This is a genomic window from Amorphus sp. 3PC139-8, from assembly GCF_040750475.1.
GTDB lineage: Bacteria > Pseudomonadota > Alphaproteobacteria > Rhizobiales > Amorphaceae > Amorphus.
In genome coordinates, this window is sequence record NZ_JABJVY010000023.1 from 1 (window position 1) to 57,671 (window position 57,671).

Below are 57,671 nucleotides of genomic sequence, written 5' to 3' on the forward strand. Positions count from 1 at the left end.
ACCCCACAGTGGGATCGATGACCAAACACCCATCAGTCGCCTCGCCCTATCCCGAGACAACCTGTTGAGACTCCACACGTAGGCAACGGAGGTTGCCGGCCGCGGCTGGGCGTGCCCTCAATGCCGCCGTCGCCATCATTCGCTGGTGATGGATCGATCCTGATCCCAGGGCACAGCGGTCTTCCAACCGGTCAACGGAAAACGCAGGCTCTATGGGGCTAGCGTCGGGCTACCGCTGTGCGCATTCGGAGCCACGAGCCGAGCCCCTTCGGCACGATGGTTGCGCTTTCGTGCTGGCACGACAGCAACACATCTTCCCAGCACGACAGCCAGAAAGCACGAAAGAACGCCTCAAGACGTCATCGTTTCACCATGCCGGTAGGGGGCTTTTTCGATGACAGTTTGGACTACCCGAGTTCAGCTTGCAGCTTTGCAGCTACCCACGGCCCCACCTTGTGGGTGAACGAGCTGGCATTTGCAGGCGGACGATGCTGGTCGATCCGACCAGTGCCTTCACCCGGACGACGAATCCCGCCTCAAGTTCCGCGGGGAAGGCCACGCAGAGTACGGTACGCTCGCTGTCAATCGTGGCCGCGGAATTCTGCGGCTCTCAGAGGAGGCTGCGCAGACATCCGTACGCTGTCACGCAGACCAGGGTACGCATTCCTGCCTGTCTACGCAGATCAAGGTACGGGGCCGCGCAGATGACGGTACGATCGTTACGCAGAGTCGGGTACGCCTACGGGACGGAACACGTTGCTGACCCTGGCCTCTCGCGGGCCGCAGATAGCTAGAACAGATATCACTTACCTATAAGAAACCAGATAGTTCTCACATATGTGCCAGATAGCGGGTCTGTTGTGTGAGACATGAAAAGGGCCCGCTTGTCAGCGGGCCCCGGTCTGTTGGCTCAGGCGGCGCAGGTGTTGTCTGCAAGCCAAGTCTGAAAGCCATCTATATGGATGTAGAGGCGTCCCCCAACACGAAGGACGGCGCCGGATTTGGCAAGCCCGTTGCTATCTCGGTGGAACAGCAGCCACCGCATCTTGCCTTCCATCAGCCAGGGTGCCTCGGTCACAATCTGTTTGACCGTGCGCAGCTTCGTGTGGTCGACGCGACCATCCCCTTTGTTCATCAGTCCCTCATCAGGATTGAGACAGAGAAGGCCGATCGGCCGGCGACGACAGAACGCGACGCCACCAGACTATATAGTCGAAAGCCTGCCAAAAGTAAAGGTTGTACCCTGGGCATGCCAAGGTGCTCGTCTTGCGACGGTCCTCCCGGGAAACAGCTTCAGCTGTCGATGCGCTTCCGCGGCTTGCTCTTAGCTTTGGTGGACCTGTCGTCTTCTGTCAGGCCGGCCAGCCCGGAAAGCACGACCGAAGGCCGATCCGGAAACCGGGCAACAAGGTCGAGGGTGCCACCCATGGCACTCACGTAGCTGCGCAGGGTGGACAGGAGAAGGTCGGAGCGCTTCTCCAATCGCGAGACACTGTCCTGGCCGATGTCCAAAAGCTCCGCCATCCCTTCCTGCGTGAGGTCGTGGGCTTTGCGCAGATCTCGAAGCGTCAGCTCTTTGGCAACGAGCTCCTCCGCCCGCACCTCCACCTTCTGCCGACGCTCGGCCGGAAGCCGCTCCATCATGTCGTTCAGCGTGGCCGCCATCACCGACCTCCCTTCTTAACTAGCCCCGAAAGATGGTCCGCGAACCGTTCGTCCGCCTTGGCGATAAGCTGACGATAGAAGCGCTTTTCCCTTCCCTTCCGCCTTTGGCAAGCGAGTCGTCCAATCGGCAACACTCAGAGAGCGCACTGGAAACCGTTGGGCGCAGTGGCCCTGCATTGTCCCTGAGTGTGCCAAAAGTGTGCCAAAAACGCCGAAAGCCCCGTTCGGGGAGAACGGGGCTTTCGGAAAATCCCTATCTTTTCAGATAGTTAGTTGGTTGCGGGGGCCCGCAGCCGCGTTTGTTAAAGCTTCAGGTCCAGAAGCGCTTTTCTCTTCGGCAACCAAGCCCAGAATCCCAAGCAACTCGCCGCGTAAGACGGCGGTAAACTCGCCTCTGCCGACGCCCGGCGTGATCACCACCTCGCCGATCAAAGAGCGAACATCGGCGGCCGCTTCGGCATGCGTTTCAGGACTCGCCAGAGCGTCCGTCAGACGGGCGACCTGCGCACGGTAAAGCTCGGCGATATTCGGATGCACGTCAGGCATGTCGGTCGGCGCCTCGGTGAGGCGCGTCATGATCTCTCCTTTCTCCCGTTCCAGCTCTTCCATCCGCGCTTTCATGGAGGGCTGGTACATGCCGTCTTCGATCGCCCGCATAATGCCCTGGATCGCACGGTCGATCTTCTCGAGGGCCTGACGGTCGACCTCCCCCTGGGCACGGCGCTCCTGGTTCTGCCGGTTGGTCTGCTCGACATAGGCGCGCACCGCGCGAGCCACGGCATCGGCCGAAACGAGCTCGTCCTGCAGGCCCGTGAGAGCACGGCGCTCGATTACCTGTCGGGCCACTGTCCGGTTGTTGTCGCACGTGCTGCGCCGGTAGTGGTTCAGACAGCCATAGCGGTCCCGCGCGATGATCCCGTACTTACCGCCGCAGCAGCCGCAGGTGAGCAGCCCGGACAACAGGAACGCAGGTCGGCGCAAGGCGTGGATGCGCTTCGCCCGAGCTTCCCGCACGCCGATGGTCGTTGGCTCGAACTGCTTCGCAAGCTCGGCCTGCCGTTCTTTCACCGCTCGCCAGAGCGCGTCATCGACGATGCGCAGCTCGGGGACGTCCGTCCTGATCCACTCGGACTCGGGGTTCGGCCGCGAGACGCGCCGGCCGGTGCTCGGATCCTTGACGTAGCGTTGCCGGTTCCACACGAGTACGCCGGCATAGAGCTCGTTGTTCAGAATGCCGGTGCCACGGGAGACGTGCCCGCGGATCGTCGTATCGCCCCAGGCGCGGCCAAGCGGACCGGGAACGCCTTCATGGTTCAGGTCGGCCGCGACCGCTCGCGGGCTCCGCCCGGCCGCGAATTCCCGGAAGATGCGCTGGACGATCCGAGCCTCGGCCTCGTTGATCGCGCGCTCGCCGCGAAGCGGCTCGCCGTCGCTGTTGGTGCGCTTGACGACGTCATAGCCGTAGCAGAGTCCCCCACCCGCCTTGCCCTTCTCGACGCGCCCCTGGAGACCGCGATGGGTCTTGGCCGCGAGGTCCTTCAGGAACAGCGCGTTCATCGTGCCTTTCAGGCCGACGTGCAGCTCGGAGATCTCCCCCTCGGCCAGTGTGACGATCTGCACGCCGGTGAAACGCAGATGCTTGAACAAGGTCGCGATATCGGCCTGATCTCGGGAGATGCGGTCGAGCGCTTCGGCCAGCACGATGTCGAACTTCCCCTGCCGGGCGTCCTGCAGGAGCGCCTGAATGCCTGGCCGCAAGATTACGCTGGCGCCCGAGATGGCCGGATCCTGATAGGTATCGACGACGCGCCACTTCTCGCGTGCGGCGTGGGCGCGGCAAACGCGGAGTTGGTCGTCAATCGAGGCGACACTCTGATTGTCGGAGGAGTAGCGGGCGTAGAGCGCAACCTTGATCATCATCAATCCCCCTTCATCGGCGGACGCCGCTGCTCCGGCGTTGCTCGCTCAATTCCAGGAACTTCTCCTTCACCTGCCCGAAGAGGCGTGGTGGGATGAAACCGTAACTGAACACGTCGGGGCGACCGGGTAGCGGAGCGAGGCCGCCGTTCGGCCATTCATCCACGTTGTACTCCGACACGATCACCCAACTCGGCGCATCGTCCATCCCGAGCGCCTGCTTCACCTTTGCCGGAATCTCGATGCCGACCGTGTCGTCATCCGGCGGCGAGTGCGTGATCGGCAGAATGACCACGAACCGCGGGCGCAGGCTGGAGTCGCTCGCTGCCACCAAGCAGGCCGGACGCTCCTTTCCCTGATCGCGGCCGGCGGCGGCCTCATGGGACCAGAGATAGTCGTAGCGGATCACCAGACCCGGTTTCGGCTCCGGGAGGGCCACCGGTCCCGCCTCACTTCATGAGATCGTCGAGCGGGGCGTGCTCCGGGTCCATCTCGGCCCGGCGCACGGCGTCCACGACAACCTCCGATGCCTCCGTCGTCCGGCCGGTCCGGCGCGCCGCCGCGACCAGCCAGTCATAGTGGTCAGCCGACATCAGGACCAACTCCCGCCGGCCATGGCGCGTGATCTCGACCGGCTCACGCTGGGCCTGATGCTGGTACTCGCCGAACTTGCGCTGAAACTCCATCGCGGTGGTTCGGGCCATGGCATCCTCAGCATGTAACATTCTGATCATCTGAATTCTCCGTACAATACAAGAAATGTCAAGCTCGATCGCTCAAACCCGGCCGTGTCACTCATCTCGCGGCTCGTTGTCATTGACCGGCAGGAGAAGCTTGGCATGCTCTCGTGCCAGATGCCGGCCGATGGCCTCGGCTATGCGGCAGATACGAGGATCGAGGGGTTTGTCACCCGCCCGGCCGAGGGATTTGTCACCCGCCCGGCCGTTGTCATTGGCAGGCGCCCTAGGCTCCGATTGGCGATCGCTCCTCTTCATGGCGCATCCCTTCCAAGGGAACCGATTGACCGGTTCACCCAAGTAGGGATTCACCAGAAAGGCAGAATCTAAAATCGCCTTTATGTGCGCCCTCTTGCGCGCTCTTCGGGCGATTACCAGAAGGGCGGGCTGCAGCGCGGGAGATCACACAGAAGCAGGATGTAGAATGGCTCTATGCCACTGGTTAGATCAGGGGCAGGAAGCCACCGAGGACCAAACTCGCTGGTAGTGGCCGTTTAGATCACGGGCCCGTAACCCACGATTCTTACGGCACTCGGAGAGCGAGATTCCGCATACATGACTATCAGCATGCAATCATGAAACCTCGAACACCGTACCATGCGTCACAAACACGAGCAGCCCCTTTGTCGATCCCGTCGTCCGCAAATAGCTTTGAATTTGGGCCCGATAATGTTCGACCGCCGCGGGCTGGCGATCGACATCGCTTTTCCAGTCGATGATCGTTTGAAGTGCGCCATCGTCGCCGAAACTGCTCGCATCGACGATGCCGGCTGTAAGCTGCTCTACTCCCTCCCCATCTTCAGACGAATAGACCGTAAATTCCGGCGCGAGCCTCGGTCGAAGTTCCGCGATCTCAGGCAACGCCAGAGTCCGCGTGATGCAATCAGCGATTTCGCCAGGCGACAATCCGTCTTTCGGATCCTCGACAACAGGCTGCCCGAGAGTCCGAATGAGCGTGGCGGCACGTTCGGTGATGGATTCGGCATCCTCATCCGTCTCGCCAGTCAATACCTCCTCGAACAGCTTGTGAATGATCAGCCCCCGCTCTCGGCCGCCCTGGATGGCTATCGGAAGGCCCCCCTCAAGCGGCTCTGTATCGTCAGCCGAGACAACAATATCGGGGTCCTCTGTCCGGACGACGGGCGAGGCCGCGTCCTCGTCCCGGCTGGGCGCCAGCCAGACGAGATGGCGCTGCCGCTCGGCGATCGCCACGGCCTCGTCCTGGAAGATCACTCGGGTCTGGGGATTGACCGGCGGTGCTTCGGCAGCGCCTGGTTCCGCCGGAAGATGGGCGAGATCAATCGGTGGCAGATCGGCCAATGACAGGTCGAGCAGCGCCAGCCATGCCGTTCCGACCGGGTCTACATCGAGACGGGGTATGACAAGCAGTTCCCGCGCGCGTGTTGCCGCGACATACCACAGCCGTATCCGTTCGCGATCGAGCTCTGCCTTCTCGGCGTCGCGCGCGTCGTCGTACCCGACGGGGCGGACGCCGAACACAGGACAATAGAAGCTGTCGTTCTCGCGGTCGATGACGGCGCTCTCCGGCGCCATGACGCGCGTCATGGTGTTGACGGGGATGACGATCGGCCATTCAAGCCCCTTGGCCGCATGCATGGTATAGAGCGCGACGGCCTCCTCCTGGGCGTCGGGCCGGCCCTCCACGGCTCGCGATTCATCGGTCCAGGCTGCAGTCATGGCCACGGCGAATGCGCGCAGGCCGCGCACCGGGTAAGCCCGTGCCAGGTTCAGATACAGGTCCACATTCGCCAAGGCCCGTTCGGCTTGGCCGCGATGGCGTTGCAGCAGGATCGGACGAACCCGCAGCACATCGACGGCTTGCGAGAGGAGGTCGTGCGGCGTCGTGGAATTCGCGCGGCGGCGCAGCCCTTGCAACTTCTCGAGAATGTCCCGTGCCAACGGATGCTGAACCGCTTCCGGATCGACGCCCAGATCGAACCTGGGCAAAGCGTCGGGGTCATCCTCGGTGCGGGGCAGCGCCCACACGATATCGAGCAGTTCCTCCTCGGTGAGCCCAATCAGCGGCCCACGGAGCAAGGCGCCGAGCGCGAGAGTGTCCCGCCGGTCGGCGAGCACGCGGGTCAGCGCGATCAGGTCCTGAATCTCCTGGCGGCGGAACAGTCCCTTCCCCGCCTGGGTGGCGACCGGAACACCGAAGCGCTCAAGCGCTTCTTCGTAGCGCCACAAGTCACTCCCGGTCGGTGCGAGCAAGGCAATGTCACCGGCCCGGCACCTGCGCCTCTCACCCGTTTTGCGGTCGAGGATGGTTTCGCTGCCGATCAGCCGCGCGCACAGTTCGGCTACGGCCTCGGCCTCACCGTCGCGCCGCTGCTCGGCCGTCGCTTTTCCGTTCTCGTCGGCGACGGCGACATCGAGCGCCGCGACGCACAGCGCGTCGCCCGGATCGGGATGGAAGGGATCGAGCGCCGTAAATCCCGGTTGGCCATCACTGGACAACGGCGCTTCGAAGCGCTCATTCACATACGTGAGGATCGACGCGCAGGAACGGAAGTTGGTGGAGATGGATAGGACACTGTCCGCATCCCGGGCCCTGTATGCGTCGCGGGCCCGAACATAGGTGCTTACGTCGGCGCCGCGGAAACGGTAGATGGCCTGTTTCGGGTCGCCCACCAGGAACAGTACCCCGGGGCGAATCCGGAACGCCGTCCAGTCTTCAGTCGGATCACCGTCGGGCGGTTCGCCGCAGAGGCGCCAGAATATCTCCACTTGGAGGGGATCGGTGTCCTGAAACTCGTCGACCAGGACATGGGTATAGCGGCCGGCGAGCGCGCCCCGGACGTCGTCATGGCCGCGGAGCAAATCGCGCGCCGCGAAGATCAGATCGTCAAAATCCAGCAACGCGGCGGAACGCTTGTAGTCGCGGTAGCGCTGCAAGATGGGCTGCGCCTCGGCGATGGCATCGGCTAGGACCCTGCTCGCAACGTTTTGCAGCATCGCGGTCCAAGACTCACAGCATGCCTTGTAGTGGCCCTCGGCCGCATCGTTGAGACGGTCGCCGTCAGCCTTTGCCAGTCCGGCGCGCTTGGCCACTGCGCCCCATTTCCCTTTCTTTCCTCGATACGAAGAGAAGGCGCCGGCCTTAGTGCAGAGATCGGGGTGCGGACGCGTGACGAGGAACTGCATGAGGCTGGCGGGATCGTCGGCGGTCAGCGCGAATGCCACCGCCTCAGCCATCTCCGCGAACCGGGCGGCGATCGCGACGGTCTCCTCCTCGACGTCGTCCAGATCCGTCAGGAAGCGGTTGAACGCGGCCACCTGCTCCTGGAACGCCTGAACGGCGGGAGGCAGTGGAGCGGCCCGCGGGGCCATGGCCGTGCGATGGCGACGCAGATGGCCCACGATCATATGGATAAGCGATACGGTCTGAGCGGGATCCTGAAGGACCATCTCGGCGATCAGACCACCTTCGTCACCCGACAGCCGTTCCCGCAACCAACTTTCCACGATGTCCACGAACACCAGGTCGGACTGGTCGCGGTCCATGACATCCGCGCCCGGATCGATATCGGCCTCGACCGGATACGGCTTGATCAGGCGCTGGCAGAATCCATGGATCGTCGAGCAGGTGATGTCGTCGATGGAAGCGGCGGCGGTCGCGAGGTTATCCCGCTGTGCCTCGGACAAACCATTGGGCAAGGCGACACGGAGCTCCGTCGGAATGTCGCCCGCCATGAGCGCGTCCACGAACTCCCGCACCCGCATCACCAGTTCGCTGGCGGCCAGCTCCGTAAACGTCACCGCGGCAATGGACCTTGGCGCGATGCCCTCGGCGAGCATCATGGCGATTCGTCCGGCCATGACGGCCGTCTTGCCGGAGCCGGCGCCGGCTTCGACCAGCAAAGACCGATCGTGTGAGGCGAGCGCGTCCCGGCGCGCCACGTCGTCAGCCAGAGCCTGCTGGGGAGTGTCCATCATTTGGCCTCCCATACACGGACCGCCTCGCCGAGCCGCTCTTTCGCGACGGCCTCCTTGCGTCTGCGATAGCCGTTGACGACGTTGGCCGGCAAGGCGAAGGCGAGGTCATCATAAGAGTCTCCGGTATCCGGCCCCATGAGAGCCCGGCCAGCTAGCAGGTTCGCGCGGGCGGTCCGGAGATAGGCGGATGTCTCTTCAAGAGTCGCCGCCGGATCGTCGAGCTGGAGATCGACCTGATCTCGCAGATAGAGCAGCGAGGCGGCGATCTCGACGTCGCCTCCGAGCAGAGCTCTAACCGCAAAGGCGTAAAGGCAGCGTTGCAGCTCCTTGCCACCGTCAATGACGATTGCGTCTTTGGGGAGCCGGCCCGTCTTGTAGTCGCGCACGAGGGCCTGGTGTCCGTGGCCGGAGATGTCGAGGCGGTCGATATAGCCGGAGATGCGGAAGCCTGTATCGGGAATCTCGACAGGAGCTTCGGCGTCCCAGGGGATGTCGCCGTCGGATTTCGGCTGCGAACCGCCGAAGGGGACTTCGCTGTAGGAACGGGCATCGGGCAGGTGCGCGTCCTCCATGGTCAGGGCGTTGCCGGCCAGCAGGCGGGCGTCATCCAGGGTGCGCGCCCAGATGATCCTCGGCGGCACCGGCCGCTCGGCTTCCCATTTCCCCGCCACCTCGGCGGAGGCCGCCGCGATGGCGCCCGCGATCCGGGCTTCGTCGGCCGCCGCGAGCCCGCCCTCGGCTTCGAGGCGTTGCAAGGCGCGGTCGAGGACCATGTGGACGAGGTCACCGAGGCCCAGGGCGTCGAGAACGAGCAGATCGCTGCCGCTTTCCGGCTCGCGCCAACGCATGCCATATCGCCAGACATAGCCCAGCGGGTTCCTGAGCAGGCGGCGCAGAGAGCTGGCCGACTGCGTGCGCTCCAGGATCGCCAGCAAGACGGGATGCTCGGCGCGGACGAGGCCGTCATGAGGCGTGACATCATGGATATGCCAGTCCCGCCAGCAGCTCACGGCCGAGACCGCCTGCGGCACGCCCGCGAATTCCTCCGACCGCGCCAGCAACCTGTCGGTCTCGCTCATGGCATGAAGCGGGACGGCATTGCGCGGAAGATAGTCCTCCTCCGGCTGGCCCTGAAACAGGACGCTCCGGCCGAGAAGACGGCCATCGCTGTCGCGCCGGGCGCGGGAAAGAACAACCTGACGCTTCGATGTCGCCAGGATGGTCTCGAAGTCGCGGCGATCCGCCGAGGCGACCGGGAGTGGATCAAGTTCGGCGGTCGGAATGATGTGGTCGGCGAGCAGGCGGTCTTCCGATAGCCCGCGCGGCCAGCGCAAGGAATTGAGGCCGAGGAGGCGGACGAATGGCCGCGGCGATGCCGCGAGCGCGCTGGCCGGCATCCAGGCGACGGTGACGCAGGCTTCCAGCCCGTCATCCTGCTTGAGGGCGTCGAGGGTCATGTCCAGCGACACGGCCGGTCCGGCCAGCAGGGCCTTGCGCCAGATATTGAGCGCCCGGCCGCTCAGCAGCGCCTCTCCGGCTTCGGCGGCGGTGGCGGTGCCCCGCTCAAGCAAAGCGATAATGCCACGCAGGGCCTGATTGTGGTCCTGGCCGTCCGGCCAGTCGGCGGGCGTGAGCAGGCCGAGGAGCTGTGCCCAGGCTTCGGGCGACGCCAGGGGCGCGTCCGCCGGCAAGATGCGCGTCCAGCCCTCCGACAGCGCGCCCACGGGACCCGGCTGGGAGCCGAGCAGGGCCGCTAGCCGGCGCATCCTTGTCTGGGAGAGACCCCGCACAAGGATATCCGCCAGGGCCGCCGCCGCCTGCCCTTCCCGGGTCGCCGTCACCTTGACGCCATGGACAAAGTGCAGGTCGAGATTGGCGTCGGCGCGCAAGGCCAGGAAATGATCGTCATAGTTCGCCGGCATCGCCGCCGCGATGGCGACGTCTCCGGGTTCGGCCTGTCCCGACGCCAGCAGTCCGCGTGCCCAGCGCATGGCTTCGATGGCCTCGTGGTAGGCGGTGGACGCGCTCATGGCGCCGGTCTCGGGAACCAGCGGCTCGGAGCGCTCGATCGCGACGGCACCCCCATCGAGCCAAGCCGGAACGGACCGGGGCCCGGCGATCCATCGAACCGGCGTGTGCCCGGCGAGAGCGCACAGGAGCGGCCGCCAGCAGGGGGACAGTTCGGTGATCCCGACGATCTCGACCGGTCCCAGAAGCGCGGGCGCGTGTTCAAGGCGCGGCATGGAAGCGGCGGCCAGGTCCGAGGGACGCATCATGGAGGGCGGAAGCCGTTCGAGAACCGCTCCTTCCAGACGGGCAATCGACTGGATGCGCGGATGGTCGCCGGCGCGGGCCGCAAGATTGAGGCCGGCGCGCCACGCCTTGTGGAGCGTGTCGGCCGCCGCCTCAACCATGCCGGGGAGCTGCTTGATGCCGTCCAGCTCGCCGAGCTCGGTCTCGGGCAGGGCCTGCTGGATCGCAGCGCGAAGACTCTCATTGTCGATGGGACGCGAAAATCCGCCAGCCAGCCTCGCGGCCAGATGCTCGAATGTCATCACCTGAAGACCGTGCCGGCGATCGCGGGCGGCGCGCAACCGGATCTCGCGCATGGCCAATCTGCCATGGGCAACAACCGTTTTACGGCGGGGATTCTCGAAAGGCGCCATTAAGTATACGTTCCTCAGTGTCCGGCCTACAGTGTGATTTGCACTATTCTAACGACCTCATCAGGGGCAGACGCGCACTATCTGCTAGTAAGCGAGAGTATCCAAGAGCTTAGGCTGGCGTTACATAGCCCTCGTCTAACCGCCGTTGCTCTACGACCTGCTCCGGCAGGAACACGGCGCGTCCATCGCCATCGTAAATCCCGGGTTCAGATCAGAGAAATCATTGGGATGCCGAGAGACCAGCCGCTGATCGAGGCCGAGAAGATCAATATCGACCAGTTGGTGCACCGCACCGCCATGTAGCAACCTCAGCACCTCCGACAACGCCAATGTCGACGCGATCGAGCCCACAAACGGTGCACCGACCGCCTTGCCGGCGAGCAGCGTCATGCCGCAGCGGTCGAGCACACCGTCGGCAAGTAGCTTGGCATAGGCCGAGCGGTCCTCGACCTTTTCGCCTGGACGCGCTTGCTTCCAGATATCGGCGGCGGCACGCCGCCCCGGCAGGACGTGCAGTCGCATCGTGCGGAAATCGCGGTGACCGCGTCCGAGACCGGCTTCTACAATCAGATCGAACCCAACCCGGTCCAGGGCTTGCCGGCCAACGGCGTTGTCGAGCCCGCAGAGCGCGATTGCCGGCTCATCCGGTTGCCGCTTGAAATCCGCGGCGAACGGGCGCTCCTGGATAGAAGTCGCAAAGCCGTGCCGCTCGGCCCAAGCCGCCATCGCCCGTGTCTTCTTCTTGCCCACGATGGTGGAGTCGCTCAGGATCGACGTGCTCTCCGTAGAGTCGGTAACAACGTCGATGTCCTGCAGGATGAGAGTCACCTCGGCGGGATTCCGGTAGGGCAGCAGACCGAGGCCCCACAGATAGGCCTGGCCCAGGTGACCAAGACCGATCAGCCACAGACGCGATGGCAGATAAGTCAGCGCCCGCTCGCTTTCGTCAGACTGCAACCAGTCAACCTCTGGGCCAGGCCGCCACAACGAAAGCCCCACAGCCCGCCGACCCGCTGCGGGCATCCCGCCGTTCACAAACAGGAATGCTTCGTTGACAGCCAGTCCAGCCGCCAGCATTCCACTGAGCGGCATGGCGCTCCCGCCCTCAGCCTCCAGCTCCGAATGGACCGGCAGGATGCCGCCGCGCCAGCCTGCAGCAGCGGTACGCACGCAGAAGCCCTTACGCCGCTCGCGCGCACCGCCACCGATCACAATCGTCGGTGCATCCAAGATCGTCTCGTCAAGCAACCCGCCCAGCGCCCGGACCGCCTCGCCCAAGGTGCGCCCGAGCGGCATTGCCAGCTTCAGCGGCTCCTCAAGGGCTCCGGCGATTGTGACACCACCGAGGAATACCCGCCGGCCGAGGGCGACCGTTGTCAACAGCGCGGCTTGCTGCACGGGTTCGTTGGCGGCCGCGCCATCGATCTCCACCGTCAACCGGTAACCTCGAAAAAGCGCTTCCGCCTCGGCGACGCTCGTAGCCGCACCGCTGTCAATGGCGTGCTTGACCAGGCGATGAAGGGAGTCCGGCGAAATCTGCGCGGTCATGGTTCACTCCTCTAAAACAGACTGATGTGAAAGAATTCGCGGCGCTCGGATGGCCGCACGGTGTCCCACTGCTTGCCACCCAGATAGCGATAGATGCCGACATCGCGCCGGGGCTGACGGCCAGTCGCGAACCGCGGCAAAATCAGCGCGATATGCCCCTCACGCGCGATCATGGGATGATCTCGGTCTGAACCGCTCTGGCCCGACCCGCCCGGATGCACATGAATATCGGCCACGACTGTCAGGCCGCGTGTCTTGCAGATCGCCCAGAGGTCGCTGAAGTAGCGCCCGTCGAACCGGACGATGCCGCTGTCGAGCGCGTGCGGATCGAGATCGTCATACAGCACGAAGTCGACGATCCTGGCCCTTCCGTCTTCGCGACGACCGAGCAGGAACGCCCCGCTCTCGCGGCTGCATTTGCGACCGCGTTCGCGCAGCTTCGCCTTCAGACGACGCCACAGAAACCATGAGCAGGACAGCTCATGCCGCGGAGCGAAGAGGCGGCGCATAATCACGGGACTGAAGAAGTTCATGGACGAGCTCCAGGTATTGAACAATCCCCTCTGCGGGGCGCCAGATCTTCGACGGCATCTCGCGACGCCAATTGTCGTGCCCCATCAGGCTCTCGCGGTCACAGGGCAGGTAGAGGGCGGTGCCGTTCTTCCAATCGGTGCGGAACACCGCCGACACACGCCCGCCCTGGCCGCGCGGCCAGAGATCGAACGCGAGGATCTTGTCGGTCTTCATGTCCCAGGGGCCGCCGGTCGGCGCCGCCTGCGGGTAACCGGCACAGTTCAGGCGAAGCACATATTCCCGGCCATCCTTGGCGACGACGCCAAAGAACGCGAAGGGCCACGCCACACTGATCAGCCGCCAGCGCCCCTCCGCCTGTCCGAGGCGGAACGCGGCCTTGGCCACGTCCGCCTCGAAGGCGCGCTGGTCGGGGCCGATCACGCGTCACCCCCCGCCGCGCCGTTGATCCGCTCATCGGGCACGAGATCAAAAGCCACGCCGCAGACCTTGCCGTCGGTCAGCGCACCGATATGCGTCCCCGGCGCCGGCCGGTCATGCGTGCCCGCGATCTGCAGCACGTGCTCGCCGGCCTCCTCCTCGGACATGCCGAACTTCTTTTCGGCAGCCCAGCGCTTCAACCGCGCCACAGTGGCGCTCGGCGGGAAGCGGCGCTCGACCGTCTCGCCGTTGAACGTCACCGTCACCTCGACGTGGCGGCAGCGGTGGATATGGACCTTCAGCCCCTTGGCGGTGGCGCGGTCCTTCAGAAGGACGCCCTCGTCAATCGGCTCGTCCTCGTCTTCGATGAACAGCAGCGCATCGACCGGAATCTGGTGCTTTTCGACGAAACGAGCCTTGAGGACAGCGAACGTCGCTTCGGGCTCGAGCTCGAGATGCGCGACCTCGCCGACGCCTTCGCCCTGATAGAAAAGATCAATGGACTTCATGGATTTGCACTCCGCGGGATCGAAGTGCGAGGCGGAATTGCCCGGCTTCGTCCCTTACCGGCTTGATCGCCGGCGGAGCAGCAACCCGGAAAGGCTAGGCGCCAGGATTCAGTCGAGTTGAAGCGCCCCGGCTGGCACGGACGGGCATATAAAGAAGTGAGGGCACCGAGGGCAGGTCACCGCATCCACCTCCGGCGGGAACTCGCCGGAAGCGATGCCGCCCAACATCGTGTCACTCTTCTTCTGACGGTTCCCGAGCTTGGTCGCGCTGATCACCACGGGCTCATGCGTCTCGTCAGTCAGATGAAGCGCCTGGACGATCGCGCCGCTGCCGAACTGGCTGCGGGCCGCGAGGTGGTAAAGAGTATATTCCAGCCGATCATACTCGTCGCTGCGCTTGTAGCCCGTGCGAACCCGCCGAATAACGACGGTCCCATCGGACAGCTCGGCCAGTTCATTCGGCTCCACCAGCACGCGCCCGTTGGGAAAGTTGATGGCGAGGGGCTGAGCGTCGCGGAAGCGATGCCCGGCTCCGGCATTGAGCAGCGCCGCGATCAGCCGAGACGCGAGCTTGCGATAGTCAGCAGCGAACGCATGATCTGCCGGCCCGCGCGCCCTCCAGATTTCCTCGAACGCGGCCTCCGCTTCGTGCGGCTCGGGATCACCGCTGCGGCGGGCATCCGCGAGCCAGCGCAACAACTCGTACAGGCAGTCATGCGTGCGAGAGAACGCCGTGGGCTTTCGAGCGCCGCCAAGGCCCAGGACGTGCGTATAGAAGAAGCGACGCGGGCATTTCTCATACGAGCCCAGTCGGCTGTCCGTCATCGCCCAATCCGATGGCCAGGCGATCGTGATCGGTTGCGGCGCCGGCACGTCAGGCGGAAGCGCCAGCCTGGGCGGATTCGGAATCTCTTGAACCATCCCGCCAGGGAGCCACTTGAGGTACGGTGACGGCGAGCGCCCGTTTCCGTTTCGCTGCTTTCGCGCGTGATAGAGACGAAGGTGCGTTCGGGCGCGCGAGAGAGCGACGAAGAACAGGCATTCCTCCTCGTCACTATGCGCACGCTTGGCCTCGTCCACCGGCGAAACGTCACCCAACCCCTCGATCATGCCCTTGGGTGGTGGGCAACGCTGGCCACGGTTGGAACTCGGGAAACTCGCGACAGTCAGTCCCGGCACATGCACGGCCTCGAATTCGAGGCCCTTGCTGCCATGCACCGTCATAAGCCGAACCGCATCTAGATGCAGCGCCGAAGCGGGAACTTGCCGCAGATCGCGCTCCTCCGCCAGCAAGACGAGCTGACGGACCCGATCAAGCGTGCGTTGGATCGGAATTCCCCTCCCCACCGGACTCTGATCACGCACAAAGTTCAGGAACTGCCAGACTGCCACGGCGCGCATGCGCTCCGTGACCGACGCCGCATTACCCAATTCTTTGGCCAGATCGGTGCGATCGAGAAGGAAGACGGCGAGAAATTCCCAGGCATTCAGGCTGGAGCTGATATCCTTGAGATCCGCCGCGAGGCGCTCAACGCCTTCGCGGCCCGATGCCGACAGGCCCGGCGCAGTCGCCGCAGCCGCGAGACCCGCCAGGGCCGGCTTGCCAAGCGATCGCAGATATCGGCTTACGCAGTGAGCATCCTGCAGCGACAGACCGTAGCGCGGCATTGCGCCGACCCGCACCAGCGCGTCGCCGAAAGGATCAACGGCCAGGCTCAGCAGCGCCAGCAAGTCGCGGACCTCTTCCCGCTCGAACAGGCTGCCTAGGTGCAGCACAGGAATTCCGCGAACCTCGAGTGCTAACGCGATTTCGTTCAGCCGGCCATTGGTTCGGCACAGAACCGCCTGGTCGCGGAGCCGCACGCCGGCCGTCTCAAGCTCGCGAATGCTCGCCGCGACGCCCTCAGCTTCCTGATCCAGCGTCTCGAAGCTTCGAATGTTCGGACAATTTGGACCTTTCCCGCGGTCGGCCTCCAGTTTCAGCGTCAGCATGCCCTCAGAAGCACCCATATGCGGTGCGACCGTGACGACGGTATCCACGATCTGCTTGGTCGAACGATAGTTGACACCGAGCTGATCGATCACGGCACCAGCGTAGTCGGATGTGAAGCGGACCATGTTTTCAGAAGAAGCCCCCCGAAAGCGATAGATCGATTGCCGCGCATCACCGACGACCCAGAGCCGGTCCCCATCCCCCGCCACCCTCTTGAGCAGGCGCGCGCTTGCCCGGTTCACGTCCTGATACTCATCGACAAGCACGTGCCGATGGCGAAGTTGCACAACGATACGCACAGCCTCATCCTCTTCCAGCAGGCGCGCCGGACGCATGATCAAATCGCCGAAATCGACACCGCCATGTTTGCGCAACGCTGCTTCATAGAGATCGTAGATGTCCGCGATCTCAAGACACTTGGCGGCGGCGATCCGCGCATCCTCATCAAGAGCGTCCGCTTCCGCCTGCATCGCATTCGCGAGCTCACGGTACCGTTCAGGCCCGACCATTTCATCCTTGGCGCGCGAGATCGCACCGACAATGTCGCGAAGCACCATCGCCGGGTCCCAAAGGTTCCGGTAATGAACCAGTGGCAGTGTCGGCAAAATGTCTTCGAGGACTTCGATCGCGTCGCTGCGGTCAAATAGCGACGGATTTGGCGTGAGTTGAAACCTGTCATGATAGCGCCTCACGAGATCAAGGCCGAACGCGTGAAAGGTTCCGATCCAAAGCTTCGGCGCCGCCTCAGGCGCCGCCGCCGTCAATCGCTCCGACAATTCGCCGGCAGCGCGATTGGAGAAAGTCAGGATGAGAATCGCGGCCGGATCGATGCTCTCGGCCAGCAGCGCAAGCACGCGCTTCACCAGCGTTCGTGTCTTGCCGGTTCCGGGCCCGGCTTGCAGCTGAAAGGGCTTGCCGCGGTGCGCTGCGGCTCGATCCTGCGATGGATCGGGCCTGCGTGTGGCCGACGGTTGGGGCGCGGGTTCCGATTCAATCGGCATCGACGGCAGCAGCAACGCGTCGAACAGCTGCTGCCGAACCAGCGCTACGGGCAGTTTCGTGCGCTCGCAGATCGTCGCCGCCGCCAGATTTTGTTCGAGGTGCAGCGCGCGCGCAAAAGCACGCGGCAGCACAAGCTCGCGCGCGTACACATTCGCCTGCAACTCACGGCGCTCGCGAGCCCCATAATCCTCGACGCTCTGGAGACCGACCGGCGCCGCTTCCATACTCCGCGACGGATCGATATCGGCTTTGCTGCAAGTCGCGAAGCCGGCATGGAGTTCGGAATGCCCAAGCTCGTGCGCGACAAGGAGCGCGCGAGTAACCGGGTCACCATCCTCCTCGCAGCAGATCGTTCCGCCCTGATCATCATATAGCGCTCGTGCGCCTTTCAGTGCCGGGTCACCTTTCGGCAGCCATACAAGACCCAGATCACGGCACGCCACGGCCGCCTGAACAAGCGCAAGCGGATCGAACGGGTCCTTTCCCTCCGAGAGCAACTCTTCATGGAGCGCCGAGGCTTTGGAGCGGATCGGTTCGAAGGAGTCCACGAGATCAGATCTCCAATAAGAATTTCTGCTGAGCTTCACTCAGACCCGAGTTTCTCACCGCCTCTTCGAAGCTTTGCTGTGTACCGGTTGCAGGTTTGCCTTCCGCCTTGAAAAACTGCCCTGCTGGCGCTGCCTGTCGCGCAGAAAAATGGGCTACCACGACATCGAGTGGCGCCGTAAGTTCCTCCGCCACCCGGGCCTGAAAACCTGGCGTCATGGTCGCCGGGTCAATTTGTCGGTCGCGCAGCTTGCCAATGAAGACAGCATTCGCGTTGAGGCGCGCGGCGAAAGCACGGTATTCGCTGCGCGGCAAAGCTGAGAAAGGATTTGGGACATCGACCATGCTCGCACGGGTGGTTCTCACCTGGGCGGCATCCGTCGCCGCAGCGTGCAGCCGGTTCTGGAAATGGCTCATCGCGCGGCTGACAGCCGGGCTGACGACAGTCGGGTCGATAGCCACCTCCGCAGCTTCTACGATGCGGTCACCACGCAATGCGTCAACCGCGATGGCGATCGCGAATTCCGTCAGTTCCTGACCAAACTGGGGGTACTGACGAACAATGTCATCCAGCAGCCTTGCGTCCGGCACGTCCTGCGCCGTCGACAAAACATAGAAGGCTTCCCGCAATGCACGCGGGGTCGCGTCAGGGGTCTGGCTCATAGGTCCTCCTTAAAACGGGAAAGCTTCGCCGCCGCCCGCGAGAGGCGGTTGCGAATAGTGCGCCCCGTGCAATTGCACCGTGTCGCGGCCGTTTCTTCGTCTGGATCCTCGGACTCTTCCTTGTACCCGAGAACATGGACGAGGATGACGGCTTCGCGCTCATCGGCCTGCAAAGCTTCGATCGCTTTCATGAACGGCTCGCGGAAAACATCCCACTCCTGAGTCGGCAGAACCTTGAAGTTCTCTGACACTCGGGCAAACGCGTCCTCGTAGGCATCGGCCTCACCTAGCGCGTCGGATGGCGGCAAGTCGACGACCGCGATGCTGCGTTTGCGCCGTCGCGCGTCTCGACGAACCGCATCGATGCGCAGCGTTCTGAACGCCATATTGAACCGGCACTCGTAGATATCGAGTTCGTCGGGGAAGTCCCCGGTCCCATCGGCCACGAAAAGATCGGTCAGGTTCTCCAGAATCTCCTGCCGAACACTCGCAGCGTCCGGCATCCCTCCGTCAGGGACCTTCACCAAAAGATTCACTTCGCACCGTCCGAGCAGGACTGGGAGCACCGCGCTCATCAGTTGCTGGTCGTTGGCCCGGCGTCCCTCTCGAACAAGATGGACAAGGCACTCCGAGCGCAGATAGGCGGGGTCATTGCGATCGGTAACTGAAAGGCGAGCCTGCAGATCAGATCGCGAGAGCCTGACAGCCTCGTTGATCTGGGCCTCGACCGCAGACGGACGCGTATACAACCCGTCGTTCGCATCGGTATTCGTCAGCGGCCGAGCCATTTGCCCCCCTTTCGCGATGCTCCGGTTCTCTTTGAGCATGGTGTTCGCATGCTTGTTTCTTTGATCGCGCTCCGGTGGCGAACCCGGAAAGCGTCCCCGAAACTTTTTGACCGCCTATCCGCGCCTCATGCTAGGCCACGTCACTACGCACGCGGAGTGCGGTTCCACCAACTAACTCACGTCGGAGTCCCTTCCCTCGTCTCACAGGCCGAAATGTGATAAAACCTCTGCAGTCGTACGCGTTAGACGAGGAAATGTCACGAATTGATCGATTTGCCGCTTGCAATTCGCCGTTGCAATCCCCTTACCCGATCGCCGACGCCGTCCTTTTTCGCAGGAGCCTAGCCCGGTGATGAAGCCCGACGAACCACCAATTGCACCGACGTCCAAGCGCCGGTTCGATGCTCTGGCCGGATATACCCGACAACCCTTCATCCTCCTCATCACGGAAGAGATCGAGTGGCACGCAACATCGGATGAACGCGTCCTAGGAGTCGTGACTCGGGATCGTATCGATCATGACTTCGGTTGGGTCGCGCTCGGGCGTGACGAGCAGCTGCGGTTCCGGGCGGTAGCTGTCAATGCGTCACTGCCGAATGCTGACGCCGCACGCGGTCAACTGCTCGAACGCATGGGTGGGCTCGCTGCAGCGCCGGACGCCGAATTCCACCAAGGCGATTCGGAGCGGACACCCATCGACTTCTTCACCCCGCTCGTCCCAGCCGAGCGCCTGCATCCAACCTTCAACATTCTAACATCGCAGGAACGCTATTCGCCGGCTCGCGACCTCATCGCGGCGATGATGCGGTTCCACGAAGATGCCGACGGTAATTTCATCGAGCAGTTCCAGACGACGGGCTTCGACCCGCGGCTGTGGGAACTCTACCTCTTCGCCACCTTCAATGAGCTAGGCTACGCTCGAGACTCCGCAGTTGCCGTGCCAGACTTTGTCCTGACCGGCCTGCCCGGCCGGCTTGCGATCGAAGCGACCACCGCCAATCCGCCCGGTAGTGTCGCGCCGCCACCACCAAATCCAACCACGCCAGATGAGTTCACAGCCTATTTGCAGGATTACGTCCCGATAAAGATCGCACGAGCGCTCACACGTAAGCTCAACAAGATACCGCCCTATTGGGACACAGAGGAATTGCGGGAGATTCCGTTCCTTCTGGCAGTCCAGGATTTTCATGGGCCGGGGTCCATGCGCATGGTCGTGCCGGCAACCACCGAACATGTCTTTGGTGTTCGCCATAGCCTGGTGAATGGCAGGCGGGAGATCGAGCACATCACCGAACATCGCTTCGATCGTTCCGTGGAGGCCTCAGGCTTCTTCTTCCTACCCGGCGCCCAGAATATCAGCGCCGTCATCGTCAACCCACAAGGGACCATCACGAAGTTCAATCGCATGGGCTACCTTGCCGGCTTTGGCAGCCGTCGCGTCCGCATGGTTCGCACTGGCATGCGACGCGGTGAACTCGACGATGACGGGCCGATGCCAAAGCCGTTCGCACATGCCGTCCACGCTCCCGGCTACGATGAATCCTGGGTCGAAGGCATGGTCGTCCTCCACAATCCGAATGCACGCATCCCGCTCGACCCCGCACTGATTCCCGGAGCCAACCACGAGTTCCTGCAAGCGGATGGCGGGATCATGTCGCTCCTGCCTGAATTCCACCCGTACTTCTCACAGACGGCGATCGCCGTCGAAGGCGACGACGACAAGCGAGCGCCGGTGGAGTAGTGCGCCGCCCACGCCACCCCCTTGGCAGCTCTAAACGAATTTGAATTCCTACATGATCTTGTGATAACACCTCTGCACTTCTTTATAAGAGCATAGCAAATGTCACAACAACCAAGGACGCAACGTGATACGGCCCGCGACCTCTTCCGTGAGAAGGGGCTCGTCCGTATGCGCGATCTGCGCGAAGCAGGCGTCGGATCCGAAACCGTTGCCCGTCTGGTTCGTGAAGGCGAGCTCACGCGCGTGGCACGCGGACTCTACCAACTGGCCGACTCCATGCCGGATGCCCGGCGCAGCTTCGCTGAGGCTTCCGCTCTCGTGCCCAGAGGGGTCATCTGCCTCACATCCGCGCTTCAGTTTCACGAACTGACACTGCAGATGCCATCCGCGGTGTGGATCGCCATCGACCGCACCGGCTGGAAGCCCAAAGTCGAATACCCACCGATCCGTTTTGTGCGCTTCAGCAGCCGCGCACTCAAAGAGGGCGTGAAGCGACACCTTATTGACGGCATCGAGGTGCCGATTTTCGAACCCGCCAAGACGGTCGTCGACTGCTTCCGGTATCGCAACAAGATCGGTCTCGACATCGCCCTGGAAGGGCTCCGCGAAGCGCTGCGAACAAAGCGGGCGACGCCGGACCAACTCTGGGAATTCGCGCGCACGGCCCGCGTCTGGTCGGTGATGCGTCCCTACGTCGAAGCGATGGTCGTCGATGGAGCGTGAGGCTCGCAATGTCGGGGCCTCGGTCCGCGCGCGGCTTCTCGATCGAGCCCGCAGGGAGAAGACCGATTTTCAAATCCTCCTCACGCGCTATGCGCTGGAGCGGCTGCTCTATCGCCTTAGCGTTTCGGATCAGCGCGAACGGTTTGTTCTGAAAGGGGCGATGCTCTTCGCTACGTGGCGAGACGATCCTTTTCGCCCCACCCGCGATCTCGATCTGCTGGGCCATGGCGATGCTGATCCCGCGGCGATCGCCGAGAGCGTCCGAGCCATCTGCTCTGTGACGGTGCCCGACGATGGCGTCGTCTTCGACGTCGCCGGCATCGAAGCCGCACCCATCCGTGACGAGGCCGAGTATGCCGGCGTGCGTGTGAGGACCAGCGCCACCATCGCCGGCGCGCGCCTGCCCATCCAAGTCGATGTCGGGTTCGGCGATGCCATCACCCCCGACCCGGTCGAGATCGAATACCCTGCCCTGCTCGAGGCGCCGGCGCCGGTCCTGCGCGCCTATCCGCCCGAGACGGTGGTCGCCGAAAAGCTCGAGGCGATCGTTTCGCTCGGCGTCGCCAACAGTCGAATGAAGGATTTCTATGACCTCTGGATGATCGCACAGACGTTCACATTCGAGGGCGCCGTCCTCGCGAATGCCGTCCAACAGACGTTCGACCGCCGCCGAACATCTTGGCCCGAACAAACACCCTCCGGCCTCGGCGAGGCCTTTGCCAACGAGCGGGACGCTCAGTGGCGGGCCTTCCTGACGCGCGATCGGCTCGCGGTGGCGCCCGCCTCGCTCATCCAGGTCAACGAAGATCTGCGGACATTCCTGCAGCCCGTGCTGGAACGGCAGCAACTGGCATCGTGGTCGCCCGGCGGTCCCTGGACCCACACGGAGGCTGCCTCGTGAGTTCACAGTCTTCAAGCACCGGCGCACAACCAACGATTTTTGCGGCTGGCGGAAAGTGAGATTCCACGTACTGGAGCATGAGTAAGATTAATTGCGGAGGCCGGCACCCCACGATCAGCGGAACACGATATCCCCGCTTCGGGCATGAGACGCTCACAGTCACGAAAGAGGGCACCTCACGTCTCGCCTTCGAAATGCAGACTGAGGGTGTCCTGCAGCTTCCCCAGAGTGCCATCTTTGCGAAAACGTGTACCGTTCACGACAAAAGTCGCATGCTTATCGTCAGCGTAGAGAGAAATTCCCGTTACGGAAAGGCGCAAGACTCGGCCCCGAATCTCCGCTGTCACGATATCTCCGACCTCGATCCCGAGGATGGATTGAGCCAATGCAGAGCGTTCGGCTTCCAGTTCCGTTTCCCAGCGCTCCAGTTCATCCTCCAGGCGCTTCCAAGCCTCTCGCGTCGACCGAAAGGGCCGTTCGTTTCCGAACCATATCCTATCCGCAAGCGCGAGCCTCCCATCGGGAACTTCCCGCTCGAGTGCATAGGCGGCCTCGGACATCATCTCATGAACCCGGTCAGCCTCAAGAAGACCTCGAAGGCGCTCGCGATAGGGAGCCACGGCAGCTCTGGACACCGTCGGCGACAGCGTGATCTCCCGCACGGGCATGTAGTCGATCGGCATGATCGCCTGCAGCTTGAGCCTGCCCGTTACAATGCGTTCCGGCGGATCCTCTTCGCGCCAGGCTCTGCGTATGCATTCCACCCAAATCTCGGACTCCGAGACGCACAGGGTGCTTTCCAGGAAAAGACGTGACTCTGGCGTGTAGACGTGATGAGCGGACCAAGCATGATCCGCGGCCATCAGCGGCATCACGACATGGCGGAGCTTCTGTTCTCGGACAATACGAACGAGAGATGCGATCCGCTCCTGCAGGGATACCGTCAAGCGCACGAGGACGGTAGGGCCGGCTGCTATGGACCAGCCCTTCCTGCCGTCGCTTTCGAACACCAACAACTGCGGCCGCGCCAGCGGCAACAGCTTTTTGACGAGTTTCGCCGCGCTGCTCTGGACCGAATGGCTCCACCGCGCGTCTACTTTTCCCTCCTTGACCCAGTCATGCCCACGACTCTGGATTAGGAGCAGGATTTGAGCGGCAATGTCCGGAGTGAGGTCGGGTAACCTGTCCCCCATCACCTCGGCTGCGTCCAGATCGATACCTCGACGCTGCAAGTCCGACAGGGCAGCCTGATAGAATTGTCGCTGGAGTTTCGACAGTGATCCTGCGGCCTTGATCCGCGCGGCTTCACGGCGTTTGCGGTCAACCTCCTCCCGAAACGCTGCGAGCGGCGGGCGTCGCGGTGTTTGCCCCGACCGCACTCTCGCCCAGTATCCACGAGGTGGTTTTGGAACCTGGAGACGCGCACACAGCTTGCCGACTGCGACGTCCGATACGCCAAGCTCCTTTGCCACTTCCCGCGTCGGTTTCTCCCAAACCAGCGCAAATAGCTCTTCGCGGGAGATCTCTCGCTTAGACATCGGATCTTCAAATCAGGTCGAAGAAAGTTCATACCATATCCGCCTAGGGTCAGCGACGCGGCAGTTCCCGGCCCTTCACCAGCACTTCCTGACCGGTTTCCAGTCGATAGAACTCGGGAAAGAAATGAACGAGCCATTGCTTGATAACGCGCCAGACCCGGTCGTAGTCATCGTCATGATCCGAACTGCCGAGGCGATCGGCCAGAAACTCATGCGCCTTCGCGTCCGTCAGACCGGCAGACGCCAGCTTGTCTATCTCAGCGAGCAACGGCATCTGTTTCAATATGCCCGCCACATAGGCGGTGAACAGGTCCTGGGTCAGCCCCTGCGGCGGAGACAGCGCCGCAAGATCCTCCTGCGCCGCCTTGAACGCGCTGCTCACCATCGTATCGGCGCCGCGCCCGCGATATACCTGCCAGAGCCGGTCCGGCGTCGGGCATTGCGGTACCCACAATGTCCGCTCCGCCTCTGTCGCGGTATCGTCTTCGACCTCCGGAAGACGGCGCGGGGCCTCGTCCTCTTTCAGGGCGTCAGCCTGCCGCCGAATGCGCTCGCGCAACTCTTCGGTGGCTTGCACGGCGGAGCTGAGCAGCGAATGTTCCCATTCGGCCAGCCCCCCGAACTCGACCGGAAGGGCGATAAGCAGCTCGACATTGGACGGTGTATGCCAGCCGAGGCCACGTGCCGTGAGATTGGCGGAGCCGACGAGGGAGTCCCGACCATTCGAATAGTATTTTGCATGCAGGTGTGGATGCACCAGAAGGCGTCCGCCGCGCGCCCCGGCAATGTCGTCGAGGATTTCGAGATCACAGACGCCGGAGGCGATGTCTTCGGGAAGCCAACGCGTGACGCAGGCGCATTCCGACACCGTTTCGGGAACGGCGTCGAGCAACCGGCGCAGGGTCGGGGATTTGATGTACGGCGCTGCTATGACCACCCGGTCGTTTGCGGCCCTGATAAGTTCGAGTATGCCGACGCCGGGAAGGACAACCGCCATATCATTCGTCGCCCTCTTCCGTGAGGAAGAAGCGCGCCATCTTTCCCCATTCCTGCCGCATCTCGAACAGCCGGTTCTTCTGGCTCACTTCCTCCATCTCGTAGCGTGCCCAGGCGGCGAATAACAGTTCCAGCGTGTCGGCCGCCGTGTGTATACGCTCCATCAACTCGGCGTCTGTTTCATCGCCGATCTGGGGCCGCAGCGATTCTATTAGCTGGTCATAAAAGGGATGGTTGCTGTTGAAAACGACTTCGGTCAGCCCGCCCTGTTTGTGCTCGACATTGAAGAAGGCGTAGCCTTCCATCGCCTTCTCAAGGAACAGCACCTTGCGCTTGCGCGTGAATGTCGCCTGGGCGATCTCATGGGCCACATCCTGCCGGTAGTGTTTGTCATCGGTGAGGTCTTTTTCGAGATTGTCGCGATCATCTTCCGTGAACTCTTCACGGTCCGAGTCCGTCTCGTGCCCCTGTTCGGCGCGTTCGCGAAATTTCGTCGTGGCCAGGTCGGAAACATCCGGATCGTCATGCCTGTCTTCTTTCGTCCGGCGTCCGACATTCTGTTTCTTGAGGCGCTTGCGCACCTCCTGAATCTGGTCGCGTATGTGATCGACGATGGGCAGCAGAATCGCGCGCGGATCGCCTTCGCCCTGTATGCGTTCCTGAAATTCCGACCGCGATTCACCGGGATTGGCTTCGGCCTTCCAGTCGAACTGGGCCATATGCGAGAAGATCGTCGCGCTTTGTTTGGTGTTTGTAACGCCGAACACCTCGTCGAGCGTCGAAGGAAACTCGACCTCAACACCCCACCAGCGTTCGGTCGGGTCATAGCTGTTGGTCCATGCGGGATCGAGGTCCAGTTCGCGACCCTCGCGGACAATCGACAGGCCGATGTTCTTGGCGGCATGTTTACCGTAGGGTTTCGAGCCGCGGTCGCTCCGGTCCTCTGGCACGGTTTCTTCCCGAGCCCAGCTCATGCGGACCACGACATCGTGCTTTGCGCCGTCGTAGTCGATAGAGAACACTTCGTCCGCGTCGCCCCAGGGCTGAAACATCGGCTCGATGTTGAACGGGGCCGGCGTCGATGAATTCCGCATCAGGTAGAGCGGGTCGTTGACGCGCACAGGTTCGTCGAAAGTCGACTCGTCCTCGTCTACGAGCAACGCCAGGAGCCGGATCGACAGGCGCCCGTCGTCGATAAACTTCCTGTACATGCGCCCGACAAGCGATTCCGTATGGCGCAGCGTCGCCAATGCGCCGCGCCAGCTCAGACGATGATCGTCGAAATTCGTCCAGAGAACGAGCGTGCCGGTCGTTTCGACGTTATCGGAACGGGAACGCCATTCATCGGGCAAGGGTTTGTTGGTGGGGGCCGGAACCGCATACAGCCGCCGCCCCTCGATGTCGTCTACATCGAGATAGGAATACATGGCGTTGTCGGGGCCGTTCTGCCATGTCCAGACTTCCACCCGGCGGCACTGCGATATCGACGAGTTCGGCAACCCCATGCCGAAACGGCCGATGCCCTTCCGGTCCGTCAGATGCGTGCCGTTCCCGAATTGAAGAGCGAGGCGCAGCGTTTCGGGCGTCATGCCGTCGCCGTTGTCGAGGATGCCGATTGCTTGAATCCTGCGGCTGGCGCGTTCATTGACCTGCCGATACGCCTCGAGGCAGATCACCTCGACATTGCTTGCATTCGCCTGAACGGAATTGTCGATCAGCTCAGCGAGCGCGTATGCGGTGTTCTTGTATCCGCTGTCGCGCATTGCCTTGACCGCCAGTGCAGGAGGAATGATTTCTCCGTCGAGCCTTTGCGACTCAGCTGCTTCAGTCAGGCTCATCCCAAACGTCCTCCCAGTTCTTGAATGCGTCGGCAACGCTGCCAAAGCCGGGCAAGTGCGGGTCGACAACCGTTACAATCTCGGCCTCGTCATTTCCACCGGCCCGCGTGCCGCGCGTCGCCCTGCCGACCATTTGGCTGTATAGAACAAGCGACCGTGTCGGGCGCGCGATGACGGCTGCACTCGTTGCGGGCGCATCGAATCCGGTGGTCAGAACACCGTAGTTCACAACCACCATAGCGTGATTATCTTTACTTTTGAAACGCCTGATTATTCTGTCGCGTTCTGCTGTATTGCTCTCACCGGTCACAACGAATGCTTCATGTCCGCGTATAGACAAGATTGCCGTAAGCATGCGCGCGTTCTCTACAGAAGGCGCAAATACGATGACGCGGCGATGCCTCGTCATCAGGTCTTCGACGGCGGACAGAATTTTCAGATTGCGCTGCGTGTCCGTACCCAGACGTTCCAGAATTTGCTCCGGCACGTCGATTGCGGACGAGAGTGCATTTACATCGTTCTCGCTCAGCGTAAGACCTGCATCGGAATTGAGCGTGCGGAAGATCGGCCGCGCAAGATACTTCTGGTCGATCAGGAAGGTGACGGGGTCGTCGTAGCCTTTGACCTCCAGGGTGACCTTGCGGCCGTCGAAATAATCCGAGAGTTTCCGGTCCTCGCCGATATCAGACCAGCTTCGCCCCGGCGTCGCCGTCAAGCCGAGCAATGCGTTGTGCGGGCGCTTGCTGTAGAGCGCGGTAAGGATCGCCGCGTAGGTCGGCGCAATCGCCTGGTGTGCTTCGTCGATAATCGTCAATGAGACGCGATCGGCCAGACGCAGCAAGGTAGCGGGGTCGCGGTTGTCGAGCGCCGACATCTTGGCGAGGCCGGAAACGATCACACCGTCGTTTATGTCGAGAACATCGGGTTTCCTGTGTCCCCAGAAGCGGACGAGTCCGGTTTCCCGGTTGCCGAGGAAACGCCACGCATTCTCGAACTCGTCCGCGGCCTGGTCGAGGAGTTCGGCATTCTGAGCCAGCCAGCAGACGACGGTCGGCTCGCTCCGGCGAAGATGCTCCGCCACGATGTGCATGGCCGTGCGCGTCTTGCCCGCTCCGGTCGGCATATGAAGTATGACCTTGCGCGGCACAGCGCGAAGCGCGTGCGCCACGCGATCAGCGGCGGCACGCTGGTGATCGAAAAGCGCGTATCCGGCAGACGCCATCGTGGCGTCCGGGGCCGAATCCGCCGGCGCGCGCGGATCACGCACAACGCCGAAAAACGAATGCAATACAGGAAGTGCGTCGGTGTCGGCGGCCCTGGCGCAAAGATCGTCGTAGAGAGTCCGCCCGTCATTCGCGCCGAGACGCCGCCCGAGCTCGCGCGCCTTGGGCAATGGCAGAATACGGACGATGCGCTCGCGCATCTCCGCATTGCTCAACGCCTCGGATGGTTCGATCAGGCGCGCGGCGAGTTCGCCGAGCCGGTTGCCGGATGCTAGGTCCGGGTCGAGTCCCTGAAGCGTATCAACGGTCGTCGGACCGATCAGCTCCCGCAGCGCCGCAGGTTTGGCATTGCGCAGAAGTGTTTGCAGCGCGATGCCCGGCGCGTCGGATTGTATGTCGGTCGATTTGGTCATGGTTCAGTTCCGGCAGACCGGCCACGCCTTTGCCTCGGCCCCCGCCTTCTTTATTTGTGACACGCCAGACAGACTTTCGCCTTGCCGTACAGGTCATCGATATCCAGCGGCTCGTTGTCCGGCCGGAGCGGGTTCGGCTGAACTTTCGACTTCATGCGCGCAAGCCGTTGTTCGTGATCTTCCCTGATCTGCGCGACGCGCTCAGGTTGTTCCAGCTCTTCGAGAGATTCGCCCTGGCTCCAGGTGAACGGGGAACCGTGTTCGACGGCGTCCTTCTCATACGCCTTGGCCTCTTCGAATGCTTCCGGGTGATGCTCCTTCAGCCGTACCCATTCGATTTTCTGCTGGAAAAAACAGAAGGTGCAGCCACTACGCGTCCGCCACTCGTAGTATTTCGGCAAGCCGAGCCCGGCCCCTTCCAGGACATCGAGGACGCCAGCCTTGTCGATTCCGGCTTCCTTGAACGGCAGCCTGACGATGAGCTTGTCATGCTTCGAGGAATACCCTTCGCGGTATTCTTCGTCACTGCGGATGGCGACGTAGCTGTAAACTATCATGCCGTCGTCGAGCATCGGGCGAAGCCAGCGTTCGAACGGGCGAAGCTTGAGCTGCCGCGTGCACCAGCGCGTCTGGGGTGACGGCAGGAAATCGTTGTACTGCTTGAGCCAGAAGTCGAAATCGCGGTCGGGGTTCAGCCGCAGTATCGGTTGCCCGAGGAAGCCCTCCAGCCGCCCAAGATACTCATAGACTTCGGGCAACTCCTTGCCGGTGTCCGTGAAGAAATATTCGATTTCGAGCTCGGGATGATGCTGACGCATATAGACTGCGAGGGCCGCGCTATCGCGGCCGCCAGACAGGCCAAGGACGTGTTTCACGGGATCGGTCGTCAAGAGGCGGCTCTTCCTTTCCCGTTCTTGTTGGACGGTGCGGGTTTTTGCATGTAGCGCGTGCTGAGTTCCGCCAGCGCCGCCAGAATGATGCTGCGCCGGGATGTGTCGGATTCGTCGAGCGCCGCTTCGACACGGTCTATGAGCGCGTTCACGGCTGCGCGATCCGAGTCCGCAACATCGAATTCTTCAAGCATCGGCGCGGGCCGCCCGTTCGTGCCGATGACGACGGCCATGGCGTGACGCTTGTCGGGACGGCCCTTGACGCGCGCATAGGTTTCCGCGCGAAGGAATTTCTGCGACATGTCGGCGATCTCGATCGCTGCCTGATCAAGGTCGGGATCGACCCAGTCGCGCGGCGGTTTGTTCGCCGCCAGGCTCGCAATACCCTCGAAACTCTCGTCCGAGCCGTCGAACCGGGCCAACCGGCCGACGAATGCGTCGAGCCGGAAATCCCCGGCAAGCTGTCGGATGTTCTCTGCACGCTCGCGCAGCTCCGCGAGGGACTGCGGAGAAATGTTCGGAACCTGCAACTCTGCCAGCATCAGGTCGCGCATGCGGTGCAGCATCGACGGGTAGGCCTGCACCAGCTCGTCGAGTCCTTCGCGGACGCTCTCGATGACCCGGCGCAAATCAGCGTCGGTATCAAGCGCCACGTCCTCTCCGAGGGTTCCGGGAATGTCGTCGAACAGGAACCGGTTCGGATCGTGCGCACGTTTGAACAGATCGCGAATGCGCGCCGCGTTGGCGGACAGACGCATTGTCCGTGTCGTCCAGTTCGGCAACTGCTCGAATATCGACATCAATCCGCGGCCGACATCGATGGGTTCAAGATGTACTAGCTCGTTGGTCCGATCGAGATCGCGAACGACTTCCGCCATATCCGACAGAAGACGCCGCGCGATATCCGTCAGGTCCATCCAGCGCAACTGAATAATAGAGGGATCCTTCGCGAGATAGTCGGCATCGACGTCGTCGAACCGGACCCTGAAAATACCCTCGCGATAAACGGCGAGCTTGTCGCGCTGGGACTGGATGAATGCGACGGCAAGGAGCGGCATGAGCCCGTTCTTGACCCCGTATGGAGGCTCACGCCATAGCTCGAAAAGCTCCGAGACCGGAACCGTCCGGTCCGCATTCTTCTTTACGTACTCGAATGCGGCCTGCCACATCGGCGCAAGACAGCAAGGATCGTCGCCGTCCGCGGGAGAGACGAATCGGAACGTATTGCCCTGCGGAACGTAAAGTTCCGTCTTTTCCAGGATCGAAGCGAACAGCCCGCCCTCGGCCGGGAAGCCGTCGATACCGAGCCGTGGTTCGCCTTCGTTAACCACCATCCTATGTAGCAACTTGTTTTGCGCCATTATGGCGCTGCCAGATGGCTGTTGCCGATTCAGCAGTTCGTTGTGAAGGTGCGGACTATCGGGAAAGCGCCGGCCCGCCAGTTCGGAGGCGATGCCGTTCAGATCGGCCTGATGCAGACGTTTCTTCTGATGGTTCTTGCGAAACCACAGCGCGTTGTCGAAGGCTTTGAGCAGCTCGGTTTCCAAAAGCGCCTGCAATGCCGCAAGCCGGGCTGAAACCTCCCGCCGGGCAACCGAGTCCCCGGCCAGTTCGGGATGATCGTTGCTGACGTTTTCCAGCGCGATCAGCTCCCGCGCCAGCGGCACCACGGCCCATGATCGTTTGGAAATGCCGACGACGATGTCGCCCTTGTCCTTGCCGCTGTGACGCGCCGCCATCTGGCACAGCTTTTCGGCATGCTCCGCCTTCTCCCCGTCGGTCGGGATCGCGAGCAGAAACTGTCCGATCGCGCCGTTCTCCGGTTCGAAGCCGGCGGCGAATTCAGCGATGCTGCTGACCGGCACGATGTTCACATCGAACCAGCGCATGAAGCCGGTTTCATGGTAATGGCGCTTGGCCAGGATCGGCTGAAGCCCCGCAAGGGATTTCAAGTGCTCGAAGTCAATCTCGTCGATCTCGTCGAGCGCCAACCGGACAGCCCGTTCGATATCGAAGTCGCTCCCGGCGAAAATGGCGCGCGCGTCGAGGAACTTCTTGAAAATCGTAAGCGACCAGCCGTCGAGGTCCGAAAGCGCCTTCTCGATCACCTCTTGCGGCGTGTCAGGGAAACAGGATCGCAACAACTCGGAATTCGGAAGGAGGCCCGAGCGTTCCTTGAACAGGTCGATCACGGCGATGGTCTTGAGCAACCTGACATGCAGCGCATCGCCGCCCAGAGATTCGCAGCGTTCCAGCGCTTCGGCTGCCAGCGCCCAACGGTGTCCATCGGGCGAAGCGAGAATCGACGGCTCCAGGTTGGCGCGCAGGTAGTCCCACAGCCGGTCGGGGCCGTAGAGTTCGCCGTCCTCTGTATGGTTCAGAAAGTCCTGAAAACCGTGCAGTTCGGATGAATTGAGGAACCCGAAAATACTGCGCTGGTTCTGGCCGAAACGCCGCCGCGAAATCGGACCGAGCAAGGCGGCGACGACCGGGTGCAGCGGCCAGCAGGCCTCAAGCATGGAAGCCAGCCGCGACGCATCCTCACGGGGCCGGTCGCGACGGGCGAATACGGCAATCGAAGACGCGAGTGCGCCCGGCTTTTTCGCGGCATGATCGCTCTCTATGGCGCGGGAGATGAGGTCGATCTGTTCTTCACCCGCCGTATCCACGACGAGATCGATGAACCGGCCCTGTATCTTCGCCCATTCGTCCCGCATGTTATGCGAAAGTCGGTGTGCGTACTCATCGAATGCCTGGTGCAGCACCCCGACGATCAGAAGACGCCCGCCGCTGCGTGAAGCCGCTTCTGCGAGCTGCTGGAAGATGTAGATATCCGAGCCGTCCTGCGCTGCGGCTTCAAGAAACTTGCCCATCTCGTCGATGAAGAGAACAAGCCCGCCGTGAGTCCTCGGTTTGCATGCCGCCGCGTCGGTGAGCGCCTCTATCAGGTTGCTCTCGGTCCAGCCGCCGCGCGGCACTCGTTGCACGATTCCGCTTCGTTTGGCCGCTTCGCCGATAACCGTGACGGGGTCGGCGCGTGTACCGACAACGGGAAGGATGCGCCATCCCTTCGTGCCGGGCGGTAGAGCTTTCCGGATCGTGTTCGTCAGGCTCTGCCCGAAAACCTTCGCCGCCCGTTTCTGCAATCCGGCGTCGCCGTTCAGCAGAGCGGCGAGCGCGACGGCAAGGCTGGATTTGCCGCTGCCGTAGGGACCGGTCCAGGTGAACGCCCCTTGTCCGGTCTCGGACACGTGCCGCGCCATCGTGGCGAGAACTTCCGCTGAGGATTGCGGGCATACAAAGCCGTCGAGGGCATTCGCATCCGCGAGGTCGGTGTCGATGCGAACCGATCTCAGGAAACGGCGGGCAATGCGCACGCGGTCCTTCAGAAGCATCAGGCGGCCTCCTTCCCGGCGCGCGAAGCATAGTCACTAGGAAGCCAGGAAAGCGCCGTCTCTTCGCCGATCTCGACGTTGCGGACAACCTGCTTGAGGCCGGCGGTTTCCGACCATCGGAGCGCGCCGCTTGTTGTATCGTCGAGCACGGCGAGGCGATCGGCCACGTCGTTCTCGTCGAATTGAAACACGCGTCCGGGGCTGCCCGGTGCGTGGGCGATGGCCTCGAAGGACAGCGTGGCGGCGTTGGGATAGAAGCGAGACCAGAAGTCAACGAGGGCGTACGCGAAGACACCGTCCCCCAGAGTCGATTTCGGACCGCGCACGAAGCGAAAACCGTCGTTCTTGCCTATGGCTTTGATGAGCCCCAACTCGGTCAGCGGCGACTCGAGGGCGTCGTCATGCCCGGTCTTCCCGGACGGCTGCCGCGCGACGTAGGTGCGAATGAAACAGGCCACGTCGTTCTTGAGCGTAGTATGCGCAACGCGCGACCATCCGCGTTCAGTCGCAAGGCGGTCGAGTTTCCGGATCAGGCCCTCCCGCTCAAATGTAATTGCGGGATAATGGCTGAACGTCCAGAACCATGTGGTTCTTTCAGGATGTGCTGCGAACTGCCAGTGAAGCAGCCACAAGGTGGCGGGATATTCCATCCACGGATCGAGTCCGCCCTTACCGAATAACAATTGGCCGAGTTTGGTGGTTTCAACCGTGTTGGCGGCAGGCTCCCGGATAATGCGCGCCGCTTTCGCCCAATAGCGCATCGACCCGACCATGTTCTTACCGACGCCGAATCTCGCTATGGCGTCGTCGTCCCAACACGCAGTGCGATTGTCGGTATCGGACTCCGTCTCGGCGACGCGGTCGAACGCCTTTTTCAGCCACCCGTAGCGCAGCGGGAAGGTTTCGTGCCCCGAAAACTGCGGGCTGTAATCATTCTGAAAAAGAGGTCCCCGCGCCATGTCTCCCCCGGGCTGCTGGATGATGCATCCAGCTCGACTGTAGCCCGAACGACGTGCTATGGTCAATTGATCCTGGAGGCTCGCCCCAGAAGGAGTCCAATGGCAGAGGACGACGTCTCACAAGGTCTTCTTCCCCTATGTCATTGAGGAACAATGAAAATCGGAAGCACGATATATCTCGATCACCAAGCGACGACTCCGATCGATGCGCGTGTTTTGGCCGCAATGACCCCATATTACAGCGAATCATTCGGCAATCCGCATTCATCCGATCATACGCTCGGATGGGAAACATCGCGCGCCGTCGATGACGCCGCGGCTCGTATTGCGCGGCTGATCGGCGCAGACGCCGATGAGATTGTCTTTACCTCGGGAGCCACCGAAGCCAACAACCTCGCCTTGCTGGGGCTCGGACGGCGAGCCGTCGCAGTCGACCGTCGCCGTATCTTGCTCGGCGCTGCCGAGCATAAGTGCGTGCTCGCGGCGGGTCGTGCGCTTGAAGATCACTATGGCTTCGAAGTCGAGCATCTTCCGGTCGACGCGGAAGGTTTCGTGGAAGCGTCAACACTCGAAAAGTCGCTAGGAGATGATGTTCTTCTTGTGTCCATCATGGCTGTGAATAACGAGATTGGAACAATACAAGATATTAAAAAACTTTCGGGAATCACAAAGAATCACGGAGCTGTATTTCATTGCGATGCAGCGCAAGCGCCGGTCGCAATAGATTTGAGAAATTTTGCCGAATACGTCGATATCCTCAGTCTTTCGGCACACAAGATGCACGGACCGAAGGGAATTGGAGCCGTCTACATTGCACGGGAACTGCAAGACCGGATCGAGCCGTTGATATACGGCGGCGGCCAGCAGAACGGCTTGCGGTCAGGCACGGTGCCTGTCCCGCTCTGCGTCGGTATGAGTGTGGCCGCGGACATATTTGCCGATGCGGCTGCCGCAGACCAGCGCAAGGAATTGCGCCGCAAGAGAGACAGGTTCGTCGATGAGCTGAATGATCTTGCATGGGCGATCCGAGTGAACGGCCCTAAAGGACCAGCCCGCCATCCAGGCAATGCGAATATTGGGTTCACGGGATTTGCTGCGCACAACATTTTGGCTGCTTTGCAGCCTCATGTCGCGGCAGCAACCGGCTCGGCCTGCACGTCAGGCATACCGGAACCGTCGCACGTTCTGAAAGCGATCGGCCTGAACAGTGACGAGGCTGAATCCTCGATCCGCTTCAGTCTCGGCTTCGCTACAACCGATGATGACATCGATGAGGCTGTCGACCGGGTCAAAGAGGCGTTGGAGAAACTGTCGAAGGCCGAACTGATGCAATCGGCTTGAGCCGGTCGCGCGGTACGTCGATGCGACGTTTACACCTCGGAATCAACGCGCGCCGGCTTGGGCGCCGTTAAGGTAGCCGCCGCCTATGAAGTAGATCATGATCAGTTGAAAGTTGAATTTGCCAAGATACCTGAGCCCGAACGGCCTTAATGTTCAGTTGACCTACCGCCGGCCCCACACAAGCTGCGCAGTTCGGCCGTCCGCTGCCTCAAACATCGCCGCCGAAATTGGCTCCGCTAAGCTCGGATCATCAAGACGGACACGCAGATAGTCCCGCGTGTTCTCCCCGCTCGTGCTCTCGCGCCAGGCAGCCCCGAGCTCCGAGCGTCCGGCAAGTATCCGGAACTCCGGTGCCCGGTCGTTCTCGCGATTGTCGTTGGGCACGAAGCGCGCTTTCACGTCTATAGTGAGCGTGCGGATGGTCCCGGCCCATCCGCCATCCTTCGTGGGGGTGAATGTTCCGATGATCGACATGGCTCTGCCTCCTTCCGTTGATCGGGTCAGCCGCGTTTGGGGGAAGAGCGCTCGCGCCGTGCTTTCGCAAATCCGCGGTCGGCGGCGAGGAAGCTCTCCAGCATGTAAGGGATGAGCTCGGCCACGGGCTCGGCCTTGCCGTAGGCTTCGCGGTAGAGCTCGGCATAAGCCTGGAGAGCCTTGTTCAGTTCGGGCGTGACCGTGATGGTGATCTTGACCGGCGTCCGGTCGGGCAGCTTCGACAGCTTCAGGTCGGGCATGGGCATCTCCTTCGTCAGCCGCGGTAGGGTCTCAGCACCAGGTCCTTGTGGACGATGATGCGCAGCGGCCAGCCGGGCCGCACGGTGATGGTCGGCTGGATGTTGAGGTTGCGCTCGGTGATGCGCTGGCCGGCGCGGTTGGCATCGCGCTGGGCGGACTCCCGAATGGCCCGGAGGAGATCGCCCTCCTCCTCGCCGAAGGTCAGCTCGGTGCCGACGCCGAGCAGCGTCGAGAGCGCGACGCCGGCGATGAGCCGCCAGGTGTGGTAGTCGACCTCGTCCTCGAGACCGGCGTAGCCGGCCGTATCGGTCGCCGGCAGGTTCTCGATCACGATCGAGGAGCCGTCCGGCATGACGATGCGATTCCAGATGACGAGCGCCCGGCTCTGGCCGAAGGCGACGACGCTGTCGTACTCGCCGATCAGGCGCGCGCCCTGCGGGATCAGGAGATGCCGGCCGGTCGGCGTGTCGTAGACGTTCCCGGTGACCTGGGCGACCACCAGTCCGGGCAGGTCGGAGTTGATGCCCGTCACCAGGCTCGCCGGAATCGACGTCCCCGCCATCACCACGTAGGGCGAGACGGGATCCTGTAGCGGGTGCGGGTTGTAGACCTCGTCGTCGACGCGCTGTTTCAGGAAGTCGAGCTTGCGGCCCTGGTGATTCTGATCCCGCGCCGGGTCGAGCGCGAGGCGATCTCGCGCGTCCGTGACATCAACGGGTGAGCTTGATCTGCCCTGCCCTGCTGCCGAGCTAGTCGCCGCGTCGGTAGTCCCCTGCCGTGCGGAGATCTGGAATAAGACCTCCGACTCGCGTGCCTTCCGTGCCTGCTGCGCGAGACGCAGACGTTCGGCCCGAGCGGCATCGGCCTCCGGGTCGGGGCGGAACGCCGGGCCCGCGCCCCCCGGCGGCGCCACACCGAGGTCGCGCTCCATGTCAACCACGGGCGGCCCGACGTCACCGGGCAGCGGCGGGCCGAGCTCGGGCGCCGGCTTCGGCATGTCGCCATAGTCATGCGGCAGCTCGGCCAGCCCCTCGGCGGTCGGCTTGCGCTCGGTGCTGTAGAGCTCGTCGCCGCGCCGGTCCTCGCGAAACGTCGGCGGATCGAGCGCGACCAGCGTCGCGCCGAGGATCGCCGCCGAGCCGAGCGCCGCGCCCGCGATCAGGACCTTGCGGTTGAACCGCGTGACGGACCGCGGCCGGGCCCGCAACGTCAGCGTCTCCGGGTCGCTCTTCGGCGGCGTGCCGCTCGACTCGGCTCGGTCCGACATCACCGAACCTCCGTCTCGTCCGGTGCCGGCGCTGGCGCCGCGTTTGCCTGACGCCTGTCGGTTCGGCTGATCCGGACCACCTGCTGGGGATCCTCGCCGAGGCGGAGCTCGGCCGCGGCGAACAGCCGGTCGACAATGTAGTAGTTGCCGCGGACCCGGTAGTTGACGAGCTCGGCCCCGCCCTCGGGGCCGACCACGAACAGGGGCGGCGCCTCGCCCTGGTCGATGTGCCGCGGGAACTCGATGTAGACCTTGTGGGTGTCGTCGAACGCGCGGAGCGGCCGCCACGGCGGGTTGTCGCCGGTGATCTCGTAGCGGAAGCGCAGGCGCTCGAGCGCAAGACCCTGATCGATGGCGAGGGCCTCGCTCGCCCGCTCGTTCTGTCGGCGCAGGGAGACCAGCTCCTCGTGCGGATAGTGCCAGGAGACCGAGGCCATGTAGGTTGCCTCGGTGCTCTCCAGCTCCAGGTGATACGTCCGTCGGTCGGTGGTGATGACGAGGTTGGTCCGGAGATCCGACGCCACCGGCTTCACCAGCACATGCACCTGCTGTTGTTCGCCGGTGCCGCTGGTGGTGTCGCCCACGACCCAGCGCACGGTGTCGCCGGCCGAGACCGCGACCAGCTCCTCGCCCGGCTGCAGCGCTATGTCGCTCACCTGCTCCGGCGACGCATACAGGCGGTAGAGGGCGCCCTTCGTGAAGGGATAGACCTGGACCGCATTGATGTAGCCGTCCTTAGTCGGTTCCAGCAGCGCAGCGGTGTTGGCGTCGTCGACGCGCTCCGTCGGCGGGCGCTCGTCGGTCGGGTCCGGCTCGTTTTTCGGCGCCGGCTTGAGCTGTCCCGGCAACGGCAATGGCTCGGGCACCGCGACGATCTCGACCGGCCTGGGCGGTTCCGGCTCGACGGCGGCGGGCATGAAGTCGCCGGTGTCGTAGGTGATCTCTGGGGGCGGCGTGCCCTTGGCGGCGCAGGCGGCGAGCGCCAGCGCCGACACGCCGCACAGCAGGCTGCGAATGGGAGTCATGGCGTTTCTCCGGGGTTGAGCTCGCGCGACCAGTCGAGGCCGTGGACGTAAATGCCGAGCGGGTTCTTGCGCAGCGTCGCCACGTCGCGCGGCTGGCGGATGACGATGGAGAGGATGCCGGTCCAGCGCTCGGTCTTGGCGAAGCTGCCGCCCTCCCAGGTCCGCTCGGTCCACTTGACCTGGAAGGAGTCGTCCGAGGCCCGCACGACGCTCGTCACCTCGACGGAAACGCTGCGCTCGCCGACCGCCTTGAACGGGTCGTTAACGCGGGCGAACTCGTTGAGGGTCTGGGCGGCGCGGTCGGTCGCGTAGTCGTAGGCCTCGAGCCAGCGCTTTCGTACGACGATCGGATCGATCGAGAGCGAGCGGACGTTGCGCACGAAGCGCGCCAGGTGGTGGGCAATCTGGGCGTCGGTGGGCTCGTAGGGCTGGACGGCGGGCGCCACGGCTTGGGCGGCACCGAGCTCATCGACCTCGACGACATAGGGCGTGATCCGGCTCTGCGCCGATTGCCAGATGAGCGCCGCCGCAAAGCCGACAGCGAGCGCCAGGCAAAAGACCGCCATGAGGCGCCAGTTCCGCGCCTGCACGCGGGCGGAGCCGAGGCGCTCGTCCCAGAGTTGGGCCGCCCTCTGGTACGGGGTCACCGGCTCGGGAGTGTCTCCATAGCGATTGGTTGCACGCCGAAACATGGCTCACTCCCTATCGGACAGGTCGGGATGGGCGCCGGCGCCGGGTCGGTCCCCTTCCCGGACCGCCTGCTCGGTCGAATGAAGGCGGGCGCGGCGGCGCTGCTCGGCGCGCAGGCGCCGCGCCCATGTCGGAACACCGCCGTCGCCGGTCGGCGCGGAGGAGATTGCGGCTCCACTTGCCGGCCGCCCGCCGCCGGTTACCCGCCAAGCCGCTGCGCGGCCGCGCTGCGCGCTCCCGGCGAAGCCGCCGACCATCCGCGCGCCGGCGGCGCGGGCCGTACCGGCCCCCGCCCTCGCGACACCTGCCATACCGGCGGCCACGCCAGCCGCACCGGCAGCGCCGGACGCGGCCTTGCCCATTCCGTAAGCCGTGCCGGTTCCGGCGGAGAGCGCTGTGCCGGCGCGCACGGCGGACAACCCGCCCGCGCCAGCCATGCGGGTCATACCGACCGCGGCCGCGCCGCCGGCGAGCGTGCCGCCGGCCACCGCACCGGCCGTGCCGACGGCGGCACCGGCCCCGAGTTGCGGCGCGCCGGAGACCAGGCCGGCGGCGATGCCGGGGCCGAAGATGCCGAGGCCGAACAGCGCGAGCGAGGCCAGCACCAGGGACATCGCCTGCTCGAGGCTGGGCTCCTCGCCGTCGAGCGCGCCGATGAAATCGCCGAACAGCGTGGTGCCGATGCCGATGATGACGGCGAGCACCATCACCTTGATGCCCGAGGCGACCACGTTGCCGAGCACGCGCTCGGCGAGGAAGGCCGTCTTGTTCCAGAGCGCGAAAGGCACCAAGACGAAGCCGGCGAGTGTGGTCAGCTTGAACTCGATGATGGTGATGAAGAGCTGGACGGCGAGGATGAAGAAGGCGAGCACCACGACCAGCCAGGCGAAGACCAGCACGACGATCGTTACCGCGTTGTCGAAGAAGGTGGTGAAGCCGAGGAGCTCGCCAGCTTGTTGGATCAGCGGATAGGCGGCCTCGAAGCCGGTCCCGGCGACAAAGCCGGGTCGGAGGAGATCGCCGGCGCTGAGGCTGTTGTTGGTCGCCTGCAAGCCCAGCCCCGAGAATGAATCAAAGATGGTGCTGGCAAGGAACTGCCAGTTGTTCAAGATGAGCGCGAAGGCGCCGATGTAGAGCACCTTGCGGATCAGCCGGGCGAGGACGTTCGAGCCCTCATCGAGCGCCCACCAGAGACCGGCGAGCGTGATGTCGATGGCGACCAGGATGGACGTGAGGAACGCGACGTCGCCCGTGAGCAAACCGAAGCCCGAGTCGATGTAGGTGACGAAGGTCTGCGTGAAGCGGTCGATGACATTGATGTCGTCCATGGCGCGGTTGCCCCGCTTACCTCAGTCGAGCGGCGTGTAGGCCTTGCCGTCGCCGAGGAACCGGTCGAACTGCGCGCGCGCCTGCTCCTGGGCGGCGGCCGCGCGGGCGCGCTCCAGCGCCTCGGCCCGGTATTGCGCGGCGACCAACTCCTGGGTCTGGAGCTGCTGCTTGGTCGAGAGCGCGACAAGCTGGTTGGTGGCCTGTTGCGCCTGCAGGCTGCCGATGGCGGCCTGGGACTCGGCAAGGAGCCGCGCGAGCTCGCCGCTGTCGGTCTCGACGTTCTGCACGACCTCGGCCTGCACCAGCATGGTCAGGCGCAGCGCGTCCATCGAATGCTCCCAGCGGCCGCGCGCATCGCGGGCGAGCTCGTCGGTGGTCACGGTCGCCGCGTATTCCTTGGGGTAGAGCCGCGCGAGCTCCTGCTCGGTGCGGTCGACCCGGAATGCGATGCCCTCGGCCTGCGCCATCAGCAGGTTGATCCGGCCGAGCGCGGCCTGGATCGCGCCGAGCGAGGAGTAGTCGAGGCGCTCCAGGTGCTTCGCCATGTTCTGCAGCATCAGTACCTGGTTCTGCAGGCCGCGGATCTGGTTGTTGATCTGCTGCAGCGCCCGGGCGGCCTGCAGGACGTTCTGGCTGTAGTTCGAGGGATCGAACACGACGTCGCCGGCTCCGAACAGGGCGTGCGCGGGCTGAACCGATGCAAGAGCGAGACAGGCCGCCAGACAAGCGGCCCCGAGATGGCGTTTCATAGTTGATCTCCTTGTGTACCGGGGAAGTCGCGCAGCAGGTCGGCCGCCCAATAGAGGTTCCGCGCCCGAAGCCAGGCAGCCGCGAAGCCTTCCGGTCCGGCCTCCGTCAGCACGCGGTCGATCAGTGCCTGGTCGGCTGGCTGGGAGGCTGCGCAGAAGGCGAGCGCTACCGGCTCGAGGCCCAGCTCGAACAGCCGATTGCCGCGCCAGGACTGCAAGTAGTAGTCGCGCTTCGGCTGCGCGGCGGCGATCAGCTCGATCTGGCGCGCGTTCAAACCGAAGCGCTCGTAGGCTTCCCGGCTCTGGGGCTCCATGGCCCGGTCGTTGGTCAGGAAGACGCGCTGCGGGCAGGACTCGATCAGCGTCGGCGCGATGGCGCTGCCCGCGACGTCGGCGAGCGACTGCGTCGCGAAGACGACGGCGACGTTCTTCTTGCGCAGCGTCTTCAGCCAGTCGCGGATGCGCCCGGCGAACAGCGGGTTATCGAGGAAGAGCCACGCCTCGTCGAGGACCAGAAGCGTCGGCCGTCCATCGAACCGCGCCTCCAGGCGGTGGAAGAGATAGGTCAGTACCGGCAGGACAGCGCCCGCCTCCTGCATCAGCTCTTCCATCTCGAAGCACTGCACGTCGGCCAGCGTCAACTCGTCCTCCTCGGCGTCGAGCAGCGCGCCGTAGGGGCCTTCGAGCGTGTAGGGTGCGAGTGCCGACCGCAGGGCATTCGACTGCAGGACGACAGAGAGCCCCGTAATGGTGCGCTCCGCCGGCGGCGCCGAGGCGAGGTTGCCGAGCGCCGACCAGACGGCCTCTTTCACCTCCGGGGTGAGGATGACCTTCTCGTGCGCGAGCAGGCCGGTGACCCACTCGGCGGCCCAGCTCCGGACGACAGGATCGTCGATGTGCCTGAGCGGCTGGAACGCGAGGGCACCGCCGATGCCGAGCGCGTGATGCCGTCCGCCCATGGCGAGCACCGCGGCGCGGGCGGAGCCGCCCTTGTCGAAGACATAGACCTGGGCACCCGCGTAGCGTCGGAACTGCAGGGCCATCAGCGCCAGCAGCACCGACTTGCCGGCGCCCGTCGGGCCCACCACCAGCATGTGCCCGACATCGCCGACATGGGTGGAAAGACGGAACGGCGTCGTGCCGCCGGTCTCGGCAAGCAGCAGCGGCGGGCCGTCGAGATGTTCGTTCCGCGCCGGCCCCGCCCACACCGCCGACAGCGGCACGAGGTGCGCGAGGTTCAGCGTGTGAACCAGCGGCTGACGGACATTGGCGTAGACGTGCCCCGGCAGGCTTCCGAGCCACGCCTCGACGGCGTTGACTGTTTCGCGGATGGTCGTGAAGCCGCGCGCGTTGATGACGCGCTCGACCGCGTGGACCTTCTCCGCGGCCCCGGCCCGGCTCTCATCCCAGACCGTGACGGTTGCGGTCATGTAGCCGAAGGAAACGTGGTCGCCGCCCAGCTCCTGGAGCGCCGCGTCGGCATCGACCGCCTTGTTGTCAGCATCGGAGTCGAGAAGCGGTGCTGGCTCGTTGTAGAGCACCTCGCGCATGAGCACGGCGATCGACTTGCGCTTGGCGAACCACTGCCGGCGCAGACGGGTGAGCGCGCTGTTGGCCGCGGTCTTGTCGAGCGGAACGAACCGCGTAGCCCAGCGATATTCGAAGCCGAGATGATTGAGGTCGTCGAGCAGTCCCGGCCGCGTGGTGTTGGGGAACCCCAGCACCGTGACGGTACGGAGATGCCGTTCTCCAAGCATCGGCTCGAGTCCGCCGGCGAGCGGCGTGTCGGCCAGCACGGCGTCGAGATACATCGGCGTCTCGGGCACCGCGACGGGGTGGCGCCGGGTCGAGACGGTGCCGTGCAGGTAGGTCAGCGTCTCGGCGTCGTCGAGCGGCGCGCAGACAGGCATCAGACCGGAGAGGAGATCGAGCGCCCGATCGGCCTCGGCGATGAAGGCCTCGAGATGGTCGCGGTAGTCGATCCCGCGCTCGTCGGGCGGCGTCTCCAGAAGCGCCCGCTCAGCCCGGTTCACCTGGTCGAATGGCGGGAGATAGAGAAGCGTCAGGTAATAGCTGCTCTCGAAGTGCGTTCGGCGATGCCGATCCGGCTCTCCGTCAAGATGGCTGCGTTCGAAGGCAGCACGGCGCTCGCGGTCGACCAGCCAGGAGGCCGGGTCCGGAAATTCGGACAAGGGGTAGCCCGGTGCCGGATGACGCTCGGCCTCGAAGAACAGCGCCCAGCCCGAGCCGAAGCGCCGCAGTACGTTGTTGAGTCGAGCACAGGTGGCGACCAACTCCGGCTCAGTCGCGCTCTCCAGGTCGGGACCGCAGAAGCGGAAGGTCCGCTGAAAGCTGCCGTCCTTGTTGAGGACGGCCCCAGGCACGATCAGTGCCGCCCAGGGCAGGTAATCGGCGAGGCGCTGTGGCTTGCCGCGGTATTCGGCGAGGTTCAACATCCGAGCCATCCCTTGTGCCGGAGATGGCGGCTCAGCACCTGGCCGAACTGTGGGTCGCGCTTCGCCGCGAACACCGCGAGAGAATGGCCGATCGCCCAGACCAGGAGTCCGGCGATCCAGAGCCGGAGGCCGAGGCCGAGCGCCGCCGCGAGTGTGCCGTTGACGATGGCGACGGTGCGCGGCGCGCCGGCGAGCAGGATCGGCTCGGTGAGCGCACGGTGCAGCGGCACCTCGAAGCCTTCGACGTGCTCCGTCATGTGACCAGCGCCCCGCCGCCGAAGGAGAAGAAGGTCAGGAAGAAGCTCGTCGCCGCGAAGGCAATCGAGAGGCCGAAGACGATCTGCAGGAGCCGCCGGAAGCCGCCCGAGGTGTCGCCGAAGGCGAGCGACAGGCCGGTGATAATGATGATGATCACGGCGATGATGCGGGCCACCGGTCCCTCGATCGATTGCAGGATCGATTCCAGCGGTGCCTCCCACGGCATGCCGGAGCCCGCCGCAAGCGCCGGCGTCGCGAGGCAGACGGCAAGGACCGCGGCGAAGGCGGGAAGTGCAAGATATCGATAGCAACGTTGGCGCATGAGCCTGCTCCTCGGGTTCACAGGGCCTGGAGACGAGCCGGCGAGAGCTCGACGATCCGGTAGTCGCCGTGTGCGTCGAGCCCCTCGACCTCGGCGATGGTCTCGACGCGGCGTCCCTCGCCCCGGCCGCGGATGAAGACGACGAGGTCGATCGCCTGTGCGACCAGCCGGCGCGGTACCGTGACCACCGCCTCCTCGATGAGCTGCTCCAGCCGGTAGAGCGCCGAATGGGCCGCATTGGCGTGAACCGTGGCGATGCCGCCGGGATGACCGGTGTTCCAGGCCTTCAGCATGTCGAGGGCTTCCGGCCCGCGGACCTCGCCGACGATGATCCGGTCAGGCCGAAGCCGCATGGTCGAGCGCACCAGGTCGGCGAGGCCCACGACGCCGGGCTTGGTGCGCAGGGCCACGCAATCGGGCGCCGCGCATTGCAGCTCGCGGGTGTCCTCGATCAGGATCACCCGCTCGTCGGCCCGCGCGATCTCGGCCAGCAGCGCGTTGGCAAGCGTGGTCTTGCCGGAGCTGGTGCCGCCGGCGATCAGTATGTTGCGCCGCTCGCGGACGGCCCTGCGCAGAGCGTCCGCCTGCAATGGCATCATCACCCGGTCCGCGACGTAGTCCTCGAGCGTGTAGACCTTGGCGGCTGGCTTGCGAATCGCGAAGCACGGCGCCGTCGAGACTGGCGGCAGCAGTCCCTCGAAGCGCTCGCCGGTCTCCGGCAGCTCGGCGCTCACCACCGGGTTGCCGGCGTGCACCTCGACACGCAGGTGGCTCGCCACCAGGCGGATGATCCGTTCGACCTCGGCCGCATTCAGGCGCTCGCCCGTGTCGACCCTGCCCTCGCCCAGCCGGTCGAGGCGCAGGCTGCCGTCCGGGTTCACCATTACCTCGATCACCGAAGGATCAGAGAGCGCGGCACCGATGGCCGGCCCCATGGCCGTGCGCAGCATGGTGCGGCGGCGCTGGCGGCTTTCCGCGTGCCCGTTGGTGCCGCTCATGGCTCGGTCTCCTCCTCGGACGTCTGCGCCAGCACCTCGCCCGCCAGCGTCCGGCCACCGGCGATGCGGCGGCCGACCTGGTCGATGAAGGCCTGGAAGCGCTCCTGGCCGAGCGCACGCGCCGCCTCCTGGTCCGCCTCGGGAAGCGGCGCCGTCACCGTGAGGTAGTAGCGGACGAAGAGCGCCAGGCTCTCCAGCAGGATCTGCTGGTCGCGTTCGATCCGGTTGAGCTGCCGGCTGAGCCGGTCGAGCCGGACCCTGAGGCGATCATCGACCTCGTTGGCACCGCGCCGCGCGAGGAAGCTGCGCAGCGCGTCCGACACGATCGCCGATTTGGACGAGCCGGGCTTGGCGGCCAGCGCTTCGAGTTGCTCCGTCAGCTCGTCGTCGAGATAGAGGTGATGGCGTGGCTTCATGGCGACCCCTCAGAAGCCCGGCAGCAAGTCGTCGTCGCGCCGGCCCGGGTCGCCGTCGATGCCGTAGGCGCGCGTGACGGCCGAGAGCCGGCGGGCGCGGTCCATGGTCTTGGTCTGGGCGGGCGCGTCGGCCTCGTCGTCCAGGAGATCGAGGTCGCTCTGGCGCGCGGGCTCGATGGGCTTCGACACCTCGGGCTCGGGCATGCCGGCATGGCGCTGGTGCTGCAGCCCGCCCTCGTCGTCCGCGTCGGCGAGGCCGAGCTCGCGGTCCGCCGCGTCGGCGAGACGGCTGTCGGTCCCGCGGACCTGTCCGGTCCAGTCGTCTTGGCGCGGCGCCGGCCGATCGCGGTAACCGTCCTCGGTCAGCGCCGGTGCGTCCGTGACCCGCGCGGCAAAGTTGCCGTCCTCGTAGTAGCGGAGCTTCCTGGCGCGGAGCGGCGGCAGACCCGAGACGAGTACCAGCTCGTCCGAGGCCGGCAACTGCATGACCTCGCCCGGCGTCAGCAGCGGCCGCGCCGTCTCCTGGCGTGAGACCATGACGTGGCTGAGCCAGGGAGCGAGCCGGTGGCCCGCGTAGTTGCGCTGGGCCCGCAGCTCGGTCGCCGTGCCGAGCGCGTCCGAGATGCGCTTGGCCGTGCGCTCGTCATTGGACGAGAACGCGATCCGGACATGACAGTTGTCGAGGATCGCGTTGTTTTCGCCGTAGGCCTTGGAGATCTGGTTCAGGGACTGCGCGATCAGGTAGGCGCGGATGCCATAGCCCGCTATGAAGGCCAGTGCCGTCTCGAAGAAGTCGAGGCGGCCGAGCGCCGGGAACTCGTCCAGCATCATGAGGAGTTGATACCGGCGGCGCTTATCCGGACTGCCTTCCAGGCGCTCGGTCAGCCGCCGCCCGATCTGGTTCAGGACCAGTCGCACCAGCGGCTTGGTGCGGGAGATGTCCGACGGTGGGATGACCAGGTAGAGCGAGACCGGCCGCTCGGCGTCCACCAGGTCGGCGATGCGCCAGTCGCAGGCGGCGGTAGTCGCCGCGACGGTCGGATCTCGATAGAGCCCGAGGAAGCTCATGGCGGTCGACAGCACGCCCGAGCGCTCGTTCTCCGATTTGTTCAACGCCTCGCGTGCGGCCTGGGCGACCACGGGATGGACCACCGGGTTCTGCGGCGTACCCAGGTGGTTGGTCGCCATCATGGCGCGCAGCGTGTGCTCGAAGGACCGGCGCGGGTCGGAGAGGAAGCTCGCGACACGGGCCAGCGTCTTCTCCTCCTCGGCATAGAGGACATGCAGGATGGCGCCGACCAGCAGCGTGTGGCTGGTTTTCTCCCAGTGGTTCCGCCGCTCCAGCATGCCCTCCGGATCGACCAGGATGTCGGCGATGTTCTGGACGTCGCGGACCTCGTGCGGCCCCTTGCGGACTTCCAGCAGCGGGTTGTAGCGGGCCGAGCGCGGATCGGTCGGGTTGAACAGCAGGCAGTGCGAGAAGCGAGACCGCCAGCCCGCCGTGAGCTGCCAGTTCTCGCCCTTGATGTCGTGGATGACCGCGGAGCCGGTCCAGGAGAGCAGCGTAGGAATCACGAGACCGACGCCCTTGCCTGAGCGTGTCGGGGCGAATGCCATGACGTGCTCCGGGCCCTCGTGGCGCAGGTACTCGCGTCCCAGCCTGCCGAGGAACACGCCGCGCGGCTCGAACAGCCCGGCCCGCTGCGCCTCCTTGCGGGTCGCCCAGCGCGAGGAGCCGTAGGTGGTGACGAACCGGCTCTGCCGCGCCCGCCACAGCGAGCCGACAACCGCGACGACAGTGCCGAGCAGTCCGCTGGCGCCCGCCAGCAGGCCCGCGCGCCGGAACAGGTCCGGCGCGTAAGGCTCGTAGGCGTACCACCACTCGAACAGGCGCCAGGGATAGTAGACTGGCCAGTGCAGGAGCTCGAACCAGGGCGCGCCGAGCCGCGGCTGGTAGCCGAGCATCGCTGCGGTCCACTGCGTCGTCGCCCACACCCCGCCGATCACAATGGCGAAGACGATGAGCGCCTGGCCGATGAGGAGCTTGGTCGGTGTCATGCCCTTGAGTCCACACGTCGGCGCGACTTGTGCGTCGCGTCACGCCCCAAGGGATTCCTCAGACCGGCGGAATCGAAAATCGCATTTATTTACGCTGATCTACGCTCTCTTCTGCGCTTGCCAAGTAGGGGTAATAAGAGCGTAGCTGGCCGAGCGAAACGTGGAACTGAAATCGAGGACGGGGTAAAATCCTCACCTAAACGACATCCGAGTTCGAAGACGGCAGACGGTTGCCGCGGAAGAGGGATTCGGTAGGCAAGATTTGCATTGAGGGAGCTGGTAAATGAAGGCGCGATCAGCCCTTCTCGGTCTCATCATCTGGACCGCTGTCGTGGCTGCGGATGCCACGCAGGCCTCAGCCGCAGATTCGAGCGCGTACCAGGTAAGTGGGTTCAGGCTTGGAGCGACCGTGGAGAAGATCCAAGCGGCCGCGACCAAGAGTGATCTCATCACTCAGAGTGTCGTCCGTGGTCCGTCCTTCGAGCAAGCAATCATGCAGGCGCAGCGCAAGCTGATCCCAGGGCGGGACTACGCAGGTGTACGGATGGTTCGGGCGCGAGGTGAAGCGGCCGAGGCTCAAGTCACGTTCGCACCAACGCCAGAAGGTCCGCGGGCGATCAAGATCGTATACGATGTACTGCCTGGTGGCCCCGACATACCGACACTGGAAGCCAAGCTCCTCAATGACTACGGTGCGCCGAACCAGAGGAGCGAACGGGAATGGGTGTGGGGCGACACGGGGGCCTTTTACAGCCGCAAGAACGCTTATCTTGAATTTCGGCCGAACCCGGTCAGCGCCGGCGTACGAAGGCCTATCGCAACCTTGATCCTCGCTGACCCGGCCCTCCAGGAGCGCTCTCGGGAAACTATTGCCGTCGAAGCAGCAAAAGGTAGCTGATTAATACCTCCTCAGCGGCTGCAAACGATGAAGAGTTTTGCCTTACGCGGAGCTAGAAAGCCCAACGCTTGCCTGAAAGAGGTCGTTCCTTGTTGGGAAGATTGTCGGAAATGGGTGGATTTCGGGCTTTCGCTGCGCTCCGCCTCAATGCTCGTAAGGACCGATTACCAGCTCTGCCGTTGCCAGAGAATTGCCCGATCCTGGCTGAGCAATCCGTTCGTCAGGGCTGGGGCATCAATTCAAGGCGAACGCTCTCTCGTGGTGATCACCCACAGCCGTTCTGCGAGTTTCCGAAGTCACCGGTAGCGAGCCCCTTCCTGCCGACAGTGCTCCAGAACCCGCTCGATCCAGCGGTCATACCAGACCCACGTGTTCTTGTAATCGCCCTGGCAACCGTATCCCTTCGCTGGGTTCTTTGCGTCGAGTTCCTGCATGAGCTTCGTGTGGTCCCCGGGGCCGAATTTCGGGAAACCAGCCTCCTTGACTGCCGCGAGCACGTCCTTCCTGATGAACCGCGCCCGGTTCACCTCCTTGAAGATCACCTCGCCGACCTCCTGTGCCGTATCACTGCCAGGCTTCACGGTAACAACCGCGACATCAGAGCCGGCAGCCTTCTTCGCGGCGACGGGCACGAAAGCGACCTTGAGGCGGAAGGCCGGGTCCTTAACTTGGTCGTCGGACAGTCCATGCTCAAACGCGCTGATGAAGGACGAGACGTGCAGGGGCAGTGAGGACGCCGTCTTCAAGCTGCTCCGCTGGTCAGGCCCAAACGACACGAACTGGAGAGCGATCGGCAGTCGCTTCTCAAGACCGAACTGCTTCCCGAAGAACCCCTTCAGTGCATCGTTGAAGTTCAGGGCACATGACTGGAGCTCAGCGCCAACCGCATCATCGATGCGGCTGGTCGACTGGTGCTCAATCTCGTTCCGTAGCTCGATGAGAAAGCGAAGGTTCGTCTTCGCTCCCTCGGAGAGCGGGCACTTGCCCGTGCTGATGCACTGGCTCAGATCCCAGTAGCGGTCGGCGCCGTGGGCCGTCTGCTTGCCCTTGTATTTGTAGGGGATGCCCTCGCGCTTGTAGTAGGCGTGAAGCAAGTAGGTCCAGGCGACGATGGCGGTCGTGATGAAGAGTTCGGCGCGGAACATCAGTCCGGCGGAGTTAAAGGTGTGGACTGCGGCGATCATAGCTTCTCGGGCCTTGATCAGGAGTTCGTCGCCTCGGGCGCTCAAGCCTGTTCCGGGGTCGACATCGGGCCAAGTCGACAGGAACTCGTCGAGGGCTTCGTCGGAAGCAGGCTTGACGTTCTTGTGCTTCGTCCTCGCCCTGATCTCTCCTATGAGTCGGTGGTTAATGGAGCGGGTCGGGCGGGTGAAGTAGGCCAGAATGTCCTGATCGTTCGTGAAGCCGCCCCCGCGATGAATCATCCCCTTGACGATCTCGACCTCCCACCGCTCGAGGGTGTTACCGCGCCGCCGCTTGATTCTTCTTGGTTTCGCCTCGTCTGCCATCGCCCTTTTCTCCGAGAAGGGAGCTAACACTACGGCTATGGAGTGGTCAAACTTCTGACGAACGCAACCGGTCACTTACTGACAGATCGGGCAATAGGAGTAGGATGGTCGGTATAACGCCTGGATGGCTGCTCCGCACTGGACGTTCTCGGACAGCCGCTATGAGACACGAGCATGCGCGGGCACGCCAGGTTCGGAGGGCTGCTTCGGGGTCGACAGCGGGCACGCCTACGAGCCTGATCGCAATCCTACGAGATGCCCGGACCGCTCCGCTTGCGCCCAAACGACCAGGAAATCGTTTCTCCGCGGACGATACCGGACACCTGCTTGCCGAGGTTGCGCTCCAGCACCGGCCGCCACGGCACCAGCGCGAACTCACGCGACTTCTCGATCAAAGCAAACCGGCCGCTGGCGAGATCCAGCCGGCGGCGGTAGATGCCCTCGACCGGCTTGCCGGTCTCGCTCTCGACGTAGTGTAGTCCAAGCTCGCTGGAGAGCTGGTCCGCGACCCGCGTCAGGTCGCGTCGGCGCAGGAGACCGAGCATGTTGGCGTGGTAGACGATCCGGTCCTGCTCCTGGCGGGCAAGCTCCTGCTCAATTAACCACTGCCGGCGCCGGTCGAGCGCCTGGCGTACCTGGCGCCCGAAGCCCGCGTCGCGGAGGCTGGTCGGCGTGTCGGCGAGCAACTCCCGGTCGAGCCAGGTCGCGCCGTCGGCGCCGACCTGCCGGTCGAGCGCCACCGCGGACAGCATCGCGACGATGACCGGGCTCGCCCGTGCCCGGCTTCGTTCGTACGCCACCGCCCGATCCAAATGATCAGGCGCGATCGTCCAGGTGCCATCCGGCTGGCGGTCGACGCCGATGTCCCGCCGCCGCATCGCCTCGAGCCGTCGCACGTGGGTCTCGGCGAACGCGGCCGTGGCCGTGGGGTCGTGCCGCAGGTGGATGTCAACGCTGTACTGCCCGTCGTTCGCGGCGGCGATCTCGGCGATGGTTCGGTCGACGTCTCTCGGCGCGGCCCGCTTCGGTGCGATCGCAATGATCGCACCGTCCGGCAACGGCTCGGTCGTGTCGGCCCTGCCGATATCGACGTAATGGGCGCGGCCGTCGACACCGTCTACGATCAGGTAGTGGCGGTCGTTGATCTCGTCGGAGAGACCGCGCGCGACGACGCGGCCGACGAGTTGCTGCGCGTCCATGTCGGCCGGGTCGTGGATGGCGTACTCTGAGGTCGCCCTGTCCCGACCCTCGCGGGTCATCTCACGGTGCATGGTCTTGATGATGTCGCCGCGCTCGCCCATCCGGCGCAGCACCGGCTCCAGGTCGTCGGCCAGCCGCCACCGGCCCGGCTCTATCTCCTCGGCGAGTCCGAGGCGATGGAGCTTGTGCAGCCGGCCGGCGCGCAGCGTCTGGCGGAAGGCGTCGCCGGCCGCGGTGCCAGACCGGACAAGCCCGTCCTCGCCGATGTCGCCCAGCAGGCCGCGGTCGAGGCTGGTAAAGCGCTCCTGCTCCACCTCCCAGCGCAGGCGGTGCTCGATCTCCAGATCGGAGCGCGGCCCGAGGTCGAGGCCGACGATCTCCGCCGCCCGCTCGCGCATGCCCCTGGCGAGGTAGTCGCGGGCGATGACGAGGTCCTTCCCCTGGTCGTCGCGGCCGCGCAGCACGACATGGGTGTGGGGATGGCCGGTGTTGTAGTGGTCGACCGCCATCCAATCGAGCCGGGTGCCGAGGTCGTCCTCCATCTGTCGCATCAGCCGACGGGTGAACCCTTTCAGCTCGTCGTACTCGGCGGCGTCCTCGGCCGAGACGATGAAGCGGAACTGGTGCCGGTCACCCTCGCCGCGCTCGAGGAACGCCCGGCCGTCGGCACGATCGGACTCGGCGTCGTACAGATCGCCGGGCAACCCCTCGCGGGTGACACCGTCGCGCTGGATGTAGCGCAGATGGAGTTGGGCCGCCTTCCGCCCCTGTCCCGTCAGCTTCACGATGCGCGACTTCACGATCACCCGGCGCGCCCGGTAGGCGGCGTACCGGTCGCGGGCGGCGAGCACCCGGCCGACGCCGGACCCACGACCGATGCGGTTGCCCTGGAAGGTACCGCGGCTCGGCGACGACCGGCCGCCGGCAAGCGCCATCGACCGCAGCACCTGGTGCAGGTAGCGACGCCCGCGCTTGCTGCCGCGGCTGCGGATCCGGCCGAGCCTCGGCGTGAAGTCGTCATCCTTCATGATCGCCGCCGGTCATGTTGCATCGTGATCCACGAGTAGACGGCGGCCAGCCGAAGCCGCAAGCCGCCGCCATGAAGATCGCGGCAGACCAAGGACTTACGCCCGCACTGGCGCCATCCTGGACGGGCATGGCGCCAGGGAAAACGATGTGCAGACAACGACATAGGCGTCTCATGGCGCCATCCTTTTATCTTGCCCTACCGGGCTTCCGGGCCACCTGCCGTCCCTCCTGCGATCACCTGCGATCTCTCATCGAACCTCGGCTCGGGCGACGGGTCCCGCGCTGGCTGGGATCACCGCATGAAGACATCGGGAGCGGCACCAGGCGGTACCGCTCCCGAGGCGGTCGGCGGTGTCATCCGCCACCCGCCCAAAAAGCCTGCTCGGCGCTCTCGAAGCTCTCGAAATGGCGCAGACCGAGCATCCAATGGACGTGCCGGTCTCCGCCGACGAGGCAAATCGCGACGTAGTAGCAGGCGCGGAAGTAGCCGAGAATCGCCACCCGCTCGAACGTCTCGTCCTCGTCGTCCAGGCTCTCCCAGACGGCGAAATTCATCTCCGCGATGCGTCCGTCCCAGTGGAAATCGGCCCGCTCGGCGGCGATGAAATGCTCGACGACGGCGTCGATTCCGTCGCTGCCGAACTCGGCGATCAGGTCGCGGCGGAGCTGCGGAAAGCGGTCGAACGCGGCGTGCGGATGCGTGTGAAGCGTGGTCATCGGAACCTCCATGGCTGCCGTCCTCCTCATCGAGGACGGACCCTGGCATCGGCCGGCGAAGCGGCCGTCAAGGACGCCGCAGGCGCCGCGCCAGCGGGGCGCGGGGGAGCCGAAATGCGGAACGGAGCGAACGCGGCGTGGAGCATTTTGGGGGGACCGCGCATCCTTGACGGGCGCTTCGTCCTGGCTGGTACGCTGGGACAACCGAGACGAGGCCCTCTCTCTCCGACAGGGCACCGTCCGCGCCACCGCGATTCATCGCTCTCTGTCCGGAACGGTGCGCAAGGGGACGAACAGCCTCTGCGAGGCCAGAGCCTCCGAAGACGCGCGACCGTCCGTCACCGTCGCGTGCAGAGGGAAGAAGAGACGCCGATCCGGTTCCGCGATGCCGTCGACCTTGGTTGCCAGGCGTGACGGATCGAGCCGCGCGAGGTAGGCACGGGTCTCGCGCGGCAGCGACCGCCCGTCGGTCAGGTGCTCCTGGTATCGCCTGGGTCCGGCGTTGTAGGCGGAGAACAGGCCGGGGAATCCAAAGCGTTCGTACAGGGCGCGGAGGTAGGCGGTCCCGGCCAGAATGTTGTCGCGTGGGTCGTGCGGATCGCCACCAAGACCATGTCGCCGGCGCATCTCGTCGTAGGTGTCAGGCATCACCTGCATGAGGCCCATGGCACCGGCGGATGAAGTGATCGGACGGCCGTCGAGCATGGTTCGCCCGGCGCTTTCGGCCTGGATGACCGCGCGTATCCAGAGTGCCGGGACGGCGAACCGGGCGGAGGCCTCGGCAATGAAGGGCTGCCAGCGGTCGAGCCGCTGCTTGATGGCGGCCGGTTCGGTGACGGCGGAGGACGGGCACGCCAGGGTCGCGACGGCAACCATGCCCAGCACCTGGACGGTCATACGGTCCATAGCGGCACGAGCCTCCCAATGATCGTGGCGCACCGCACCGGCCCGAAATACCGGCTGTCGAACGAGCCGGAGACATCTGCCATCAGCAGGAACAGCTCGTCGGCGGCGAGCGTGCGACAGCCGATCCAGCGCGGCAGCACACGGCCGAAGGAGTCGCGATTGCGACGCGTGGCGACATACGTGCCGTTGACGAAGACGGCATCGCCGACGGCGCAGACGACATCGTCCGCAATCGCCACTAGACGCTTCACCAACGGCACGCCGGCGGGCAGATAACCACGGTCGGCCGCGAGCCGGCGGGCGTCGGGCGGCAAGGTGGCGAGCACCAGATCGCCGCGTGCCGGAGCCGTGCGGCTGACCCAGTAGAGCCCCACGGGCGCGCTCGCGCTGGTGTTCCAAACGAGACGCGGCGCCGGCTCGACGAGTGTTGCGAAGCCGATCGCCGCGAGCCCGATGCTCGCGAGGGCGAGCGGGACGCGCGGGCGGCGACGCCCGCGCCGGCGCCGCGTCGGCCGCAGAGCGCCGGACAACAGGAGCCGATCCTCACGCATCGGAGGTCGAGCCCTTGGCCCGGGAGTCCGACCACGCGTCGAGGTCGTCGATGTGGTAGCGGACGTAGCGGCCGTGCTTGCGGTACTTCGGCCCGCCACCGGTCACGCGCATCTTCTCGAGCGTGCGGCCCGACAGGCCCACGTAGTGGGCGGCCTGGGCGGTATTGAGGAAGGGGCTGCCTTTCTTCGCGCGGGCGGCGCGTTCGTGTTCGTCGTCGCTCATCGTCGTCACCTCGGCGTCCGGAGCGCGCGACCGGCGAGGTCGCGCCGATGACGGCGAGGATGGGCGCGCGAAGGGGCGGGCCGGGACCGGCGAAAACGGCCGCTCGGGAATTCGCCCCCTTCCGGGACAGGCGAAAGGCCCCGCGCCCGGAGGGGCGCGGGGCCGAGGCGGCGGCCGTCAATCGACCGGGTTCCAGATGATCGCGAAGGTGTCGGGATCGTCCTGCCCGGCGGCGCGGCCGAGGTTGGCGTAGAGCTTGCGCGGCCCGAACTCCGGTGCGGCCAGGCTCAGCGAGACATAGCTGTTGCCCGAGTTCTGGCCCACCCGCTTCCAGCCGGCGCCGAGCTCAACCCGGTCGCGGTCATCGGTGAAGACCCGAAAGTCGGGCTGGTTGTCGGCATCCTTGTCGCGGTTCGGCAGGAGCACGACGCTGCGCCGGATGCTGAGGGTGTTGATGAAGCCCTTGTAGGACCCGTCCGACTGGCGGTTGACGTATCCGATGGCTGCCATTGTTCGATCCTCCTTCGATCGTGCAGGGCGCCCATCGCCCTGCTTACGGCGGACCGTCCATGGCGGGCCCCGGACCGGCGCACCCGAAGGGCCGGAGCGCCAGCGGAGGACCGGCGGCGGCGGCTATTTTGGAGCGCAGCGGGCGCGAGGAAGCCCGCCGGAGCATCGCGTAGGCGGGCGGGGAAAATAGTCGCCGGAGCCGGTTTCGCCGGAACGGGGAGCGCCATAGGTCCACAAGCCGGAGCAGGCGCATGGGCGCTTGCAACGATGGAGGATCACGACCGAAGGCAGCCGGTTCGATCAATCTCGGGCTCGGGACGGGCGACGAGGGCTATCGCAAACCCGCTCCACCTCGGCGTTTGCTAGCCAACAGCTACAACCGCCCGGCATAGCCCGGGGAATATCGATCCGCGAACTTTGCTGCGGGAAAAGGCGTCCGATACGCGGAGTGGATGGCTGGCATCGCGTCCGGCGGACCTCGCCGGAGCCTTGGTTTCAAGAACCGGCAACACAGCTTTGACCCGATCTCCGGTGCAGAGTATGGAGCTAAGCACTGGGCCAATTCCTGGTAATGAACGGTGCGCTGCGACCTGACGGCGCGCCCTACGACTGCGCCGTCATCCAATGTTGCGTCTATTCCAAGGATACCGGCGCGGCTCAAATGAATTTCTAAGGTAGAGGGAAACAAAATTGTCCGACTCGATTGCGGTACGGGATATTTGAGGAATGTACTCGTCTCGCAGCCTATTAATCGTCACGTAGCCCGCATCTTTACCACGGTGCGCAATATCACCCCTCGCAGATACAAAGTCGTTCACTGCGTCGGGGCCGACGGACCAATTATCCGAGAGATCGGCAAGCCCGATCAGCTTAAGAAACATGGCGTCAATATTGTGTCGCTTCGGCGTGTTCAGTGCAGAGACATGCTCTCGGGCAATCTCCAGATATAGCGTCTGCCAGCCGTCTCCTGACATGGCCAACGGTTTGAAGTGGTGTTTCGACGCACGAACATAGTCCGAAATCGTGTGCTTGACGGGTTCAGGAAGAACGTCCGGATCGGCACAGCGTGCAATGCATATTTCGACAGCTTCAATGAGAAGTTCCTCAAGATAGAGCTCCCAAGCGGCACATAGCAGAAGCACGCCGCCACGGGTAATATGACCGAGGCCACGTCGACCTGGGCCATCGTCATTGAGCTGGCCGTGGCTCTCTACCATCCGACTTACATCGACCAACATATTGGATTCAAACTTCGTGAAAGCTCCTGAAGGCATTGAGTCCATCCCATCTAAATGGATCGCGCGATCGGCCCGCCAGCATTGCCGGGGCAACAGTTTAGCGATGTCAAAATCAGCTCGTGAAGCGTCTCAGTAATAAACGTGCCACGATCAATACGATATGGAGGCGGAACGTCGAGTCTTCTTCGTCCGAGAGGCCCGGGTGGCTTCCTTCGGGATGCAATCGATTAAATAATCCGTTGAAGAACCCGGCCCTTTGATCATCCCGCCACTCGTTCAATGCGACGCTTAAGAACGGTGGATCGAGATGCGCGAGTAATGCGCGGCGGCCGTGGCCGCCCGAGGTTGTTGCGGCTCTCTCAGGTGCCAACCGCTCCGCGATCTCGTCCAGCAGGCCTTCGAGGAAGCTCCGCATCTGGCTATTCGCCGATGCCCATTCGCCCCGGCCATGTGCATTGATCGCCTGTCGCAAATGTCCGAGAGGTACGGTGAAGCCATAATGCTCTAGCAGGGTGTGGACTTCGTCGTTTGCCTCTGGAACCTCCGCGACGGTCGGCAGCATGCGACGAAGGTGCAGCGTCCAGTCCTCGTCGTTTTCTTCAAGGACAAATCCATCACGCTCCAAGCCGCTACAAAACGACTGCCAGTCAGTGCCATGCCACGCACCAGGCGCAACGGTGATGGCCATCCGAACAATCGCCTCCGAGAGACTCATACTCCCCTCGGCACTCTCGACTACCTGCGACTCTCCAGAAAGCGCGATGCGTACTAGCTCATTCGCCTTTACCTGCTTGGATACCCCGGTGCCGGAGGTAATTTGGCCTTCTAAACCGAACTGAAGCATTAGATTATCGAATTCACTGTGCGTGAAGCTTGTCAGCAGATTGGCGCCAGCGATAATCGTAGGGCGGGTGAACGGACTGTCATTTGGCATCTTGGCATAGACTCATCAAAGCCGACCCGATGAGACAAGAGAATACACTATGCTTGGCCAGGATTGGGATGAGAGCGGGCGGCGGCTAGCAGGCCGCCGCCCGCGACGGGTCATTCGCCATCGAAAAGGTTCTGCACCCGCGCCCATTCGTCGGCGGTGCCGAGCGTGCCGCTGCCGGTGCAGGGACGCACCGGGAAAGCCAGCCAGCCGGGCAGCCAGCCCTCGACCTTGACGCGGCCGTTCGCGCCGTCGAGGCAGTCACGGATGATCTTCTTCTGCGTCTTCGCCTTCTCCGCGACGTTGGCGTCGGCACACCGCTTGCCCGCGACCTCGGCCAGCATGGCGTTGAGCACGGCCTTGTCGCGGATCATGTCGAAGAAGGCGTCGTCGGGCTGCCAGTGCTGCCCCGCGTCCACTGCCAGATGGTTGCCGACCGCCTCGACCACGGCGCTGCCCGCCTCCAAGGTCTCGGCCATGACGCAGGCGGCAATGCGCAGCACGTCCTCGTCCGACAGCGTCAATAACTTGGCGAACACGACCGCCGTGGGATAGGCGTCGTAACCCGGCTGTGTGACGGAACGGTGGTAGTCGGGCCGGTCCAGCAGGGCCAGCACCGCCTGCCGCTCGGCGTCGAAGGCCTGCTGCGCCGGGCTGTTCGTCACGCTCTCGGCGATGGCGTCGCTGCGCGCCTGCTGCGGCTCGGGCTTCACCTGCCAGTGCCCCGACGACGCGACGGCGTGCGCCACCATGAGCC

General features: G+C 64.2%; 49 protein-coding genes (1 of these 49 running past the window's edge). 5 read left to right on the forward strand and 44 right to left on the reverse strand.

Translation table 11 applies throughout. From position 1 onward, the window contains the following. Positions 1-910 precede the first annotated feature (910 nt). From HNS03_RS18980 to HNS03_RS19045, 14 genes are all read right to left on the reverse strand, one after another. On the reverse strand, positions 911-1,135 hold the full coding sequence (locus HNS03_RS18980; protein WP_367197610.1) for a DNA-binding protein: 225 nt from the start codon (positions 1,133-1,135) through the stop codon (positions 911-913). 158 nt (positions 1,136-1,293) lie between these two features. Beyond that, the gene (locus tag HNS03_RS18985; RefSeq protein ID WP_367197611.1) at positions 1,294-1,665 is read right to left on the reverse strand and encodes an XRE family transcriptional regulator; all 372 of its coding nucleotides are present in this window, start codon (positions 1,663-1,665) and stop codon (positions 1,294-1,296) included. Between the two features lie 261 nt (positions 1,666-1,926). Next, entirely contained in the window at positions 1,927-3,585 is a 1,659-nt protein-coding gene (locus tag HNS03_RS18990; protein ID WP_367197612.1) for a recombinase family protein, read from the reverse strand. A gap of 10 nt (positions 3,586-3,595) precedes the next feature. Continuing rightward, positions 3,596-4,021, reverse strand: coding sequence for a hypothetical protein (locus HNS03_RS18995; protein WP_367197613.1), 426 nt, complete (start codon positions 4,019-4,021; stop codon positions 3,596-3,598). Positions 4,022-4,031: 10 nt separating this feature from the next. Beyond that, complete coding sequence (locus HNS03_RS19000; RefSeq protein WP_367197614.1) at positions 4,032-4,316, reverse strand: type II toxin-antitoxin system prevent-host-death family antitoxin; 285 nt, start codon at positions 4,314-4,316, stop codon at positions 4,032-4,034. 576 nt (positions 4,317-4,892) lie between these two features. Next, positions 4,893-8,273: a UvrD-helicase domain-containing protein gene (locus tag HNS03_RS19005; protein ID WP_367197725.1), complete on the reverse strand. Its 3,381-nt coding sequence runs from the start codon at positions 8,271-8,273 to the stop codon at positions 4,893-4,895. Beyond that, positions 8,273-10,885, reverse strand: coding sequence for a PD-(D/E)XK nuclease family protein (locus tag HNS03_RS19010; protein ID WP_367197615.1), 2,613 nt, complete (start codon positions 10,883-10,885; stop codon positions 8,273-8,275). The genes HNS03_RS19005 and HNS03_RS19010 overlap by 1 nt, the downstream gene beginning before the upstream one ends. Positions 10,886-11,092: 207 nt before the next feature. Next, positions 11,093-12,490 (reverse strand): hypothetical protein, encoded by a 1,398-nt coding sequence (locus HNS03_RS19015; protein ID WP_367197617.1) that lies wholly within the window; start codon positions 12,488-12,490, stop codon positions 11,093-11,095. Between the two features lie 11 nt (positions 12,491-12,501). Continuing rightward, positions 12,502-13,023: a hypothetical protein gene (locus tag HNS03_RS19020; RefSeq protein ID WP_367197618.1), complete on the reverse strand. Its 522-nt coding sequence runs from the start codon at positions 13,021-13,023 to the stop codon at positions 12,502-12,504. Then, positions 12,971-13,444, reverse strand: coding sequence for a hypothetical protein (locus HNS03_RS19025; protein ID WP_367197620.1), 474 nt, complete (start codon positions 13,442-13,444; stop codon positions 12,971-12,973). Before HNS03_RS19025 ends, HNS03_RS19020 begins: the two co-directional genes overlap by 53 nt. After that, positions 13,441-13,950 carry a hypothetical protein gene (locus HNS03_RS19030; protein WP_367197622.1) on the reverse strand — a complete coding sequence of 170 codons (510 nt, stop codon included), beginning with the start codon at positions 13,948-13,950 and terminating at the stop codon, positions 13,441-13,443. Before HNS03_RS19030 ends, HNS03_RS19025 begins: the two co-directional genes overlap by 4 nt. A 108-nt stretch (positions 13,951-14,058) precedes the next feature. Then, positions 14,059-17,493 (reverse strand): UvrD-helicase domain-containing protein, encoded by a 3,435-nt coding sequence (locus HNS03_RS19035; RefSeq protein ID WP_367197623.1) that lies wholly within the window; start codon positions 17,491-17,493, stop codon positions 14,059-14,061. Between the two features lie 4 nt (positions 17,494-17,497). Next, entirely contained in the window at positions 17,498-18,154 is a 657-nt protein-coding gene (locus HNS03_RS19040) for a hypothetical protein (RefSeq protein WP_367197625.1), read from the reverse strand. After that, positions 18,151-18,981, reverse strand: coding sequence for a hypothetical protein (locus HNS03_RS19045; RefSeq protein ID WP_367197627.1), 831 nt, complete (start codon positions 18,979-18,981; stop codon positions 18,151-18,153). Before HNS03_RS19045 ends, HNS03_RS19040 begins: the two co-directional genes overlap by 4 nt. A gap of 310 nt (positions 18,982-19,291) precedes the next feature. Here HNS03_RS19045 and HNS03_RS19050 point away from each other — a divergent pair, with 310 nt between their 5' ends. The 3 genes from HNS03_RS19050 to HNS03_RS19060 all read left to right on the forward strand — a co-directional run bounded on the left by HNS03_RS19050 (position 19,292) and on the right by HNS03_RS19060 (position 22,307). Beyond that, positions 19,292-20,683: a hypothetical protein gene (locus HNS03_RS19050; protein ID WP_367197629.1), complete on the forward strand. Its 1,392-nt coding sequence runs from the start codon at positions 19,292-19,294 to the stop codon at positions 20,681-20,683. Positions 20,684-20,782: 99 nt separating this feature from the next. Then, positions 20,783-21,406, forward strand: coding sequence for a type IV toxin-antitoxin system AbiEi family antitoxin domain-containing protein (locus HNS03_RS19055; protein ID WP_367197630.1), 624 nt, complete (start codon positions 20,783-20,785; stop codon positions 21,404-21,406). Beyond that, positions 21,396-22,307 carry a nucleotidyl transferase AbiEii/AbiGii toxin family protein gene (locus HNS03_RS19060; protein ID WP_367197632.1) on the forward strand — a complete coding sequence of 304 codons (912 nt, stop codon included), beginning with the start codon at positions 21,396-21,398 and terminating at the stop codon, positions 22,305-22,307. Before HNS03_RS19055 ends, HNS03_RS19060 begins: the two co-directional genes overlap by 11 nt. A gap of 176 nt (positions 22,308-22,483) precedes the next feature. Here the strand turns inward: HNS03_RS19060 and HNS03_RS19065 are convergent, their stop codons facing one another. From HNS03_RS19065 to HNS03_RS19095, 7 genes are read right to left on the reverse strand one after another with little or no spacing between them, the layout of a single operon-like run. Then, complete coding sequence (locus HNS03_RS19065) at positions 22,484-23,845, reverse strand: hypothetical protein (protein ID WP_367197634.1); 1,362 nt, start codon at positions 23,843-23,845, stop codon at positions 22,484-22,486. A gap of 49 nt (positions 23,846-23,894) precedes the next feature. After that, positions 23,895-24,842 carry a phospholipase D family protein gene (locus tag HNS03_RS19070; RefSeq protein ID WP_367197635.1) on the reverse strand — a complete coding sequence of 316 codons (948 nt, stop codon included), beginning with the start codon at positions 24,840-24,842 and terminating at the stop codon, positions 23,895-23,897. 1 nt (position 24,843) lies between these two features. Further along, the gene (locus HNS03_RS19075; RefSeq protein ID WP_367197637.1) at positions 24,844-26,679 is read right to left on the reverse strand and encodes an ATP-binding protein; all 1,836 of its coding nucleotides are present in this window, start codon (positions 26,677-26,679) and stop codon (positions 24,844-24,846) included. Further along, positions 26,666-28,315, reverse strand: a complete 1,650-nt coding sequence (locus tag HNS03_RS19080; RefSeq protein WP_367197638.1) for a DEAD/DEAH box helicase — start codon at positions 28,313-28,315, stop codon at positions 26,666-26,668. Before HNS03_RS19080 ends, HNS03_RS19075 begins: the two co-directional genes overlap by 14 nt. Before the next feature lie 50 nt (positions 28,316-28,365). Next, positions 28,366-29,205: a phosphoadenosine phosphosulfate reductase family protein gene (locus HNS03_RS19085; RefSeq protein ID WP_367197640.1), complete on the reverse strand. Its 840-nt coding sequence runs from the start codon at positions 29,203-29,205 to the stop codon at positions 28,366-28,368. Continuing rightward, positions 29,202-32,600, reverse strand: a complete 3,399-nt coding sequence (locus HNS03_RS19090) for an ATP-binding protein (RefSeq protein ID WP_367197642.1) — start codon at positions 32,598-32,600, stop codon at positions 29,202-29,204. The genes HNS03_RS19085 and HNS03_RS19090 overlap by 4 nt, the downstream gene beginning before the upstream one ends. Then, positions 32,600-33,559 carry a DUF4007 family protein gene (locus tag HNS03_RS19095; protein WP_367197644.1) on the reverse strand — a complete coding sequence of 320 codons (960 nt, stop codon included), beginning with the start codon at positions 33,557-33,559 and terminating at the stop codon, positions 32,600-32,602. The genes HNS03_RS19090 and HNS03_RS19095 overlap by 1 nt, the downstream gene beginning before the upstream one ends. 153 nt (positions 33,560-33,712) lie before the next feature. On the opposite strand from HNS03_RS19095, the gene HNS03_RS19100 reads away from it, so the two are divergent. Next, on the forward strand, positions 33,713-34,900 hold the full coding sequence (locus HNS03_RS19100) for a cysteine desulfurase family protein (RefSeq protein ID WP_367197645.1): 1,188 nt from the start codon (positions 33,713-33,715) through the stop codon (positions 34,898-34,900). A gap of 162 nt (positions 34,901-35,062) precedes the next feature. Here the strand turns inward: HNS03_RS19100 and HNS03_RS19105 are convergent, their stop codons facing one another. The 13 genes from HNS03_RS19105 to HNS03_RS19165 are packed head-to-tail and all read right to left on the reverse strand — an operon-like array spanning position 35,063 to position 47,203. Next, entirely contained in the window at positions 35,063-35,374 is a 312-nt protein-coding gene (locus HNS03_RS19105) for a DUF736 domain-containing protein (RefSeq protein ID WP_367197647.1), read from the reverse strand. A gap of 26 nt (positions 35,375-35,400) precedes the next feature. Beyond that, positions 35,401-35,634, reverse strand: coding sequence for a DUF2274 domain-containing protein (locus HNS03_RS19110; protein ID WP_367197648.1), 234 nt, complete (start codon positions 35,632-35,634; stop codon positions 35,401-35,403). 14 nt (positions 35,635-35,648) lie between these two features. Then, complete coding sequence (locus HNS03_RS19115; RefSeq protein WP_367197649.1) at positions 35,649-36,902, reverse strand: TrbI/VirB10 family protein; 1,254 nt, start codon at positions 36,900-36,902, stop codon at positions 35,649-35,651. Further along, positions 36,902-37,927: a P-type conjugative transfer protein TrbG gene (gene trbG, locus HNS03_RS19120; RefSeq protein WP_367197650.1), complete on the reverse strand. Its 1,026-nt coding sequence runs from the start codon at positions 37,925-37,927 to the stop codon at positions 36,902-36,904. The genes HNS03_RS19115 and trbG overlap by 1 nt, the downstream gene beginning before the upstream one ends. Then, on the reverse strand, positions 37,924-38,619 hold the full coding sequence (gene trbF / locus HNS03_RS19125; protein WP_367197651.1) for a conjugal transfer protein TrbF: 696 nt from the start codon (positions 38,617-38,619) through the stop codon (positions 37,924-37,926). The genes trbG and trbF overlap by 4 nt, the downstream gene beginning before the upstream one ends. Before the next feature lie 3 nt (positions 38,620-38,622). Then, complete coding sequence (gene trbL, locus HNS03_RS19130; RefSeq protein ID WP_367197653.1) at positions 38,623-39,945, reverse strand: P-type conjugative transfer protein TrbL; 1,323 nt, start codon at positions 39,943-39,945, stop codon at positions 38,623-38,625. A gap of 21 nt (positions 39,946-39,966) precedes the next feature. Then, positions 39,967-40,695 carry a P-type conjugative transfer protein TrbJ gene (gene trbJ, locus HNS03_RS19135; protein WP_367197654.1) on the reverse strand — a complete coding sequence of 243 codons (729 nt, stop codon included), beginning with the start codon at positions 40,693-40,695 and terminating at the stop codon, positions 39,967-39,969. After that, positions 40,692-43,151, reverse strand: coding sequence for a conjugal transfer protein TrbE (gene trbE, locus HNS03_RS19140; protein WP_367197655.1), 2,460 nt, complete (start codon positions 43,149-43,151; stop codon positions 40,692-40,694). Before trbE ends, trbJ begins: the two co-directional genes overlap by 4 nt. Next, on the reverse strand, positions 43,145-43,408 hold the full coding sequence (locus HNS03_RS19145; RefSeq protein ID WP_367197657.1) for a VirB3 family type IV secretion system protein: 264 nt from the start codon (positions 43,406-43,408) through the stop codon (positions 43,145-43,147). Before HNS03_RS19145 ends, trbE begins: the two co-directional genes overlap by 7 nt. Further along, positions 43,405-43,731, reverse strand: a complete 327-nt coding sequence (locus tag HNS03_RS19150) for a TrbC/VirB2 family protein (RefSeq protein ID WP_367197658.1) — start codon at positions 43,729-43,731, stop codon at positions 43,405-43,407. The genes HNS03_RS19145 and HNS03_RS19150 overlap by 4 nt, the downstream gene beginning before the upstream one ends. 17 nt (positions 43,732-43,748) lie before the next feature. Then, positions 43,749-44,729, reverse strand: a complete 981-nt coding sequence (gene trbB / locus HNS03_RS19155; RefSeq protein WP_367197659.1) for a P-type conjugative transfer ATPase TrbB — start codon at positions 44,727-44,729, stop codon at positions 43,749-43,751. Beyond that, entirely contained in the window at positions 44,726-45,145 is a 420-nt protein-coding gene (locus tag HNS03_RS19160; protein ID WP_367197661.1) for a CopG family transcriptional regulator, read from the reverse strand. Before HNS03_RS19160 ends, trbB begins: the two co-directional genes overlap by 4 nt. A gap of 9 nt (positions 45,146-45,154) precedes the next feature. Then, complete coding sequence (locus HNS03_RS19165; protein ID WP_367197662.1) at positions 45,155-47,203, reverse strand: conjugal transfer protein TraG; 2,049 nt, start codon at positions 47,201-47,203, stop codon at positions 45,155-45,157. Positions 47,204-47,486: 283 nt separating this feature from the next. Here HNS03_RS19165 and HNS03_RS19170 point away from each other — a divergent pair, with 283 nt between their 5' ends. After that, a complete protein-coding gene (locus tag HNS03_RS19170) occupies positions 47,487-48,101 on the forward strand; it encodes a hypothetical protein (RefSeq protein WP_367197663.1) in 615 nt (204 codons plus the stop codon). Between the two features lie 296 nt (positions 48,102-48,397). Here HNS03_RS19170 and HNS03_RS19175 read toward each other — a convergent pair whose 3' ends face one another. The 10 genes from HNS03_RS19175 to HNS03_RS19220 form a co-directional block, all read right to left on the reverse strand. Further along, entirely contained in the window at positions 48,398-49,609 is a 1,212-nt protein-coding gene (locus HNS03_RS19175; RefSeq protein ID WP_367197665.1) for a DUF3644 domain-containing protein, read from the reverse strand. A 248-nt stretch (positions 49,610-49,857) separates the two neighbouring features. After that, positions 49,858-51,837 carry a relaxase/mobilization nuclease RlxS gene (gene rlxS, locus HNS03_RS19180; RefSeq protein ID WP_367197666.1) on the reverse strand — a complete coding sequence of 660 codons (1,980 nt, stop codon included), beginning with the start codon at positions 51,835-51,837 and terminating at the stop codon, positions 49,858-49,860. 355 nt (positions 51,838-52,192) lie between these two features. Further along, positions 52,193-52,555 carry a hypothetical protein gene (locus tag HNS03_RS19185; RefSeq protein ID WP_367197668.1) on the reverse strand — a complete coding sequence of 121 codons (363 nt, stop codon included), beginning with the start codon at positions 52,553-52,555 and terminating at the stop codon, positions 52,193-52,195. A 255-nt stretch (positions 52,556-52,810) separates the two neighbouring features. Further along, the gene (locus HNS03_RS19190) at positions 52,811-53,461 is read right to left on the reverse strand and encodes a lytic transglycosylase domain-containing protein (RefSeq protein WP_367197669.1); all 651 of its coding nucleotides are present in this window, start codon (positions 53,459-53,461) and stop codon (positions 52,811-52,813) included. Continuing rightward, positions 53,449-54,012 carry a S26 family signal peptidase gene (locus HNS03_RS19195; protein ID WP_367197671.1) on the reverse strand — a complete coding sequence of 188 codons (564 nt, stop codon included), beginning with the start codon at positions 54,010-54,012 and terminating at the stop codon, positions 53,449-53,451. The genes HNS03_RS19190 and HNS03_RS19195 overlap by 13 nt, the downstream gene beginning before the upstream one ends. Further along, positions 54,005-54,235 (reverse strand): helix-turn-helix transcriptional regulator, encoded by a 231-nt coding sequence (locus HNS03_RS19200; RefSeq protein WP_367197672.1) that lies wholly within the window; start codon positions 54,233-54,235, stop codon positions 54,005-54,007. The genes HNS03_RS19195 and HNS03_RS19200 overlap by 8 nt, the downstream gene beginning before the upstream one ends. A gap of 177 nt (positions 54,236-54,412) precedes the next feature. Continuing rightward, positions 54,413-54,745 carry a DUF736 domain-containing protein gene (locus HNS03_RS19205; protein ID WP_367197674.1) on the reverse strand — a complete coding sequence of 111 codons (333 nt, stop codon included), beginning with the start codon at positions 54,743-54,745 and terminating at the stop codon, positions 54,413-54,415. Positions 54,746-55,362: 617 nt separating this feature from the next. Continuing rightward, entirely contained in the window at positions 55,363-56,019 is a 657-nt protein-coding gene (locus tag HNS03_RS19210; protein WP_367197676.1) for a HEPN domain-containing protein, read from the reverse strand. A gap of 76 nt (positions 56,020-56,095) precedes the next feature. Next, the gene (locus tag HNS03_RS19215) at positions 56,096-56,917 is read right to left on the reverse strand and encodes a hypothetical protein (protein WP_367197678.1); all 822 of its coding nucleotides are present in this window, start codon (positions 56,915-56,917) and stop codon (positions 56,096-56,098) included. Between the two features lie 110 nt (positions 56,918-57,027). Next, positions 57,028-57,671, reverse strand: the final stretch of a protein-coding gene (locus HNS03_RS19220) for a ParB/RepB/Spo0J family partition protein (RefSeq protein ID WP_367197679.1). The gene runs 1,096 nt beyond the window's last position; only the last 644 of its 1,740 coding nucleotides appear in the window; its start codon lies off the right edge, out of view — the gene reads right to left on this strand; its stop codon occupies positions 57,028-57,030.

Coding starts and splice junctions, on each gene's coding strand:
- HNS03_RS18980 (WP_367197610.1), bottom strand. CDS start 1,135: ATGAACAAAGGGGATGGTCGCGTCGACCACACGAAGCTGCGCACGGTC.
- HNS03_RS18985 (WP_367197611.1), bottom strand. CDS start 1,665: ATGGCGGCCACGCTGAACGACATGATGGAGCGGCTTCCGGCCGAGCGT.
- HNS03_RS18990 (WP_367197612.1), bottom strand. CDS start 3,585: ATGATGATCAAGGTTGCGCTCTACGCCCGCTACTCCTCCGACAATCAG.
- HNS03_RS19000 (WP_367197614.1), bottom strand. CDS start 4,316: ATGATCAGAATGTTACATGCTGAGGATGCCATGGCCCGAACCACCGCG.
- HNS03_RS19005 (WP_367197725.1), bottom strand. CDS start 8,273: ATGGACACTCCCCAGCAGGCTCTGGCTGACGACGTGGCGCGCCGGGAC.
- HNS03_RS19010 (WP_367197615.1), bottom strand. CDS start 10,885: ATGCGCGAGATCCGGTTGCGCGCCGCCCGCGATCGCCGGCACGGTCTT.
- HNS03_RS19015 (WP_367197617.1), bottom strand. CDS start 12,490: ATGACCGCGCAGATTTCGCCGGACTCCCTTCATCGCCTGGTCAAGCAC.
- HNS03_RS19020 (WP_367197618.1), bottom strand. CDS start 13,023: ATGAACTTCTTCAGTCCCGTGATTATGCGCCGCCTCTTCGCTCCGCGG.
- HNS03_RS19030 (WP_367197622.1), bottom strand. CDS start 13,950: ATGAAGTCCATTGATCTTTTCTATCAGGGCGAAGGCGTCGGCGAGGTC.
- HNS03_RS19040 (WP_367197625.1), bottom strand. CDS start 18,154: ATGAGCCAGACCCCTGACGCGACCCCGCGTGCATTGCGGGAAGCCTTC.
- HNS03_RS19045 (WP_367197627.1), bottom strand. CDS start 18,981: ATGCTCAAAGAGAACCGGAGCATCGCGAAAGGGGGGCAAATGGCTCGG.
- HNS03_RS19055 (WP_367197630.1), top strand. CDS start 20,783: ATGTCACAACAACCAAGGACGCAACGTGATACGGCCCGCGACCTCTTC.
- HNS03_RS19060 (WP_367197632.1), top strand. CDS start 21,396: ATGGAGCGTGAGGCTCGCAATGTCGGGGCCTCGGTCCGCGCGCGGCTT.
- HNS03_RS19065 (WP_367197634.1), bottom strand. CDS start 23,845: ATGTCTAAGCGAGAGATCTCCCGCGAAGAGCTATTTGCGCTGGTTTGG.
- HNS03_RS19070 (WP_367197635.1), bottom strand. CDS start 24,842: ATGGCGGTTGTCCTTCCCGGCGTCGGCATACTCGAACTTATCAGGGCC.
- HNS03_RS19075 (WP_367197637.1), bottom strand. CDS start 26,679: ATGAGCCTGACTGAAGCAGCTGAGTCGCAAAGGCTCGACGGAGAAATC.
- HNS03_RS19080 (WP_367197638.1), bottom strand. CDS start 28,315: ATGACCAAATCGACCGACATACAATCCGACGCGCCGGGCATCGCGCTG.
- HNS03_RS19090 (WP_367197642.1), bottom strand. CDS start 32,600: ATGCTTCTGAAGGACCGCGTGCGCATTGCCCGCCGTTTCCTGAGATCG.
- HNS03_RS19095 (WP_367197644.1), bottom strand. CDS start 33,559: ATGGCGCGGGGACCTCTTTTTCAGAATGATTACAGCCCGCAGTTTTCG.
- HNS03_RS19100 (WP_367197645.1), top strand. CDS start 33,713: ATGAAAATCGGAAGCACGATATATCTCGATCACCAAGCGACGACTCCG.
- HNS03_RS19105 (WP_367197647.1), bottom strand. CDS start 35,374: ATGTCGATCATCGGAACATTCACCCCCACGAAGGATGGCGGATGGGCC.
- HNS03_RS19110 (WP_367197648.1), bottom strand. CDS start 35,634: ATGCCCGACCTGAAGCTGTCGAAGCTGCCCGACCGGACGCCGGTCAAG.
- HNS03_RS19115 (WP_367197649.1), bottom strand. CDS start 36,902: ATGTCGGACCGAGCCGAGTCGAGCGGCACGCCGCCGAAGAGCGACCCG.
- trbG (WP_367197650.1), bottom strand. CDS start 37,927: ATGACTCCCATTCGCAGCCTGCTGTGCGGCGTGTCGGCGCTGGCGCTC.
- trbF (WP_367197651.1), bottom strand. CDS start 38,619: ATGTTTCGGCGTGCAACCAATCGCTATGGAGACACTCCCGAGCCGGTG.
- trbL (WP_367197653.1), bottom strand. CDS start 39,945: ATGGACGACATCAATGTCATCGACCGCTTCACGCAGACCTTCGTCACC.
- trbJ (WP_367197654.1), bottom strand. CDS start 40,695: ATGAAACGCCATCTCGGGGCCGCTTGTCTGGCGGCCTGTCTCGCTCTT.
- trbE (WP_367197655.1), bottom strand. CDS start 43,151: ATGTTGAACCTCGCCGAATACCGCGGCAAGCCACAGCGCCTCGCCGAT.
- HNS03_RS19145 (WP_367197657.1), bottom strand. CDS start 43,408: ATGACGGAGCACGTCGAAGGCTTCGAGGTGCCGCTGCACCGTGCGCTC.
- HNS03_RS19150 (WP_367197658.1), bottom strand. CDS start 43,731: ATGCGCCAACGTTGCTATCGATATCTTGCACTTCCCGCCTTCGCCGCG.
- trbB (WP_367197659.1), bottom strand. CDS start 44,729: ATGAGCGGCACCAACGGGCACGCGGAAAGCCGCCAGCGCCGCCGCACC.
- HNS03_RS19160 (WP_367197661.1), bottom strand. CDS start 45,145: ATGAAGCCACGCCATCACCTCTATCTCGACGACGAGCTGACGGAGCAA.
- HNS03_RS19165 (WP_367197662.1), bottom strand. CDS start 47,203: ATGACACCGACCAAGCTCCTCATCGGCCAGGCGCTCATCGTCTTCGCC.
- HNS03_RS19170 (WP_367197663.1), top strand. CDS start 47,487: ATGAAGGCGCGATCAGCCCTTCTCGGTCTCATCATCTGGACCGCTGTC.
- HNS03_RS19175 (WP_367197665.1), bottom strand. CDS start 49,609: ATGGCAGACGAGGCGAAACCAAGAAGAATCAAGCGGCGGCGCGGTAAC.
- rlxS (WP_367197666.1), bottom strand. CDS start 51,837: ATGAAGGATGACGACTTCACGCCGAGGCTCGGCCGGATCCGCAGCCGC.
- HNS03_RS19185 (WP_367197668.1), bottom strand. CDS start 52,555: ATGACCACGCTTCACACGCATCCGCACGCCGCGTTCGACCGCTTTCCG.
- HNS03_RS19190 (WP_367197669.1), bottom strand. CDS start 53,461: ATGGACCGTATGACCGTCCAGGTGCTGGGCATGGTTGCCGTCGCGACC.
- HNS03_RS19195 (WP_367197671.1), bottom strand. CDS start 54,012: ATGCGTGAGGATCGGCTCCTGTTGTCCGGCGCTCTGCGGCCGACGCGG.
- HNS03_RS19200 (WP_367197672.1), bottom strand. CDS start 54,235: ATGAGCGACGACGAACACGAACGCGCCGCCCGCGCGAAGAAAGGCAGC.
- HNS03_RS19205 (WP_367197674.1), bottom strand. CDS start 54,745: ATGGCAGCCATCGGATACGTCAACCGCCAGTCGGACGGGTCCTACAAG.
- HNS03_RS19210 (WP_367197676.1), bottom strand. CDS start 56,019: ATGCCTTCAGGAGCTTTCACGAAGTTTGAATCCAATATGTTGGTCGAT.
- HNS03_RS19215 (WP_367197678.1), bottom strand. CDS start 56,917: ATGCCAAATGACAGTCCGTTCACCCGCCCTACGATTATCGCTGGCGCC.